The sequence below is a fragment of the Nocardia uniformis NBRC 13702 genome, from assembly GCF_001613345.1.
Taxonomy (GTDB): domain Bacteria; phylum Actinomycetota; class Actinomycetes; order Mycobacteriales; family Mycobacteriaceae; genus Nocardia; species Nocardia uniformis.
This window is the reverse complement of sequence record NZ_BDCE01000048.1, coordinates 1-57,671: the sequence shown is the minus strand read 5'-3', so window position 1 is coordinate 57,671 and position 57,671 is coordinate 1. Positions and strand designations below refer to the sequence as shown.

Annotated in this window: 21 protein-coding genes (1 of these 21 running past the window's edge); 6 read left to right on the top strand and 15 right to left on the bottom strand. The window is 67.3% G+C overall.

Features of this window, described 5'->3' with window-relative positions; genetic code table 11:
- The 3 genes in view from NU1_RS16220 to NU1_RS16210 are tightly spaced (at most 24 nt apart) and all read left to right on the top strand, a layout consistent with a single transcriptional unit that may run on beyond the window.
- A protein-coding gene (locus NU1_RS16220; RefSeq protein ID WP_245720148.1) for a type I polyketide synthase crosses the window boundary here: on the top strand, positions 1-6,175 show its 3' end. 7,700 nt of this gene lie to the left of the window's left edge; the window shows 6,175 of its 13,875 coding nt (coding positions 7,701-13,875); the start codon falls outside the window, past its left edge; the stop codon is at positions 6,173-6,175.
- A gap of 24 nt (positions 6,176-6,199) precedes the next feature.
- Positions 6,200-27,457, top strand: coding sequence for a type I polyketide synthase (locus tag NU1_RS43255; protein ID WP_067522282.1), 21,258 nt, complete (start codon positions 6,200-6,202; stop codon positions 27,455-27,457).
- A gap of 7 nt (positions 27,458-27,464) precedes the next feature.
- A complete protein-coding gene (locus NU1_RS16210) occupies positions 27,465-38,756 on the top strand; it encodes a type I polyketide synthase (protein WP_067522280.1) in 11,292 nt (3,763 codons plus the stop codon).
- Positions 38,757-38,835: 79 nt separating this feature from the next.
- Here the strand turns inward: NU1_RS16210 and NU1_RS16205 are convergent, their stop codons facing one another.
- The 3 genes from NU1_RS16205 to NU1_RS16195 form a co-directional block, all read right to left on the bottom strand.
- Positions 38,836-39,693: a class I SAM-dependent methyltransferase gene (locus NU1_RS16205; protein WP_067522278.1), complete on the bottom strand. Its 858-nt coding sequence runs from the start codon at positions 39,691-39,693 to the stop codon at positions 38,836-38,838.
- Positions 39,694-39,756: 63 nt separating this feature from the next.
- Positions 39,757-40,515 carry a thioesterase II family protein gene (locus NU1_RS16200; protein ID WP_067522276.1) on the bottom strand — a complete coding sequence of 253 codons (759 nt, stop codon included), beginning with the start codon at positions 40,513-40,515 and terminating at the stop codon, positions 39,757-39,759.
- 64 nt (positions 40,516-40,579) lie between these two features.
- Positions 40,580-41,794, bottom strand: a complete 1,215-nt coding sequence (locus NU1_RS16195) for a cytochrome P450 family protein (RefSeq protein WP_067522274.1) — start codon at positions 41,792-41,794, stop codon at positions 40,580-40,582.
- Between the two features lie 396 nt (positions 41,795-42,190).
- On the opposite strand from NU1_RS16195, the gene NU1_RS16190 reads away from it, so the two are divergent.
- Complete coding sequence (locus NU1_RS16190) at positions 42,191-43,033, top strand: metal-dependent hydrolase (RefSeq protein ID WP_067522325.1); 843 nt, start codon at positions 42,191-42,193, stop codon at positions 43,031-43,033.
- Positions 43,034-43,354: 321 nt separating this feature from the next.
- On the opposite strand, the gene NU1_RS16185 is transcribed toward NU1_RS16190, so the two are convergent.
- The 8 genes from NU1_RS16185 to NU1_RS16150 all read right to left on the bottom strand — a co-directional run bounded on the left by NU1_RS16185 (position 43,355) and on the right by NU1_RS16150 (position 51,831).
- The gene (locus NU1_RS16185) at positions 43,355-44,806 is read right to left on the bottom strand and encodes a flavin-containing monooxygenase (RefSeq protein ID WP_084521485.1); all 1,452 of its coding nucleotides are present in this window, start codon (positions 44,804-44,806) and stop codon (positions 43,355-43,357) included.
- 361 nt (positions 44,807-45,167) lie between these two features.
- A complete protein-coding gene (locus NU1_RS16180; RefSeq protein WP_084521482.1) occupies positions 45,168-45,635 on the bottom strand; it encodes a glycerate kinase in 468 nt (155 codons plus the stop codon).
- Positions 45,636-45,748: 113 nt separating this feature from the next.
- On the bottom strand, positions 45,749-46,180 hold the full coding sequence (locus NU1_RS16175) for a hypothetical protein (protein WP_245720146.1): 432 nt from the start codon (positions 46,178-46,180) through the stop codon (positions 45,749-45,751).
- Entirely contained in the window at positions 46,177-46,794 is a 618-nt protein-coding gene (locus NU1_RS16170) for a TetR/AcrR family transcriptional regulator (RefSeq protein ID WP_067522270.1), read from the bottom strand. Before NU1_RS16170 ends, NU1_RS16175 begins: the two co-directional genes overlap by 4 nt.
- Before the next feature lie 439 nt (positions 46,795-47,233).
- On the bottom strand, positions 47,234-47,398 hold the full coding sequence (locus NU1_RS42245) for a hypothetical protein (RefSeq protein ID WP_169815075.1): 165 nt from the start codon (positions 47,396-47,398) through the stop codon (positions 47,234-47,236).
- Positions 47,399-47,552: 154 nt separating this feature from the next.
- The gene (locus NU1_RS16160; protein ID WP_067522266.1) at positions 47,553-49,277 is read right to left on the bottom strand and encodes an ABC transporter ATP-binding protein; all 1,725 of its coding nucleotides are present in this window, start codon (positions 49,275-49,277) and stop codon (positions 47,553-47,555) included.
- Positions 49,274-51,046 carry an ABC transporter ATP-binding protein gene (locus NU1_RS16155; RefSeq protein WP_067522264.1) on the bottom strand — a complete coding sequence of 591 codons (1,773 nt, stop codon included), beginning with the start codon at positions 51,044-51,046 and terminating at the stop codon, positions 49,274-49,276. Before NU1_RS16155 ends, NU1_RS16160 begins: the two co-directional genes overlap by 4 nt.
- A gap of 89 nt (positions 51,047-51,135) precedes the next feature.
- Positions 51,136-51,831 (bottom strand): TetR/AcrR family transcriptional regulator, encoded by a 696-nt coding sequence (locus NU1_RS16150; RefSeq protein WP_169815074.1) that lies wholly within the window; start codon positions 51,829-51,831, stop codon positions 51,136-51,138.
- Positions 51,832-51,886: 55 nt separating this feature from the next.
- Here NU1_RS16150 and NU1_RS16145 point away from each other — a divergent pair, with 55 nt between their 5' ends.
- Positions 51,887-52,282: a hypothetical protein gene (locus NU1_RS16145; protein ID WP_245720145.1), complete on the top strand. Its 396-nt coding sequence runs from the start codon at positions 51,887-51,889 to the stop codon at positions 52,280-52,282.
- Between the two features lie 10 nt (positions 52,283-52,292).
- On the opposite strand, the gene NU1_RS16140 is transcribed toward NU1_RS16145, so the two are convergent.
- From NU1_RS16140 to NU1_RS16130, 3 genes are all read right to left on the bottom strand, one after another.
- The gene (locus tag NU1_RS16140; protein WP_067522262.1) at positions 52,293-53,762 is read right to left on the bottom strand and encodes a DUF1254 domain-containing protein; all 1,470 of its coding nucleotides are present in this window, start codon (positions 53,760-53,762) and stop codon (positions 52,293-52,295) included.
- A gap of 89 nt (positions 53,763-53,851) precedes the next feature.
- A complete protein-coding gene (locus NU1_RS16135) occupies positions 53,852-54,406 on the bottom strand; it encodes an HD domain-containing protein (RefSeq protein WP_067522314.1) in 555 nt (184 codons plus the stop codon).
- 81 nt (positions 54,407-54,487) lie between these two features.
- Positions 54,488-55,096, bottom strand: a complete 609-nt coding sequence (locus tag NU1_RS16130; RefSeq protein ID WP_067522260.1) for a TetR/AcrR family transcriptional regulator — start codon at positions 55,094-55,096, stop codon at positions 54,488-54,490.
- A 62-nt stretch (positions 55,097-55,158) separates the two neighbouring features.
- On the opposite strand from NU1_RS16130, the gene NU1_RS16125 reads away from it, so the two are divergent.
- The gene (locus tag NU1_RS16125) at positions 55,159-56,439 is read left to right on the top strand and encodes an oxygenase MpaB family protein (protein WP_067522258.1); all 1,281 of its coding nucleotides are present in this window, start codon (positions 55,159-55,161) and stop codon (positions 56,437-56,439) included.
- Between the two features lie 21 nt (positions 56,440-56,460).
- On the opposite strand, the gene NU1_RS16120 is transcribed toward NU1_RS16125, so the two are convergent.
- Entirely contained in the window at positions 56,461-57,399 is a 939-nt protein-coding gene (locus NU1_RS16120; protein WP_067522256.1) for an alpha/beta fold hydrolase, read from the bottom strand.
- Between the last annotated feature and the right edge of the window lie 272 nt (positions 57,400-57,671).

Here is a 57,671-nt window from a genome sequence, read left to right as displayed (position 1 = left end):
GCAGCGGTTGCTGCTCGAGGTGTCGTGGGAGGCACTCGAACACGCGGGTATCGACCCGACATCGTTGCGGGGCAGCGACACCGGTGTCTATGCGGGCGTGATGTACCAGGACTATGAATCGTTGACCCGCAACGCGGGGCCCGAGGTCGAGGGTTACGCGCTCACCGGATCGCTGGGCAGCGTGGTCTCGGGGCGTATCGGCTACGCCCTGGGACTGGAAGGCCCTGCGCTGACGGTGGACACCGCGTGCTCTTCATCGCTGGTAGCACTGCATCTGGCGTGCCGCGCGCTGCGGCAGGGGGAAGGTTCCATGGCCCTGGTCGGCGGGGCCACGGTGATGGCCACGCCCGCGGTGTTCCTCGACTTCTCCCGGCAGCGCGGTCTCGCCTCGGACGGGCGCTGCAAATCGTTCTCCGCGGCCGCCGACGGCGTGTCGTGGTCGGAGGGTGCGGCCGTCCTGGTCGTCGAGCGGCTCTCGGACGCACAGCGGCTCGGCCACACTGTGCTCGCGGTCGTCCGTGGCAGCGCTGTCAATCAGGACGGTGCCAGCAACGGTTTGACCGCGCCCAACGGCCCGGCACAAGAACGGGTGATCGCCGAGGCCCTGGCGGACGCCGGATTGACACCCTCGGAGGTGGACGCCGTCGAAGCGCACGGCACCGGAACCACCCTGGGCGACCCGATCGAGGCGCAAGCCTTGATCGCCGCGTACGGGCACGATCGAGGCGATCGCCAGCCCCTGCGAATCGGCTCGCTCAAATCCAATATCGGACACGCGCAAGCGGCCGCGGGCGTCGGCGGAATCATCAAGATGGTGCAGGCCATGCACCATGGCGTGCTGCCGCGCACCTTGCACGCGGAAGAGCTGTCACCGCACGTCGATTGGTCCTCGGGGGCGGTGCGAGTACTCACCGAAGCCGAGCGATGGCCCAGCGGTGACCGGCTACGCCGCGCCGGCGTCTCGTCATTCGGCATCAGCGGGACGAATGCGCACATCATCCTCGAGGAGGCGCCCGCGACCGCGACCGCACCGGTTCTCGACCCGTCGGCGAATCCGAATGCCGTCGCCCTGATGGTCTCGGCGCGATCCGAGGTGGCCATGCGCGCGCAGGCGGATCGGTTGCGCCAGTGGATGATCGAACGCCCGGCGCTCGCGGTGCGGGATGTCGCCTCGGCCCTGGTCGGCACCCGGGCGCGACTGGACTGGCGGGGCGGGGCAGTCGGTCGCGACCGTGACGAACTACTCGCCGGATTGGCTGCCCTCGCCAGCGGGCAGGCCACGCCTACAGCCGTAGCCGACACGGTGACCCCGGGGCGAGTGGCGTTCCTTTTCACCGGGCAAGGTGCTCAGCGGCGCGGCATGGGCGCCGGGCTCTACCGCGACTACCCGGTCTTCGCGGGCGCCCTCGACGAAGTGTGCGCCGTATTCGATGGCCATCTCGGCGGATCGCTGCGCTCGGTGATATTCGATGCCCCCGAAAGCGGGCTGAACCGAACGGAATTCACTCAGCCCGCGCTGTTCGCCTTCGAAGTGGCGCTGTTCCGACTGCTGGAGTCCTTCGGCGTCGTACCGGACGTAGTGGCCGGACATTCCATCGGTGAGCTCGCCGCAGCGTATGTCGCGGGCGTGTGGTCATTGTCGGATGCGTGCGCACTGGTGGCGGCACGGGGGCGGTTGATGGGTGGCCTGGCCGAAGGCGGTGCGATGCTCGCGGCGGCCGTTTCCGAGGAGCAGGCGGTCGCGGTGGTGGCCGACCACTCCGATCGCCTATCGGTGGCCGCGATCAATGGGCCTGCCGCCGTGGTGCTTTCGGGCGATGAGGACGCCGTCGCCGAGGTCGAGCAGCTATTCGAACAGCGCGGCATCCGGACGAGTCGGCTACGGGTCAGCCACGCGTTCCATTCGGCGCGCATGGACCCGATGCTGGCGGAATTCCGTACTGTCGCCGAACGATTGAGCTATCGGCAGCCACTGCTGCCGATCGTTTCGAACGTCACCGGCACCGAGGCGGGCGACGCCGTCTGCGACCCGGAATATTGGGTGACGCAGGTGCGTGGCTGTGTGCGTTTCGCACCGGGAGTGGACACCCTGATCGAGAGCGGTGTTCGGAAGTTCATCGAGGTCGGCCCGGATGCGGTACTCACCGCCATGACGTCGGCCTGTCTGGCGCAGCACCCCGAGGTGGAGACGAAATCCACCGCGGTGGCCGCGTCGCGGCGGTCGATGGACGAGCCGACCGCGTTCGTTTCCGCGTTGGCGAGGGCCGATGCCGCCGGTGTTCCCGTCGACTGGTCGCCAGCTCACGGGGCGACGGGACATGTCGCCTTGCCTACCTACGCATTCCAGCGCCAGCGCTATTGGGCTCGGCCGGTACAGGCGAACGATGTTCGGAGTTCGGGACTGGAAGACGCCGGCCATCCGCTGCTCGGCGCGATCGTCCGGATACCGAGCTCGGAGCAGGTGGTGTTCACCGGTCGGCTGTCGCGGAGCACGCAGCCCTGGCTCGAAGAGCACGCGGTCGCGGGCACGGTGCTGTTGCCCGGCGCCGCCCTGGTGGAACTCGCGCTCCATGCCGGGGCGGCCACCGGGCGCCCGCGATTGACCGAACTGGTGATCGAGGCGCCGCTGCCGATACCGGCGGGTGCGGGGGTCGAGCTACGCCTGGTGGTGGGCGAACCCGACGACTCGAACGCCATGACGGCACACTTCTATTCGCGAACCGAGAGCGCCGAATCCGACGGCGACCCGCAGTGGGTGCGCCACGCCGTCGCGACCCTCACCGACGATGCGTTCGCACCGTCGAATCCGGGCGGCTCGCACGAGTGGCCGCCCGCGGACGCCGCGGTGATCGCCGTCGACGACGGTTACGCGGCACTGGACGAACGCGGCTACGGATACGGACCGGCCTTCCGCGGTGTGCGGGCGGTGTGGGCGCGTCCCGAGGAGGCGTTCGCCGAGATCGCACTGCCGGATTCGGTGCGCGACCAGGCCGGGGAGTTCGGCATGCACCCCGCCCTCCTGGATTCCGCACTGCACGCGATCCTGCTCGGTGGACTGCTTCCCGCGCCGCCGAGTGGTTCGGTCTTCGTGCCGTTCTCCTGGGAACACGTCGACCTGCGTGGCCTCGGAGCTACCGCACTGCGGGTGCACGCGCGGGTTTCCGATTCCGGAGCCGAACGCATCACCTTGAGCTTCACCGACCAGGCCGGTACCCCCATCGGTGAGGTGGGGGCACTGACGCTGCGCACCATTGCGACGGGCGCGCTCACCGGCGTCGAACTCCAGCGCGACAGCCTCGGTTACCGCGTCGATTGGGTGGTGCGGCCACAACCGGACGGTGACACGGTGAATGTCGTCTGGGATGCTGGCACGCCACAAGACGCCGCACCCGACAACACCGGGGTCTACGAGATCGCCACCCTCGGCGGGCGCAGGCATATGGTCGTCCGCATCGAACCGGCGACCGACCCTGAGCGCTGGGTCGAAGGTTCCTCCCGTCATCCCGGCGGTAATTCCGACCAGCCGCTGAGCCTCCCCGACTCGGTGCGCCAGACGGTCATCGGCGTCGCCGCGCGGGTGCGACGACTGCTGGCTGGTGATGATCCCCTGGTGATCGTCACCAGCCGGGCGGTCGCGGCCGAGCCCGGCGAGCGTATCGATCCGGCGAGCGCCGCGGTGTGGGGCCTGCTGCGGACAGCACAGAGCGAGCACCCGGACCGGATCAGGCTCATGGACGTCGGCGGAGAGCGTGACTATCGAGCAGCCGTGGAATCGGCGGCGACGATCGTCGACGAATCCCAACTGGCCGTGCGTGGTTCGGCGATGTACGTCCCGCGAGTCACGCGCGACTCGGGCGCTCTGACCGCCCCCGACGGTGCCGCGTGGGCTCTGAACCTCCGCGACAACGGGACCCTGGGCACGGAGAACTTCGGGCTCGACGAGAACCCGGGCGCCGCAGCCACCCTCATGCCGGGCCAGGTCCGGGTGAGTATGCGAGCGGTGGGCCTGAACTTCCGGGATGTGCTCATGGCATTGGGCAGCTACCCTGATCCGCTCGGCCGAATCGGCGGCGAGGGTGCGGGCGTCGTACTCGAAGTGGCGGACGACGTCACCGAATTCGCCGTCGGTGAACGCGTTTTCGGCTTCACTCCCGGTATGGGTTCGGTTGTCGTGGTGGACCATCGCCTGCTCGCACCGATGCCGCAGGGCTGGTCGTTCGCCCGAGCCGCGGCCGTTCCGATCGTGTACGCGACCGCCTACTACGGTCTGGTCGACCTGGCCGAGGCCCGCTCCGGTGAGACATTGCTGCTGCACGCGGCGACCGGCGGCGTCGGTATGGCCGCGGTACAACTCGCTCGGCACCTGGGGTTGCGAGTACTGGCGACAGCGAGCAAGCCCAAATGGAACGTACTGCGCGACATGGGTTTCGACGACTCGGACATCGCCGATTCACGCACCCTGGACTTCGAACAGAAATTCTCCGACCGCACCGGCGGCGCCGGCGTGGACATCGTGCTCGATTCGCTGGCGGGCGAATTCGTCGACGCTTCCTTGCGCCTACTCCCCCGTGGCGGCCGATTCGTCGAGATGGGGATGCTCGACCGTCGCGACCCGGATGAGGTCAGCGCACTGCACCCCGGCGTGCGCTACGCCAGTTTCATGCTGATGGAAGCGGGACCGGAGCGGCTACGGGAGATTCTGCAAGCCCTCGTGGCACTGTTCGACGGCCGCGATCTGACGCCGTATCCGATCACCACCTGGGATCTGCGGCGCGCCCCGGAAGCCTTCCGCCACCTCAGCCAGGCCCGGGGCGTCGGTAAGAACGTGCTGACCGTCCCGGCACCGCTCGGCACCGACGGAACCGTCCTGATCACCGGCGGCACAGGCGGTTTGGGTGTGGTGGCCGCACGCCACCTGATCACCGCCCACGGTGTGCGCAGGCTCGTACTCGCGAGTCGACGCGGCGCGGATACGCCCGGCGTGGCCGAGACGGTCGCCGAACTCACCGCACTCGGCGCGCACGTGGACGTCGTCGCGTGCGACGCGGCGGATCGGGCGGCACTGGACCGGCTGCTCGCCACGATTCCCGCCCAGCATCCGCTGGCCGGGGTCGTGCACGCGGCAGGCGTGCTCGCCGACGGCCTGCTCGCCACGATGACCGACGAGCAGATCGCAACGGTACTGCGTCCCAAGGTCGACGCCGCATGGAATCTGCACGAAGCCACCGCGGGCATGGATCTCTCGGCCTTCGTGCTCTACTCCTCGGTCGCGGGGGTGCTCGGTACGGCGGGCCAGGCCAACTACGCCGCCGCCAACACCTTCCTCGACGCACTGGCGCAGCACCGGCGCGCCGAGGGACTCCCCGCGACATCCATCGCCTGGGGGCCATGGCAGCAGAACAGCGGTATGACCGGCCATCTGACCGAAGCCGATCTGGCCCGGCTGCGACGAGAAGGCCTGCTACCGCTGAATGCCGACGAGGGCATGGACCTTTTCGACGCGGCGACGGCCGCCGGCCACCCGACCTCCGTGGCGGTCCGCATCGATCGCGACGCGCTCGGCGCGGGCGATCCGGCCGGTGTGCGCCCGATCATGCGAGCACTGTCCAGGCCCGGGGCGCGGCGCGGGGCGGTCGCCGAACCGGCGACGGCGGAGATCGCCGCTGGTTCGGGTCAGTTGGTCACCCGCTTGCTCGGTCGTTCCGCCGAGGAGCAGAAGCGGGTCCTGCTCGGCGTGATCGGCGTGCATGCCGCGGCCGTGCTCGGGCACACCGGCGCCGAAACGCTGGACGCGGACAAACCGTTCAGCGCGATCGGGTTCGACTCGCTCGGGGTGATGGAATTCCGCAACAGGTTGAAGACGGCTGCGGGAGTGCAGTTGTCGGCCACCGCGATGTTCGATCACCCGACCCCGGCGGCCTTGGCCGAGTTCCTCCGCCAGGAGTTGGTGCCCGCCGACGCTGACGCGCGAGCGCTCGCCGCCGAAGTCGACTCGCTCACCAGAAGTTTCGCCGATGCGGAACTGACCTCGTCGGAACGTTCCGACCTGGCCAAGAAGTTGTCCGCGCTACTACGCAAGCTCGAGGACGTAGCGGCCGATTCGATCGACGACGCCGGCGATCTCGATTCAGCCGACGACGACGAGCTTTTCGAATTCATCGACAGCCTCAGCTGAGCTGAGAGACCAGGAGTTTCACTGATGGCCGACGACGACGAACTACGCCGGTACCTCAAGAAGACGGCCAAGGAGCTGTACGAGACCAAGCAGCGGCTGCGTACGCTCACCGATCGCATGCAGGAACCGATCGCCATCGTCGGTATGGCGTGCCGGTACCCGGGCGGCGTGCGCTCACCCGAGCAGCTGTGGCAGATGACCGCGCAGGGCGTCGACGCCATCGGCGGCTATCCGACCGATCGCGGCTGGGACCTCGCGCGGCTGTTCGACCCGAACCCCGACGCGGCGGGCACCATCTATACGCGCGACGGCGGATTCCTCGACGATATCGGCGATTTCGATGCCGGATTCTTCGGCATCGGCCCCCGAGAGGCCGCGGCGATGGATCCGCAGCAGCGGCTCATGCTGGAGGCTTCCTGGGAAGCCCTCGAGGACGCGGGTATCGACCCGACGTCGCTGCGCGGCAGCGAAACCGGTGTATTCGCCGGTGTCATCCATCAGCACTACGGCCCCCGCATCGGTTCGCCCGCCATCGGTGCGGAAACCGAAGGCCACGCCTACCTGGGTGTTTCGAATAGCGTTTTGGCCGGACGCATTGCCTACACTTTCGGCTTCACCGGCCCGGCGATCGCGGTCGATACCGCGTGTTCGTCCTCACTGGTGGCCATCCATCTGGCCTGTCAGGCACTGCGTTCCGGCGATACGAATGTGGCTCTGGCCGGTGGCGTCACCGTGATGTCGGACCCGTCTCTGCTGATCGCGTTCGCTCGGCAGCGGGCACTGTCCAGCGACGCTCGGTGCAAAGCGTTCGCGGCCGCCGCCGACGGCACCGGGTTCTCCGAGGGCCTCGGAATGCTGGTGCTGGAACGACTCTCGGATGCCCAGCGCGCGGGCCACAACGTGCTGGCGGTCATTCGAGGAAGTGCGGTCAATCAGGACGGTGCGAGCAACGGACTCACCGCGCCGAGCGGCCCGTCACAGGAGCGGGTCATCGCCCAGGCACTGGCAAACGCCGGACTGGATCCCGCCGACATCGACGCGGTCGAGGCACACGGAACCGGCACGATGCTCGGCGATCCGATCGAGGCGCGCGCTCTCATCGGTGTATACGGCACGGGACGCCAAGGGGAGCCGCTACGTCTGGGCTCGCTGAAATCCAATATCGGTCACACCTCGGCCGCCGCGGGTGTCGGTGGCGTGATCAAGATGGTGCAGGCCATGCGCCACGGTGTGCTGCCGAGAACGCTGCACGTGGATGAACCTACGCCGCACGTGGATTGGTCCGCCAGTACCGTCCGGCTGCTTCAGGACAACCACCCGTGGTCGCACGGGGAACGCGCGCGCCGGGCAGGCGTGTCCTCCTTCGGCGCCAGCGGCACCAATGCGCACCTCATTCTCGAGGAAGCTCCCGCCGTGGCGGAGGCCGCCACCGAGGCGGATACCTTGCCGCGCGTTTCGGCCGACAGGGGGATGGCAGGAGGCGGAGCCGACGGGGTGGGTGAGCACAGCCTCGCGCTCGTGGTATCGGCCAAATCCGAAGTCGCGCTGCGTGCACAAGCGGATCGGTTGCGCCAGTGGCTGACCGAGCGCCCCGACGTGGACGTACACGAGGTGGCGCAGTCCCTGGCGAGCTCGCGGGCTTTGCTCGAGTGGCGCGGTGCGGTCACCGGGCGCGACCGCACCGAAATGCTGACCGGTTTGGCAAATTTGGCCGCCGGTGGTCCGAATACTGTTGCGGCGAAGGCTGATTCCGGTGCCACCGCGTTCTTGTTCACCGGCCAGGGTGCGCAACGCGTCGGGATGGGCGCCGGCCTCTACCGCGCATACCCGGCTTTCGCTACCGCACTGGACGATGTGTGCGCGGTGTTGGATCGGATACTGGGACGGTCGCTGCGGGAGGTGATGTTCACCGACTCCGATGGCGTGCTGGACCGAACCGAATGGACACAGCCCGCGCTGTTCGCCTTCGAGGTGGCGCTGTTCCGGCTGCTGGAATCCTTCGGTGTCGCACCGGATGTGCTGGTCGGTCACTCGGTCGGTGAGCTGGCGGCGGCACATGTCGCCGGAGTGCTGTCGCTGCCGCACGCCTGCGCGCTCGTGGCGGCCCGCGGCCGCTTGATGGGCGCACTGCCCGAAGGCGGCGCGATGCTCGCCGTGGCCATCGATGCGGCGCGCGCATCCGAACTCAGTGCGGCAGTGGCCGATCGAGTCTCGGTGGCCGCGGCGAACGGTCCCACCTCGACGGTCGTGTCCGGCGATACCGAGGCGATCGAGAGCCTGGAGCGCGAACTCACCGCCGCAGGCATCCAGACCAAGCGGCTACGGGTGAGCCATGCCTTCCATTCGGCGCGGATGACGCCGATGCTCGACAAGTTCCGCTCGGTCGCACAGAAACTCACCTACCGCACACCCGAGCTGCCGATCGTCTCGACCGTCACCGGAGCGTCGGCCGGTGCTTCGGTGACCGATCCCGAGTACTGGGTGCAGCAGGTCCGCGCAACCGTCCGCTTCGCGCCCGCGATCGACACACTGCGCGCCGACGGGGTACGCCGCTTCGTCGAAGTCGGGCCCGATGCGGTACTGACCGCGATGACCCGCGAATGCCTGGGTGAGAACACCGATCTCGCGGCTGCCCCGTCGACTGTAGCCCTGGCGCGGCGGTCGTCCGAAGAGGTCGGGCAATTCGTCGCGGCCCTGGCGCAGATTCAGGTTACGGGTGCGCGCGTCGACTGGCGCTCGACCTTCGCCGGGCGCGGTACGGCTCCGAATACCCTGCCCAAGTATGCTTTTCAACGGCGCCGCTACTGGCTGAACTCAGACCACGGTGCGGCCGCGGACATCTCGGACCATCCGATCCTCACCGGCGTCCTCGGATTGGCCGGTTCGGACGAGTGGCTCTTCACCGGCCGGCTGTCGGCGGCGACGCATCCGTGGATCGCCGACCACATGACCTACGGCGTGGTGGTCCTGCCGAGCGCCACGCTGATCGAGTTCCTGCTCGTCGCCGGTGGCCGAATCGGCTGCGAGGCAGTCGAAGAACTCACCTTGCAAGCACCGATCGTGCCTGTCGACAGCGATGAGATCGAACTACAGGTACTGGTACAGGCGCCCGACTCGACCGGCCATCGCCCGTTCGAATTCTATTTCCGCACCTCGACTTCCGACGAATGGATCCACAACGCGACGGGTTCGCTCGCCACGTCCGCCGGGCGCGAGCCGGAAGTGCTCTCCCGGCTGCGGGCGGAATCGTGGCCGCCCGCCGACGCGCAACACCTCGACAGCGCTGCTCTGCCCGCGCAGATCGCCCGGGACGCGGGACTCGAATACGGTCCGGCGTTCCTCGGGGTACAGCAGGTGTGGGAGCGAGAAGACGCTGTCTTCTCCGAGATCGCCCTGAACTCGGACCTGAGCACGGCCGCAACGCATTCGGGACGCCACACGCTGCATCCCGCGCTGCTCGATATGGTGATGCACGCCGCCTTCTCCCGGCTGATCTGGCGTGATGGGAACCCCGATCCGAACACCGGCAGACTGCTTTTCCGCTGGGGCGGGGCTCGGTTCCACCGTTCATCGACCGCGGGTGGCCGGCCCGCCGAGGTGTCCGCACTACGGGTTATCGCGGTCGCCCAGGGGCCGGAAGCAGTGGCGGTCGCAGCTGTCGACCTGGACGGCAATCCCGTTGTCTCGGTGGACGCGGTGGTCATGCGGCCGTACGACGTCAAGGAATTCCGCAGTGCGCTGTCAGCCGACGACGCCGCGCTGTACGAGGTGCGCTGGGAGGTAGATCCGAACCCGAGCGAGGCGGTCGCCGAGTCCGTGCCCACCCTCGCACTGTTGACGCCGGAGACCACGGCACTCGGTTTCGATACGCGATACTCATCGATCGCCGATCTCGTTGCCGCCGACGAGCTTCCCCATGCCGTGGTAGTGCGTGCCGCTTCGCACGAGGTACGGGAACGGGTGCACTCGACCTTGGCGCTACTGCGCTCGTGGCTCGCGCAGGATCGGTTGGCCGATACCCGGCTGGTAGTGGTGACTTCGGGTGGGGCCGGTATCCCGGGGGAACCCCTCGACCCGGCGGCGGCCGCGGTGTGGGGTCTGCTGCGCAGCGCGCAGTCGGAGCATCCCGATCGATTCGTACTGATCGACGAGGATCCCGCCGCACCTGTGCTTTTCCCACCCCCCAGCCCTTCGGGCCCGCCCCCCGTGCACTCCGATCGGATCGCCGCCGCGCTGGCTACCCGCGCACCACAGGTCGCGGTGCGGGACGGCCGCGTTCTGGTTCCCAGGCTCCGGCTCGCGGCCGAAACGCACAGTGCCGAAACGGATCCCGTCGCCACGTCGGCGACCTTCGACGGAGCGACGGTACTGATCACCGGCGGCACCGGCGGCCTCGGCTCGCTGTTCGCTCGGCACCTGGTTGCCGAATACGGCGTGCGCGAGCTGGTATTGACCTCGCGCAGTGGCCCGGATGCGGCGGGAGCCACCGAGTTGGTCGCGGAGTTGGCGCGGCTGGGGGCACGCGCCCGGGTCGTTGCGTGTGATGTGGCCGATCGCGGCGCGGTGCGCAAGCTGCTCGACGACATCGATACTCCGATCGCGGTGCTGCACACCGCCGGCGTGCTCGACGACGGAACCGTCGCAGCACTGACCGACGCACAGGTCGAGCGCGTACTGGCGCCGAAGGTCGACGGCGCCTGGCATTTGGACGAGCTGACTCGGGGTAGAGACGTCCGGGCATTCGTGGTGTTCTCCTCGATCGCGACCGTCCTCGGCACCTCGGGCCAAGCGAACTACGCTGCGGCGAATGGCGCACTGGACGCCTTGGCCCAACGCCGACGCGACGCCGGTCTCGCGGCGACCTCGTTGGCGTGGGGCCCGTGGAATCAGTCCAGCGGCATGACCGGCGGACTGGATCGTGGTGCGCTGGCTCGCTGGGAACGACTGGGACTGAGCCCACTCGCCGACGCGGAGGGTGTGCGGCTCTTCGACGAAGCACTCGCGCACAGCTCGGCGCGACTGGCACCGATCCGGTTCGATGCCGGTGCATTACGCACTAGCGATGAGACCGAGGTGCCCGAGGTCCTCCGCGGATACCTCCCACGCCGGGCGCGCGCCGCGGCACCGGCTGCCGTCGCGGCGACCGGAACACTCGGTGCTCGACTGGCCGAGACACCTGCGGCACGGCGCGGCGAAGTAGTGCTGGAGGCCGTGCTGGTCGAAGCCGCGGCGGTACTGGGCCACGAATCCGTGGCCGACATTCGGCCGGATCAGCGCTTCGACGAAATCGGATTCGATTCCCTCGGCGGCGTGGAGTTCCGCAACCGGCTCGGTAGGGCGACGGGGGTGAAACTGCCCTCCACCCTGGTGTTCGACCACCCGACACCACAGGCTGTGGCGGCGATGATCCTGACGCGGATCGAACCGACGGTGAGTGCCCCGGCGCCGAAACCGGTCCGCCGGGTACGCGCCGATGAGCCCATCGCGATCGTCGGCATGTCCTGCCGGTTCCCCGGCGGAATCACCTCACCGGAGGAACTCTGGGATCTCGTCGCCAATCGCATCGACGCCACCGGGGACTTCCCCACCGACCGCGAGTGGGAACTGGATCGCCTGTTCGACACCGACAGCGATAAGCCCGGTACCGTCTACACCCGCCGCGGCGGATTCCTCTACGACGCCGCCGAATTCGATCCCGGCTTCTTCGGGATCGGCCCCAGCGAAGCGGCCGCGATGGATCCGCAGCAACGCCTGCTGCTCGAAACTTCCTGGGAGGCACTCGAACACGCGGGTATCGATCCACTCTCGTTGCGCGGCAGCGATACCGGCGTATTCGCGGGTGCGGGCTTCTCCGGGTACGTCGACCGGGTGAACGGCGAACTGGAGGGGTACCGGCTCACCGGTACCACCAGCAGCGTCGTCTCCGGACGTGTCGCCTACACCTTCGGGTTGGAAGGCCCCGCGGTCACCGTGGACACCGCGTGCTCCTCCTCGCTGGTCTCACTGCATCTCGCGTGCCAGGCACTGCGGCAGGGTGATACGTCGCTGGCCATGGCCAGCGGTGCGACCGTCTTCGCGAGTCCCTACCTGTACGTCGATTTCGCCCGGCAGCGCGGCCTGTCGCCGGATGGTCGATGCAAACCCTTCTCCGCCGGAGCCGATGGTGTCGGCTTCGCCGAGGGCGTCGGGGTGCTGGTGCTCGAGCGGCTGTCCGACGCTCGGCGACTCGGGCACCAAGTCCTGGCGCTGGTCAGCGGCACGGCAGTGAATCAGGACGGGGCGAGCAACGGTCTTACCGCGCCGAACGGTCCCGCACAGGAACGTGTCATCGCCCAGGCCCTGGCCAATGCGGGTATCACCGCGGCCGACGTGGACGCGGTCGAAGCGCACGGAACGGGTACGCCGCTCGGCGACCCGATCGAGGCGCATGCGCTGATCGCCGCCTACGGGCAGGATCGTGGCGAGCGCGAGCCCCTGCGCATCGGCTCGATCAAATCGAATATCGGGCATACGGTCGCGGCGGCCGGTGTCGGTGGCGTGATCAAGATGGTGCAGGCGCTGCGCAACGAAACGCTGCCGCCGACGCTGCATGCCGAAACCGCTTCGCCACACGTGGATTGGTCCTCCGGCGCGGTGCGATTGCTGACCCAACCGGAGCCATGGCCCGCCGGAGGCGCGGTGCGCCGCGCAGGTGTCTCGTCGTTCGGTGTCAGTGGCACCAATGCCCACGCGATCATCGAAGAAGCTCCGCGGACACCGGCGGCGCCTGACGGCCGGTCGCCTCAGGTGGCACCGGTATCGGCGGCGCCGCTGATGTTGTCGGCGAAAACCGAGACCGGCCTGCGGACGCAAGCCGAGGCGCTGTCGCTGTGGCTCGCCGAGCACCCCGGGCCGTCGCTCGACGATATCGCCTATTCGCTGGTGTCGAGCCGCTCCCACTTCGAGTGGCGAGCCGCGATCGTCGCCGATGATATGGACCAGGCGCACGCCGCCTTGTCCGCATTGGCCGAGGGCGGCACCGCATACGGCGTCGCCCTGAGCCGGAGCCGAACGCGGCCGACCGCCTTCCTGTGTACCGGTCAAGGTGCTCAGCAGGTGGGTATGGGCCGCGAACTGTACGAGGCATTCCCGGTTTTCACGACCGCATTGGACGAGGTCTGCGCACAACTCGATCCGCTGGTCGACGCTCCCCTGCGGGAGTTGATGTTCACCGGTCGCGGTGCCGGTTCGAACGACACCGAGGCACTGGACCGCACGGAGATCACGCAGCCCGCGCTGTTCGCGTACGAGGTGGCGCTGTTCCGACTGCTCGAATCGTTCGGAGTTACCCCCGAATTCCTGATCGGGCACTCGATCGGCGAGCTGGCGGCGGCTCACCTTGCCGGACTGTGGACACTTCCCGACGCCTGCCGACTCGTCGCGGCGCGTGGTCGGTTGATGGGCTGGTTGCCCGCCGGTGGCGCCATGCTGGCGGTCGCCGCCGCGGAGCATGAGGTCTCGGCTTTGCTGGCCGACACGGGACAGCTCTCCTTCGCCGCCGTGAATTCCCCGTTCTCCGTGGTCGTATCCGGTGACGAGGATGCGATCGCGATGCTCGCCGTGGGATGCGCCGAGCGCGGCTGGAAGACATCGCGTCTTCGGGTCTCCCACGCGTTCCACTCGCATTTGATGGACCCGATGCTCGCCGAGTTCGCCGAAGCGGCTCGGTCGGTGACCTATCACGAACCGCGAATTCGATTGATCTCCAGCGTCTCCGGCGGGCTCGCCGGTGACGAGGTGCGCGAACCCGACTACTGGGTACGCCAGGTGCGCGAAGCGGTGCGTTTCGCCGACGGGGTCGCCACGCTGGCGGCCTCGGGCGTCCGTCGATTCGTGGAGCTCGGCCCCGACGCGGTCCTGACGGCGATGGTTCGCCAAGGCCTGGACGCCGAGGTCGAACAGGATTCCTCGGCCTTGGCCGTCGCACGCCGCGGCCGACCCGAGGTGGCACAGCTCATGACCTGTCTGACGCAGGCGCATGTCGCCGGTGTCGAGGTCGACTGGGCGGGTTACTTCGATCGGCGCCCGGTCTCGCGAGTGCCGTTGCCCACCTATGCATTCGAGCGGCGGCGGTACTGGCTCGAGTTCGCCCGGGCCGACGCGGGGGTCGAGTACGCGGGTTTGCACGCGGTCGACCACCCACTCCTGGGAGCGACCGTCTCGGCGCCGGAGTCGGGTGAGGTGCTGGTGACCGGTCGGCTATCGATCGCGACCCAGCCGTGGCTCGCCGATCACGTCATTGCCGGGGCCGCGATTTTCCCGGGGACCGGATTCGCCGAACTCGCGGTGTCCGCAGGGCGTGCCGTCGACTGCACCGTCCTCGAAGAACTGACCCTGCAGGCGCCGCTGGTACTGCCTGCGAACGGCGGCACGCGCATTCAGGTGGTCATCGGAGGCACCGGCCACGCGTCGAGGTCTGTCTCCATCTACTCCTGCGAGGAGAATCTCGAGGACGAACGGTGGACGCTGCATGCGCGCGGTCGGCTGACCGCGACCGACGACGCTGTGCGCACAGATATCGGTGAGTGGCCGCCGACGGGCGCAACCGAATTCGACGTCGCGGCGGGATACACCAGCCTGTTCAAACGCGGCTATGAATACGGGCCGGCCTTCCAGGGTGTTCGCGCGCTGTGGCGGCGCGGCGAGGACGTCATCGCCGAAATCGGCTATGACGACGCACCTTCCGACGGATACGCCATCCACCCGGCGCTGCTGGACGCCGCGCTGCACGCGGGGCATCTGGTGGGCGCGCTGGAAAGCGACGCGGGGGCACCGGAATCCGCGTTCACCGTCGAGGGCGGGCATATCGCCTTGCCGTTCGCCTGGGACTCGGTCTCGATGTCGGCGACCGCGGGGTCGGTGCTGCGGGTGCGCCTCACCCCCCGCGGGTCGGCGGTGGCGGTCTCGGTCGACGACGAGCACGGGCGGTCGGTCTTGACCGGATCGGTGACGCCGCGCAGTATTCCGATCGCACAGTTCGCCGCCGCCACCGCGGAGCACTCGTCTGCTCCGGTGCTGGACCTGATCTGGTCACCAGCCCCATCACCACAAGCAGACACAGCCACGTCCGTGCCCGACAAGCTCGTGGAGGTGATGCGCTGGGAGGCGCTCGACGGCGCGATACCGGCCGTCGTCGTGGCCGAAGCCGGAACGGGCTGGCAGGAAACGGATTCCGATGTCGTGGCCGCCACCCACACCGAGGTCGCGCGAATCCTCGACATCGTGCGGCGCTGGCGGAGCGCAGACCAGTCCGGCACTTCCACACTGCTCATCGCCACGCGGGGCGCGGTGTCGCTACCCGGTGAGAATCCGCATGATCTCGCGGGCGCCGCGGTGTGGGGCCTGGTGCGCTCGGCACAGGCCGAGGATCCCGGCCGAATTGTGCTCGTGGACACCGACATCGACATCGATACACCCCTGGCCACCGCCATCACGGCGGTCGGCGAGCCGCAGGTGGTCGTGCGTGACGGCGTATTGCACACCGCCCGGCTCACCCGGTCCGCACCCGTCGCATCGGGACCGGCGGATCCGCATCCCTTCGGCACCGGAACGGTGTTGATCACCGGCGGCACAGGCGGATTGGGAGCGATCGTCGCCCGGCACGTGGTAGCCGAATACGACGTACCGTCGGTGCTTCTGGTCAGTCGTCGCGGTCCGCACGCCGAGGGTGTGGCCGCGCTGACCGCGGAATTGGAGCAGCTGGGCGCAAGGGGGGCGGGCCCGAAGGGCAGGGGGGCGGGAAAGACACAGGTGGGTGTGGTGGCGTGTGATGTCACCGACGCCCAAGCCCTCACCGCCGCAGTGGGCGAGTGCCCGGCGCAATGGCCGCTGACTGCGGTCATCCATGCCGCAGGCGTGCTCGACGATGCCACGATCGATTCATTGACGCAGGAGCAGATCGATACCGTCCTGGCGCCGAAGGTGGATGCCGCGTGGCATCTGCACGAGGCGACGGCAGCGTCGAATCTGGCGGCGTTCGTGGTGTTCTCGTCGATTTCGGGAACGGTCGGCGGCCCTGGGCAGGGCAACTACGCTGCCGCCAACACCTTCCTCGACGCACTCGTCGCACACCGCAGGGCGCAGGGACTGCCGGGGCAGTCGCTGGCGTGGGGTCCGTGGGCGAGCGCCGGTGGTATGGCCGGCCAATTGACCGCGGCCGACTCGGCCCGTCTCGGTCGCAGCGGACTCAGCCCGCTGCCGGAGCAGCAAGCCCTGTCGGGATGGCGGGCGGCGATCGCGGCGGATGCGACGTTCGCGGTGATCGCGGCGCTCGACACCGCCGCGCTGCGAGCCGGGCTCGAGACCGGGCTGCTGCCGCCGGTCCTGCGCGACCTGGTTCCGGCGAGCCGACGGGTTGCCCGGCGCGCGGCTTCCGCACCTGCTCAGCGGCTTTCAGTGCTGGACTACGCAAACCGACGTCAGGCGGTATTCGATGCCGTGCGCGCCGAGGTCGCCGCGGTACTGGGCACCGGCGGTGCTGCGACCATCGAACCCGATCGCGCGTTCCAAGATCTGGGGTTCGACTCACTCAGCGCCGTAGAACTGCGCAATCGGTTGAAAGCCGCCACCGGAGTGGCGCTTTCCGCCGCTGTCGTCTTCGACTATCCGACACCACAGGCGCTGGCGGCGTATATCGCCGACGAGCTGTCGGGGGTCGGCGAAAGCTTCACGGTCACGGCCACCAAATCGGTCGACGACGACCCGATCGTGATCGTCGGAATGGGCTGCCGGTATCCCGGCGGTGTCGAATCGCCGGAAGACCTCTGGCGGTTGGTATCCGACGGTGTCGACGCCTCCTCCGACTTCCCGACCAACCGTGGCTGGGACATCGAGCGCATCTACGACCCGACCGGTGAACAGCCCAACCGCTCCTACACGCGATCCGGCGGATTCCTGCACACCGCAGGCGAATTCGATCCCGCGTTCTTCGGCATCAGCCCGAACGAAGCGGCCACCATGGATCCACAGCAGTTCCTGCTGCTCGAAACCTCATGGGAGGCCTTCGAACGCGCCGGAATCGACCCGGCGACCCTGCGCGGCAGCTCAACTGGCGTGTGGGTCGGCATGATGTACCACGACTACCCCAACAACTCGGCTACCGGTTCCGTCGCCTCCGGCCGGGTCTCCTACACCTTCGGTCTCGAGGGGCCGTCGATCACCGTCGACACCGCGTGTTCCTCATCGCTGGTAGCCATGCATCAGGCCGCGCAGTCACTGCGCTCGGGTGAATGCGATCTGGCGCTGGCCGGCGGCGTGACGGTGATGGCCAGCCCGGAGACCTTCGTCGAGTTCTCCAGGCAGCGGGGTCTGTCACCCGATGGCCGCAGCCGGTCCTTCGCCGATTCCGCCGACGGTGTCGCCTGGTCCGAGGGCGCGGGTGTGCTGGTGTTGGAACGACTCTCCGATGCGCAACGCAACGGCCACCACATCGTGGCCGTGGTCTCGGGCTCGGCGGTGAATCAGGACGGCGCCTCGAACGGTTTGACCGCGCCCAATGGTCCATCGCAACGCCGGGTGATTCGCCAGGCGCTCGCCAACGCCGGAGTAGCGCCGGACGAGGTGGACGTCGTCGAAGGCCACGGCACCGGAACGACTTTGGGCGATCCGATCGAGGCCGAGGCCATTCTCGCGACCTATGGCCGCGATCGGGTGCCGGAACGGCCGCTGTGGCTCGGTTCGCTGAAATCGAACATCGGACACGCGCAGGCCGCCGCGGGCGTGGGCGGCGTGATCAAGATGGTCATGGCGATGCGCCACGGAACGTTGCCGCGCACCCTGCATGTGGACCAGCCCTCGACCAAGGTCGACTGGTCCGCAGGCGAGGTACGGCTGCTGACCGAACCGATCGTGTGGCCGGAAGTCGATCGTCCGCGCCGCGCAGGCGTGTCGTCGTTCGGCATCAGCGGCACCAACGCCCACATCATCCTCGAACAGCCACCTCGGGAGCGGACTACGTCCGCCTCCCCCACGACGGGCCGAGGTACAGGCGCCGATGTCTTGCCATGGGTGGTCTCGGCGCACAGCGCCACCGCCCTGACGGCCCAAGCCGCGCGCCTGTCATCGGAAGTGGCGGGGTACGAGTACGAGCCGGTCGATGTGGGGCATTCGCTGGCCACCCGAAGTGTTTTCGATCATCGCGCGGTGGTCCTCGCCGATACCGCCGACGACCTGCTCGCCGGGGTGCGCGCGCTGGCCGCCGGTACGGCGGCACCGGGTGTGATTTCGGGTCGCGTCGTACCGGGTTCGACCGGGTTCGTCTTCTCGGGACAGGGCTCGCAGTGGGCCGGTATGGCAGCGGCGCTGCGCGCATCTCCAGTGTTCGCGGAGGTATTCGATGCGGTTGTCGCGGAGCTGGATCGGCTGCTGGGCGAATCCGGCTCGTTGATCGACGCTCTGAGTTCCTCCGCAGCGATCGACCGGACGGTGTTCACCCAAGCCGGGCTGTTCGCCTTCGAAGTGGCGCTGTACCGGATGCTCGAATCATGGGGAGTGCGGCCCGATTTCGTGGCCGGCCACTCGATCGGCGAGGTCGCCGCCGCCCATATCGCCGGTGTGATGTCCCTGTCGGATGCGTGCGTGCTGGTCGCCGCACGCGGGCGCTTGATGCAGGCCCTGCCCGCCGAGGGCGCGATGATCGCCATCGGCGCCGCGGAGTCCGATGTGCTGCCGCTACTCGGTGACGGTGTCTCGATTGCCGCGGTGAACAGTCCGTCGTCGGTCGTGATCTCGGGAGTCGGTACCGCCGTCGAAGCGGTGGCCGAGGCGTGCGCCGAGAAGGGTTGGCGGACACACCGTTTGCGGGTGTCGCACGCTTTCCATTCCGTATTGATGGAACCGATGCTGGCGGAGTTCGCCGCCGCCATCGCCGGTGTGAGTTTCGACGTGCCGTCGATTCCCTTGGTATCGACGGTGTCCGGTGCTCGCGTGACCGATGAGATGTCGAACCCGGGCTACTGGGTCCGGCAGGTGCGGGAACCGGTGCGGTTCGCCGACGCGGTGACCACGATGGCGGTTTCCGGTGTCTCGCGATTCGTCGAGCTCGGACCCGATGCCGTATTGACGCCGATGGTCGCTCGTACTGTCGACGTGCTCCCCGGTGTCGACGCCGCCCAGCTGGTCGCCGTCGCCGTGGCACGCCGCGACGACGCCACCACCGCCACGGCGATCACGGCGGTGGCGAAGGTGTTCGTGTCCGGTGCCGCGGTGAACTGGGCGGAGTTCTATTCGACCGCCAGTGCCGAGCGCATCGATCTGCCCACCTACGCCTTCCAGCACGACCGCTACTGGCTCGACGCGAAGAAACACCTGGCAACGACGTGGTTGGCGGATGAATTCCCCGGCGCGGACGCGGCGGGCTTGGAACCCGCCGATCATCCGCTGCTGGGTGCTGTTGTGCCGCAGCCTGATTCCGGCGGCGTGAGCTTCACCGGCCGGTGGTCGATCGATTCGATCGAATGGCTCGCCGACCACAGCGTGCTCGGTACCGTGCTGCTGCCGGGCACCGGATTCGTCGAATTGGCTTCGCACGTCGGCAGTCTGGTCGGCTGCGGGGTAGTCGATGAACTCGTCCTGCACGCGCCTTTGACCCTGCTGGCCCAGGGCAGCGTCGCCGTGCAGGTTGTCGTCGGCGCCGCCGACGACAATGGTCGACGACGCCTGACCATCCACTCCCGTCAACCCGGACAAGCCGAGTGGACAAGGCACGCGGAGGGCGCGCTCGTAGCCGAGGACGGAGGATCCGACTTCGATTTCGCCACCTGGCCTCCGGCGGGCGCCGAGTCGATAGCGGTGGCGGGCGCCTACGACGAATTGCTGGATATCGGATACGGGTATGGCCCGTACTTCCAAGGGCTACAAGCGATGTGGCAGCGCGGTGACGAGTTGTTCGCCGAGGTCGCGTTGCCGAATCCGGAGGCCGCGCAGGGATACGGCCTCCATCCGGCACTGTTCGATGCGGCCATGCACGCATTCATCGTGCACAGCATTCGAGGTGGTCGCGAGGGAGCTCCAGCCCTGCCGTTCAGCTGGAACCGGGTCGTGCTCCACGCCTCCGGCGCCGCAGCCGTCCGGGTGCGGATCGTCGGTGCGGACGAACGCTTCTCGATACAGATCGCCGACACCGCGGGCCACCCCGTCCTCTCGGTAGGCTCTTTGGTCTCCCGTCCGGTATCGGTGGAACAGTTGGGTGCGGGCCGAATGCCTGACGCACTGTTCGGGATCGGGTGGACGCCCACGACCCAGACCCCTGCCACGATCGACCCCGCGCAGGTGGTGCTACTCGGAGGCGACGGCCACGCGGATCTGGCGGCCTTGATCGCCGATCTGGACTCCAGCGGCGACGCCGTCGCCCCGGAAATCGTCGTGTTTGCATGCCCCCGCGACGACAGTGCTATTCCCACCCCTCTGCCCTTCGGGCCCACCCCCCGTGCGGTGCCGCAGGCGGCGCGAGCGGTAACCGTCGGCGTGCTCGCCACGCTGCAAGCCTGGCTGGCGGAACCGCGGCTCAGCGATACCCGTTTGGTGATAGTCACCGAACGAGCGGTCTCGGTGCACGATTCGGATCGGATCGATCTGGCGCAGGCCCCGGTGTGGGGCCTGGTCCGCGCCGCTCAGGCCGAGAACCCGGATCGTTTCCAACTGCTCGACATCGATGCCTACGGCGATTCCGCCGCGCTCGTGCAGGCGGTCGGCGCCCTCGGGTCCGAACCGGAAGCCGCCTTGCGTGGCGCCGCCGTGCTCGTGCCCCGCCTGAGTCCGCGTGCGGCCGGGGCGCCGATCACGCTGACGAAGCCGGGAACCGTACTGGTCACCGGCGGTACCGGCGGTTTGGGCGCGGTCATCGCTCGGCATCTGATCGTCGAATACGGTGTGCCCCATGTGGTGCTGACCTCACGGCGCGGGCTCGACGCGCCCGGCGCGGTCGAATTGCGCGACGAATTGGTGCAGCTCGGTGCGGAAGTCACCGTCACCGCATGCGACGTCTCCGACCGCGACGCTCTCGCGGCACTGCTCGCGGACCTGCCGGAGGCTCATCCGCTCACCGGTGTCGTTCATGCGGCAGGAACCGCGGACAATTCCGTGCTCGCGTCGATGACCGCACAGCGGATCGATACTGTGTTCCGGCCCAAGGTGGATGCGGCGTGGCACCTCCACGAACTCACCCGGGACCTGCCGCTATCGCTGTTCGTCATGGTGGCCTCGGCCGGCGGATTGGTGTTGGCGGCGGGACAGGCCAATTACGCGGCCGCCAATGTCTTCCTGGACGGACTCGCGGAGTATCGGCGCAGTCTCGGGTTGCCTTCGACCGCAGTCGATTACGGCATGTGGGAGCGCTCGAGCGGTCTCGGCACCGCCCTGACCGACGGCGATTTCGACCGGCTGCGCCGACAAGGTTTTCCACCGCTGTCCGAGGCCGACGGTCTCGCCCTGTTCGACGGGGCGATCGCGTCGGACGAGTCGCAGGTGATCGCTTTGCGGGTAGACCGAGCGGTCCTGCGTAAACGCGGGGAGCAGATTCCCGCCCTGGTTCGCGGGCTGGTGCCCGCGCCCGCCAGACGCGCGAACCGACCGGGTCCCGATTCGACGCTCGCGCTCAATGTGGCGGGCTTGTCGGACACCGATCGTGACAATGCGGTGCTGGATCTGGTGCGGTCGGTCGCGGCCGAGGTGCTCGGTCACACGTCGCCGGACGCCATCGAACCGGGACAGGCATTCCAGCAGCTCGGCTTCGATTCACTGAGCGCGGTCGAGTTCCGCAACAAGCTCAATACCGCGACGGGACTGCACCTTCCAGCCACGACCATCTTCGATTTCCCCAACCCACGGGCGGTTGCCGAATTCATCGTTTCGCAGCTGCCCGGCGGTGGGACGGTCGAGGAGCAGGCGGTGCGCCGCGTGGTTCGGACACACAGCCGTACCGACGACGAGCCGATCGCGGTGGTCGCGATGGCCTGCCGCTACCCGGGCGGGGCCGCCTCGCCCGAGGACCTGTGGGACCTCGTGGTCGCAGGCCGCGACACAACCGGGGACATGCCGACCGATCGCGGCTGGGACCTCGACGGCATCTACGACCCGGAACCCGGCAAGCCGGGAAAGACCTACACCCGTCGGGGTGGCTTCCTCTATGCGGCAGCGGATTTCGACGCGGACTTCTTCGGCATCAGCCCGAACGAGGCCACCACGATGGATCCGCAGCAGCGGCTGCTGCTCGAGGTCTCCTGGGAGGCGCTGGAGCGTGCCGGGCTGGATCCGGCGACGCTGCGCGGCAGCTCGACCGGTGTCTTCACCGGGTTGATGTATCACGACTACGCCCAGGCCACCGGCAGCGGCAGCGGTGCCGCGGGCAGCCTGGTATCCGGCCGGGTGTCCTATGTGTTCGGCTTGGAGGGGCCTTCGGTCAGCGTGGATACGGCGTGTTCGTCGTCGCTGGTGGCCCTGCATCTGGCCGGGCAGTCGCTGCGGTCGGGAGAGTGCGATCTGGCCCTGGCGGGTGGCGTGGCGGTCATGGCGACGCCGGATATGTTCCTCGAGTTCGGCCGCCAGCGCGGCTTGTCGCCGGACGGGCGGTGCCGGTCGTTCTCCGACGATGCCGATGGGGTCGGCTGGTCCGAGGGCGCCGGTGTGCTGGTGCTGGAACGATTGTCGGACGCGCGGCGCAATGGTCACGAGGTGCTGGCGGTGCTGGCCGGTTCCGCGGTGAACCAGGATGGCGCGTCGAACGGTTTGACCGCGCCGAACGGACCTTCCCAGCAGCGGGTGATCCGCCAGGCCCTGGCCAACGCGGGCATTGCGCCGGAAGCGGTCGATGCCGTGGAGGCGCACGGCACCGGCACCACGCTGGGTGATCCCATCGAAGCCCAAGCGCTGCTGGCCACCTACGGACGCGATCGCGATGAGGACAGGCCGCTGTGGCTGGGATCGTTGAAGTCGAATATCGGGCACGCCCAGGCCGCCGCGGGTGTCGGCGGCGTGATCAAAATGATCATGTCCATGCGCCACGGCGTGCTGCCGCGCACCCTGCACGCGGATCGGCCGAGCACGAAGGTCGACTGGTCCGAAGGTCAGGTGCGGCTGCTGACCGAGCAGGTGGCGTGGCCGGACGTGGATCGGCCCCGTCGTGCGGCCGTATCGTCGTTCGGTATCAGCGGTACGAACGCGCACGTCGTCCTCGAGCAGGCTCCGGCATCGGCCGCGGTGCCGGTCGCTGCGACCACTCCCCCCGGTGGAATAGTGCCGTGGGTACTGTCGGCTCGCACTGCCGAAGCGCTCGAAGCGCAGGCCGAACGCCTGACCGCCACTGTCGCGAGAACGCTTGGCGACGACCATGATCCGATCGATACCGGATTCTCCCTGGCGGCCACGCGAACGGTTTGGGAGCACCGGGCCGTAGTCGTCGCGGGCGACGGCGATGATCTGCTCACCGGTGTGCGGGCAGTGGCTCGCGCGCACTCCGCACCGAATATGGTCACCGGGCGCGCGGTATCCGGTACCACCGGATTCGTATTCTCCGGACAGGGCGCGCAGCGGGCGGATATGGCCCTCGGCTTGCGGGAGTACCCGGTGTTCGCCGAGCACTTCGACGCGATCGTCGCGGAGCTGAGTCCGCGGTTGGCGCAGCCACTGTCGCTCGAACAGGCCCTCACGGACCCGGAGGCGATCGATTCGACCGTCTTCGCGCAGGCCGGATTGTTCGCCTTCGAGGTGTCGCTGTTCCGACTTCTCGAATCCTGGGGTGTGTGTCCGGATGTGGTGGCGGGGCACTCGATCGGTGAGGTCGCGGCGGCGCACGTCGCCGGTGTGCTCTCGATCACCGACGCCTGCGCGCTGGTCGCGGCACGCGGCCGGTTGATGCAGGCCCTGCCATCCGGCGGTGCGATGGTCGCCGTCGGTGCGTCGGAAGCCGATGTGCTGCCACTGCTTTCGGGCGAGACCGCGATCGCCGCTGTCAACGGCCCGTCCGCGGTGGTGCTCTCCGGCGCCGACACCGATATCGCCGCCGTCGTCGACCGCTGCGCCGCGAACGGGTGGCGGACGCATCCGCTGCGGGTATCGCATGCCTTCCATTCGATGCTGATGGACCCGATGCTCGCCGATTTCGGCGCTGTCGTCGAAGGATTGACGTTCACCCAGCCGCGGCTGACCGTGGTGTCCACGGTGACCGGCACCCGCGTCACCGACGAAATGACCGATCCCGGCTACTGGATCCGCCAGGTGCGCGAGGCCGTCCGTTTCGCGGATGCCGTCGCCACCATGGCGGCACTGGGCGTGACCCGCTTCGCGGAAGTCGGCCCCGGCGCCGTCCTGTTCCCGATGCTCGAGCAGATCCTCGACGACCGGGAAGCGACCGCTCTCGCCCTCGTCCGTCGGGATCACGCCGACGCCGCCACCCTGGTGGCCGGGGTGGCGAGATTGTTCGTCTCCGGCGCCGACGTCGACTGGACCCAGCACTATGCGGGCACCGGCGCGCACCGAATCGACCTGCCCACCTACGCCTTCCAGCGGAAGCGCTACTGGACCGAGGGCACGATCAGCGGTAATGGCAGCGCCGCAGTCATGGGCCTTGCCAGCAGCGGCCACCCGCTGGTCTCCGCCGTCATATCGCAACCGGACGACGGCGCTGTCATCATTGCCGGGCGGCTGTCGGTGCAGACACAGTCCTGGTTGGCCGATCATCGGGTCATGGGCACGGTGCTGTTCCCCGGCACCGGTCTGGTCGAACTCGCGGTGCACGCAGGGGAATTGGTCGGCCTGCCGACGGTGGAGGAACTGGTGCTGCGCACGCCGCTGGTGCTGCCGGAAGCCGGTGGTGTCGCGGTGCGCGTGCTGACCGGCGCCGAGGACGAGACCGGGCGACGCGGAGTGCGGCTGTTCTCCGGCCCGGCCGACGACGTCGATACATCGACCTCCTGGACATTGCACGCCGAAGGCGTACTCGCCCCGCGGCAGTCACCGGCCGCCGACCTCACCGCCTGGCCGCCCGCGGGCGCCCGGGCGCTGGATATCGACGGGCTGTACGACGAATTGCTCGACGCCGGTTACGCATACGGTCCCCAATTCCAGGGTCTGCGGGCCGCCTGGCAACGTGGCGAGGAGGTATTCGCCGAGGTCGCATTGCCGCACACTCAGGACGCCGCAGGCTTCGGACTGCACCCGGCACTGCTCGACGCCGCCCTGCACGCGCTGCATTCGGCCGGATTCCTGACCACCGACGACGGCGTCGCCTTGCCGTTCGAATGGTCGGGAGTCACCGTGCATGCGGCCGGAGCCGACGCACTGCGGGTTCGGTTGACTCGCGTGGGCGAGCACACGGTTACCGTCGATCTGGCGGATTCGACCGGTGCGCCGATCGCCACCGTGCGAACTCTGGCATCCCGGCCGATCGATCCGACACAGCTCACTGCGGGCGCGTCGGTCGTCGGTAATGCCGTGTTCGATGTCGAGTGGACACCGATCACGGTGTCGGGCAACGCGATCGGCGCGATGCCGTGGCCGGAGGTCGGTACCGAGGTGCCGGCGGTGGTGCGGTACGACAGCCTGGCGGGCAATGATCCCGACAGCGTTCGTACCGCGACCCATGCCGCGCTGGAGGTGCTGCAATCCTGGATCACCGAGCGGCGATTCGATGAGTCACTGCTGGTGGTTCGTACCGAGGGTGCGGTATCGGTGACCGGTGAGGACACGACGAACCTCGCCGGTGCCGCGGTGAGCGGTCTGGTGCGGTCGGCGCAGGCGGAGAATCCGGGCCGAATCGTCCTGGTGGACGCCGATTCCCGGATCGACGAGCTGCTCGGCGGGATCGCGGCCGCGGCCAAACCGCAGCTCGCGGTGCGCGATGGTCGGCTGTACCAGGCACGCTTGGCTCGCGTAGCGACCACTGCGGCCACTGAGCGCCTGATCGAAAGTTCGCCTCGAGGGACTTCGGTCTCCGCGCTCAGCACCGAGTTCGGACCGGACGAGACGGTACTGATCACCGGTGCGAGCGGCTTCCTCGGCGGCTTGTTCGCCCGGCACCTGGTCACCCGCGGCGCCCGGCACCTGCTGCTGGTCAGCCGACGTGGTGCGGCCGCGCCCGGTGCCACGGAACTTCGGGAGGACTTGCGGCAACTCGGCGCTTCGGTCGAATTCGCGGCCTGCGATGTCGCCGATCGTGACGCACTCGCACGGGTATTGGCCGACATCCCCGCCGACCGTGCACTGCGCGGGGTGTTCCACACCGCGGGTGTACTCGACGACGGGGCGATCGGCTCGCTCACCCCGGACCGGATGGACGCGGTGCTGCGCCCCAAGGTCGACGCCGCACTCCACCTGCACGCGCTGACCGCCGATCTGGATCTGAAGGCGTTCGTCCTGTTCAGTTCGGTGGCGGGTGCGTTCGGTGGCCCCGGTCAGGGCAATTACGCGGCCGCCAATTCGTGCCTGGATGCCCTGGCGGTACACCGCCGGGCAACCGGCCGCCGCGGGCAGTCCCTCGCCTGGGGCTCGTGGGAGTCGTCCGGCGGCATGACCGCCGAACTCGGCGCGGTGGACCGCCAGCGCATGTCACGTGCGGGCATGCTGCCGCTGTCGCACGACCAGGGGTTGGCTTTGTTCGACGCCGCGGCGAGTACCGATATCGCCGCCCCTGTCCTCGCCCATCTGGATCCGCGGCGAATCGGCGCGGATTCGGCGGCCACACTGATCGAGGGGTTGCTGCCAACCCGTCGCGCCCCACAGGTCGATTCGGGGGCCGAACTGCGCAAACGTTTGGCCGATACCCCGGAAGCGGAGCGATCCGCAGTGCTGATCGAAGTGGTACGCGCCCAGGCCGCAACGGTTTTGGGGCATGCCGACGCCACCGCCATCGCGATCGACCGGGCGTTCAGCGAGCTGGGATTCGACTCGATCACCGCGATCGAATTTCGCAATGGGCTCACGACGGCCACGGGATTGCGGCTTCCGGCGACCCTCATATTCGACTACCCGAGCCCGCAATCCCTGGCCGGGTATTTGACGGGCGAACTCGTCGAGACGGACAAACCCGACCGCTCGGCCGATCTGTCCGACGACGCCCTCCGCGATGCCCTGCAAGCGATTCCGCTGGCGCGGCTCCGGGAGTCGGGCCTGCTGAACTCCCTCATGACACTGATGGACAACCACACCGGCAGCCCCGCCACGGGGAGCGATCAGCACGGTGACGTCGAGGAATCGATCGACGTTCTGGAAATCGACGACTTGATCAATCTGGCTTACAACTCCGAGGACTGATAGCGATATGACGAATTCCGAAAGCACCGCAAAACTCGCTGATGCGCTACGGGCCTCGCTGAAGGAAACCGATCGACTGCGGGCGCGCAACCGCAAGCTCGACGCGGCCCTGCGTGAGCCGATCGCGATCGTGGGGATGGCCTGCCGGTACCCCGGTGGCGTCGAGTCACCGGAAGACCTGTGGCGACTGGTATCCGACGGTGTCGACGCCACTACCGATTTCCCCACCAACCGCGGCTGGGACATCGAACGCATCTACGACCCCACCGGCGAACAACCCAATCGCTCCTACACACGATCCGGCGGATTCCTGCACACCGCAGGCGAATTCGATCCCGCCTTCTTCGGCATCAGCCCGAACGAAGCCGCCACCATGGACCCACAGCAGTTCCTGCTGCTCGAAACCTCATGGGAGGCCTTCGAACGCGCCGGAATCGACCCGACCACCCTGCGCGGCAGCTCAACCGGCGTATGGACCGGCATGATGTACCACGACTACCCGGCCAATGCGAACGCCGGATCGCTTGCCTCCGGCCGGATCTCCTACACCTTCGGTCTCGAAGGGCCGTCGATCACCGTCGACACCGCATGCTCGTCCTCGCTGGTAGCCATGCATTCGGCCGCGCAGTCACTGCGCTCGGGCGAATGCGATCTGGCGCTGGCGGGCGGCGTGACGGTGATGGCGGGCCCGGATACGTTGGTGGAGTTCAGTCGACAACGCGGATTATCCATCGACGGACGCTGCAAGTCGTTCTCCGAGAGCGCCGACGGCGTCGGTTGGGCGGAGGGCGCCGGTGTGCTGGTGCTGGAACGACTGTCCGACGCGCAACGCAACGGCCATCGAATTCTCGCCGTGGTGGCCGGTTCGGCGGTGAACTCCGACGGTGCCTCCAACGGTCTGACCGCACCCAACGGTCCTGCGCAGCGGCGCGTCATCACACAGGCACTGAGCAATGCGGGAATTTCCGCCGCCGACGTCGACGCGGTCGAAGGACACGGCACCGGAACGACTTTGGGCGATCCGATCGAGGCGCAGGCATTGCTGGGCACCTACGGTCGCGATCGCGCGCCGGAACGGCCACTGTGGCTCGGATCGCTGAAATCGAACATCGGACACGCACAGGCCGCCGCCGGCGTGGGCGGCGTCATAAAAATGGTCATGGCCATGCGCCACGAAACACTGCCGCGCACACTGCATGTGGACCAGCCATCGACCAAGGTCGACTGGTCCGCGGGCGACGTACGACTGCTCACCGAACCGGTACCGTGGCCGCACACCGATCGCCCGCGTCGCGCGGGCGTGTCGTCCTTCGGCATCAGCGGCACCAATGCCCATATCATTCTCGAACAACCACCTCGGGAGCAGACTGAACACCTGGGCGAAAGTTCTCCCCGCGGGACTTCCGCCAACGCGCTGCGGGAAGCAACCGCGTCCGTCGAGACCGTCATGCCCTGGGTGCTCTCCGCCGCCAGTTCCCCCGCGCTCGGCGAGCAGGCCGTTCGCCTGCGGTCGCACCTTCGCGACAATGACTCGGCGCCAGCCGATGTCGGATACTCCCTCGCCGCCACCCGCGCCACGCTCGACCATCGCGCGGTGGTATTCGGCGCCGATCGCGACGAACTGCTGTCGGGTATCGAGGCACTGGGTCGCGGAGATTCGATAGCCGGTGTGGTGTCGGGTCGGGTGGTTTCGGGTTCGACGGCGTTCGTCTTCTCGGGTCAGGGTGCGCAGTGGGCCGGTATGGCACAGCAGCTGCGTACGCACCCGGTCTTCGCCGCGGCGTTCGATACGGTCGTCGCGGAACTGAATCCACTCCTCGGCCAGACTGTTTCGCTCGACGAGGCGCTCACCGCTACGGACCAGATCGATCAGACAGTCTTCGCGCAAGCCGGATTGTTCGCGTTCGAGGTGGCCCTGTATCGCCTGCTCGAAGCGTGGGGTCTGCGTCCTAATCTCGTGGCAGGCCACTCGATCGGCGAGATCGCCGCCGCGCATATCGCCGGCGTGCTGTCACTCTCCGACGCGTGCACCCTGGTGGCCGCACGCGGCCGGTTGATGCAGGCATTGCCCACGGGTGGCGCGATGGTCGCGGTGGGAGCGCCGGAATCCGAGGTCGCACCGCTGCTCACCGATGGCGTGTCGATCGCCGCGGTGAACAGTCCGTCGTCGGTCGTGCTCTCGGGAGTCGAAACCGCTGTCGCAGCCGTCGCCGTGGCGTGCGCGGAGAAGGGTTGGCGGACACACCGTTTGCGGGTATCGCACGCTTTCCATTCCGAACTGATGGAACCGATGCTGGCGGAATTCGCGTCGGTGGTCGAGGGATTGAGCTTCGATCGGCCGACCATCCCGCTGGTTTCGACCGTGACCGGCGCCCGGGTGACCGATGAGATGTCGGAACCTGCGTACTGGGTGCGTCAGGTCCGCGCCACGGTGCGGTTCGCCGACGCGGTCACCACCATGGCGAACGCGGGTGTGGTGCGCTTCGCCGAAGTCGGGCCGGACGCGGCCCTCACGCCGATGGTGGCCGGGACCGTCGACGAGGGTCTCGAGAAAAGCACGGTAGCGGTCGCGGTGGCGCGCCGTGACGAGGCATCGGCCGCCACCGTGTCGGCCGCGGCCGCGGCATTGTTCGTGTCGGGCGCCGAGGTGGACTGGACCGCGTTCTATGCCGGTACGCAACCGATCGACCTGCCCACCTACGCGTTTCAACACGAGCGGTTCTGGCTCGATGCGAAGCAGTATCTGTCGACGACGTGGCTGGGGGCCGAAACCACCGGCGCCGATGTCGCGGGATTGGATCCGATATCCCATCCCCTCTTGGGAGCAGCTGTCCCGCAGCCCGATTCGGGTGGGGTGTGCTTCGTCGGTCGATGGTCGGTGGACTCGATCGGATGGCTGGCCGATCACAGCGTGCTCGGCACAGTGCTGCTGCCGGGCACCGGTTTCGTCGAATTAGCGACCCATGTGGGCGGATTGATCGGTCACCCGGTGGTGGACGAGCTGATCCTGCACACGCCATTGACACTGCCGACCCGTGACGGAGTGTCGGTACAGGTTGTGGTCGGCGGAGCGAGTGACTCCGGTCGACGGCGCCTGACGATCCACTCGCGCCAGCCGGATGCCGGTGCGTGGACGCTGCACGCGGAGGGTGATCTCACCGCCGAGGAAATACAGCCCGATATCGATCTCACTGTCTGGCCTCCGGTCGGCGCCGAGACGATCGACGTCGCCGACGTGTACAACGAGATGCTTGGTGCCGGTTACGGATACGGCCCCTACTTCCAGGGCATGCGGGCCATGTGGCGACGCGGCGACGAACTGTTCGCCGAGGTGGCCCTGCCGGATTCGGAGGCCGCCGCGGGATATGGCCTCCACCCCGCACTGTTCGATGCGGCAATGCACGCATTCATCGTGCACAGCATTCGCCATGGCGGCCTCGACACACCCGCACTCCCGTTCAGCTGGAACCGCGTAGCACTGCATACGACCGGATGTAGTGCCGTCCGCGTCCGAATCCGGATGCACGACAACCGTTTCGCGCTACATATGGCCGATGGCACCGGCACGCCGGTGCTGTCGGTCGGCTCGCTGGACACGCGCCCGGTGTCCGCGGACCGACTACGCGCGGGCAGCGTGGCCGATGCGCTGTTCACCGTGGAGTGGATCGCCGCGACGTCGGCCGCCACCGGTTCGGTCGCCCCGGCACGCACAGCGATCATCGGCGCGCCGGGTTCGGCGGCGGTACGCGGCTATCCCGACCTCACCACGCTCGTCGCGGAACTCGACGCGGCTCCCGAATCGACTGTCCCCGAACTCATACTGTTCGCTTGCTCCGTTACCGACGACGCGTCACCGCACGCCGCACGCGACGCGCTGAACAGCGCGCTGGCCACGATTCGCGAGTGGTTGGGCGACACCAGATTCGCCGAGTCCCGCCTGGTGGTACTGACTAACGGCGCGGTGCGCACCAGCGATACCGATCAGGTGCGCCCGGCGCTGGCACCGGTCTGGGGTTTGATTCGCGCCGCGCAGGCCGAACATCCGCACCGGCTGCAACTGCTGGACCTCGATGGTTCGGCCGACCCGGATCCGACCGCCGTCGCAACCGCGGCCGCGGCCATCGCGGCCGAGCCGGAAGGTGCGCTGCGCGGCGAGAACCTCCTGGTGCCGCGCCTGGTTCAGCATCGGCCCACCGAGACGCCCCCGCTCGAGCCAGTGCGCACCGGCACCGTGCTGATCACCGGAGGAACCGGTGGGCTGGGTGCACTATTCGCACGGCACCTGGTCACCGAATACGGTGTGCGGCAGCTGGTTCTGACGTCACGGCGGGGACCGGAGGCACCCGGCGCCGAGGCATTGTGCGCCGAGTTGACCGAACTCGGTGCGCAGGTGACGATCACGGCATGCGACGTCTCCGATCGAGACGCGCTGAAATCAGTGCTCGACGAGATCGGCCCCGACTACCCGCTGACGGGAGTCGTGCACGCGGCGGGCGTCGCCGACAACGGCCTGATCGAATCGATGACGAGCAATCGCATCGACACGGTATTCGCGCCTAAAGCCGACGCCGCGTGGCATCTGCACGAACTCACGGGCGACCGGCCGCTGTCGCTGTTCGTTCTCGTTTCCTCCGCCGGCGGCCTGGTACTGGCCGCCGGGCAGGCCAACTACGCGGCGGCCAATGTGTACCTCGATGCCCTCGCCACCTACCGCCGGGCGGCCGGGTTGACGGCCACGTCGATCGATTACGGCCTGTGGGAACGATCGAGTGGTCTGGGCACGGAACTGTCCGACGAGAATTTCGAACGGATACGGCGACAGGGCTTTCCCGCGCTGACCGAATCCGACGGACTGGCCCTGTTCGATGCCGCGGTGGCCTCCGACGCCGCACACCTGGTCGCATTGCGCATCGATCCCGCCGTGCTTCGGACGCGAGCCGAACAGGCTCCCGCCCTGGTCCGCGGGCTGGTGCCGGCATCGGCACGGCGTGAGACGACGTCACCTCTGCTGGGGTTGGCGGGTTTGTCGGCCGGTGATCGGTCCGAGGCACTCCTGTATCTGGTCAGGTCGACCGCGGCGACCGTGCTCGGACACGAGTCCGTGAACGCCATCGACCCGCAGCAGCCGTTCCAGCAGCTCGGGTTCGATTCGTTGACCGCCGTCGAGCTCCGCAACAAGCTCAATGCCTCGACCGGACTGCGATTGCCCGCCACCCTGGTGTTCGACCATCCGAATCCGCAGGCCGTCGCCGAACTCATCGACGCGAAGCTTTCCGGTGCGACCGCCACCGGAGCAGACGCCGTCAGCCGGGTCGACGTCGCGCACGACGCGATCGCGGTGGTCGCGATGGGTTGCCGTTACCCCGGCGGAGTCACCTCGCCGGAGGAGCTCTGGGATGTGGTGGCCTCCGGCGTCGACACCACCGGCGACATGCCGACCGACCGCGGCTGGGATATCGACGCCATCTACGACCCCGAGCCGGGTAAAGCGGGCAGGACCTATGCCCGTCGCGGCAGCTTCCTGCATGGGGCTGCCGATTTCGACGCGGAGTTCTTCGGCATCAGCCCCAACGAGGCGACCGCGACGGATCCGCAGCAGCGATTGCTGTTGGAAGTCTCCTGGGAGGCGCTCGAGCGAGCGGGCCTCGACGCGGCTGCTCTGCGCGGCAGTTCGACAGGTGTCTTCACCGGCCTGATGTATCACGATTACGCGCGGGCGACCGGAACGGCCAGCAGTTCCGCGGGCAGCCTGGTATCCGGCCGGCTCTCGTACGTGTTCGGTCTGGAAGGGCCCTCGGTCACCGTGGATACGGCGTGTTCGTCGTCGCTGGTGGCCCTGCACCTGGCCGCGCAGTCGCTGCGCTCCGGAGAATGCGATCTGGCCCTGGCAGGTGGCGTCGCGGTCATGGCGACACCGGACATGTTCCTCGAATTCGGCCGCCAGCGCGGTCTGTCGCCGGACGGGCGGTGCCGATCGTTCTCCGACGACGCCGACGGGGTCGGCTGGTCCGAAGGCGCCGGTGTGCTGGTGCTGGAACGACTGTCGGACGCGCGGCGCAACGGTCATGAGGTATTGGCGGTACTGGCCGGTTCGGCCGTCAACCAGGACGGCGCGTCCAACGGTTTGACCGCACCCAACGGCCCCGCCCAGCAGCGGGTGATCCGCCAGGCCCTGGCCAACGCGGGCATTGCGGCCACCGAGGTCGACGCGGTGGAGGCGCACGGCACCGGCACCACGCTGGGTGATCCCATCGAGGCGCAGGCGCTGCTGGCCACCTACGGACGCGATCGAGCCGAAGACCGGCCGCTGTGGTTGGGATCGTTGAAGTCGAATATCGGGCATGCGCAGGCCGCGGCGGGTGTCGCCGGCGTGATCAAGATGATCATGTCCATGCGTCACGGTGTGTTGCCGCGCACCCTGCATGCCGACCAGCCCAGCACGAAGGTCGATTGGTCCGAAGGCCAGGTGCGGCTGCTCAATGACTCGACACCGTGGCCCGCGGCGAACCGCCCGCGCCGTGCGGCGGTGTCGTCGTTCGGCCTCAGCGGTACCAACGCGCACGTCATTGTCGAGCAGGCACCACCCGTCGAAACCCGACCGGAGGCGCCGGCGACCAGAAGCGATGACGGCGTGTCACCGTGGATTGTCTCGGCACGCAGCGAAACCGCCCTGTCCGAGCAGGCCGCGCGCCTGGTCGCACGGTTCGATGGACTGGATACCGGTGAGCACAAGGCTGATCGGTGGGATATCGGATTCTCGCTCGCGTCCAGTCGTGCGGTGTTCGATCACCGTGCCGTCATCGTCGGCACGGATATCACCGATCTACTCACCGGCGCTCGAGCAATGGCCGGTGACGCGGCCGTCGAGTCGGAGGCGAGCACACGGGTCGTGTCCGGGCGTGCGGTACCGGGCAGCACGGCTTTCGTGTTCTCCGGTCAGGGCGCGCAGTGGGCCGGTATGGATCAGCAGCTGCGTGCGCACCCCGCCTTCGCGGAAACCTTCGATGCCGTCGTCGCCGAGCTGGATCCACTACTGGACCAAACCATCTCATTGCGCGACGGACTCGCGGACTCGGCCCTGGCCGATCGAACGGTCTTCGCACAGGCCGGACTGTTCGCCTTCGAGGTGGCCCTGTACCGCCTGCTCGAATCATGGGGCATCACAGCCGATGTGATGGCGGGCCACTCGATCGGCGAAATCGCCGCCGCCCATGTGGCCGGTGTGATGTCGCTGCCCGATGCCTGCGTTCTGGTCGCGGCGCGTGCCCGGCTGATGCAGGCACTCCCTGCGGGCGGGTCGATGGTCGCGGTCGGAGCATCGGAATCCGCCGTGGCCCCACTATTGACCGACGGCGTATCGATCGCGGCCATCAACAGCCCCACCGCGGTGGTGGTCTCCGGCGTCGAGACCGAAATCGACGCTCTCGCCGCGGAGTTCGTCGAGAATGGCTGGCGCACAAACCGTTTGCGCGTCTCCCATGCGTTCCATTCCGCGCTGGTCGAGCCGATGCTGGAAGAGTTCGCCACCGCGATCTCGACCGTGGCCTTCGGCCGTCCGAACATTCCATTGATCTCGACGGTCACCGGCACCCGAGTCGACAATGAGATGTCGGATCCGGCCTATTGGGTGCATCAGGTCCGCGCCACGGTGCGATTCGCCGACGCCGTGACCGCCATGATCGACGCGGGTGCTGTCCGCATTGCCGAGATCGGCCCGGACTCGGTACTCACACCGATGGTGGTCAACACGCTCGAGGCGGCCGATTCGGCGGCGACCGCCGTGGGCTTGGCGCGGCGCAATCGCGCGGACATCGTGTCGGTGATGACCGGCGCAGCGGGCCTGTTCGTCTCGGGCGCGGCAGTGAATTGGCATGCCGTTTACGCCGATTCGGGCTCCACGCGAATCGAACTGCCCACCTACGCATTCCAGCGCCAGCGGTACTGGATGCCCGACGGCGCCGCGACCGGCGGCGATATTCGATCACTCGGTCTGGCCGGGACGGGCCACCCGCTGGTCTCCGCCATGGTGTCGCAACCCGATACCGGTGCAATCACCCTGACCGGTCGGCTCTCGGTGCGGACACAGCCGTGGCTGGCCGATCACAGCGTCGCGAATACCGTCATGTTCCCCGGCACCGGTCTGGTCGATCTCGCACTGACGGCCGCCGCTCACGCGGAGTGCTCGACGCTGGAAGATCTGGTGCTGTACGCACCCCTTGTCCTGCCGTCGACCGAGGGCGTCCTCGTGCGGGTCGTAGTCGGCCCCGACGGGGAGACGGCGTCTCGACCGGTGCGGATCTTCTCGCGTATCGATTCCGAGGCCGGTGCGGCGTCCGCGTGGTCGCTCCATGCGGAAGGCTCCGTGACACCCGCCACGGTGGCGGTTCCCCCCTACGATGCCGACCTCAGTGAATGGCCGCCGGTCGGCGCAGCGGCCCTGCCGGTCGGTGATCTCTACGACGAATTGTCCACGGCTGGATACGGATACGGGCCGAACTTCCAGGGCCTACGGGGTGCGTGGCAGCGCGGCGACGAGATCTTCGCCGAGATCGCGCTCCCGGACCCGCGAGCCGCCGAGGGATTCGGGGTACATCCGGCGCTGTTCGATGCGTGCCTGCACGCCCTGCTGGCGGACCAGTCGGGCGACACCACCCTCGCACTGCCCTTCGAGTGGTCGGGTGTCGCCATCCATACGGCGGGAGCCGGTGCGCTTCGCGTGCGATTGACTCGCCTCGGCGACCACTCGGTATCCATGGATCTGGCGGACTCGACGGGTGCCGCCGTAGCGACGGTGCGCCAGCTCACCTCACGACCCGTCGACCCAGCTCGCCTCGCCGCGGCCGCCAACCCCATCGACAACTCGATGTTCACGATCGATTGGGTTGCGCTACCCGTATCCGGCGATCCGGTCGATGCCGTCGCCTGGGACGAACTCGGCGACGACGTTCCCGCCTACGTGACCGTCGGCGCTCCACGGGCCGACGACCCCGAGTCGGTCCGTGCGGCGACGCACACCATGCTGGGGGTGCTGCAGGCGTGGGTGACCGATCCGCGATTCACCCAATCGGTGTTGGTGGTCCAGACCTCCGGCGCGGTCTCGGTCGCCGGCGAACCGATCACGAACCTGGCCGGCGCCGCGGTCGGCGGCCTCGTCCGCGCGGCGCAGGCCGAAAGCGAAGGCCGAATCGTCCTGGTGGATACCGATTCCGAACTCGACGGACTACTCGGCGCCATTCTCGGCACCGACGAACCGCAGGTGGCCGTGCGCGAGCGCCAGGTGTACGGCGCGCGGCTCGCTCGAATCGCCGCGCCGCCGGTCGCCGACGCCGCCGCGCCCGGTTTCGGTCCTGACGAGACGGTCCTGATCACCGGAGCCAGCGGCTATCTCGGTGGTGAGTTCGCCCGGCATCTGACCGAAACCCACGGTGCGCGGCATCTGCTACTGGTGAGCAGGAGCGGCGAAAATGGCTCCGGCGCAGCGCAATTGCGCGAGGATCTGCGCGCCCTCGGTGCGGAGGTGGAATTCGCGGCGTGCGATGTGGGCGACCGTGCCGCCCTCGGACGCGTCATCGATGCCATTCCGTCGGAGCGTCCCCTCACCGGAGTTCTCCATGCCGCCGGTGTGCTCGACGACGCCGCCATCATCTCGCTCACTCCCGAGCGAATCGACGCGGTCATGCAGCCCAAAGTCGATGCCGCACTGCATCTGCACGAGTTGACCGCCGAACTTCCGCTCAAGAGTTTCGTGCTCTTCAGCTCGCTCGCGGGCTCGTTCGGCAATGTCGGGCAGGGCAACTACGCGGCGGCCAATGCCTGCCTGGATGCCATTGCGTGGCAACGCAAGTCGAGCGGGCTCCCCGGTCAGTCGCTGGCGTGGGGCCTGTGGGACGGCGACGGCATGGGCGGCGAACTCGATGCCCGCGACCTCGATCGAATGGCGCGCTCGGGGCTGCGCCCGCTGTCGCGGGAACAAGGTCTGGCGCTGTACGACGCGGCGGGCCGCGTCGATGTGGCCACGCCGATCCTCGCGCATCTGGATCCCCAGCGGATGAGTGGCACGGGATCGGCGGCGGCGATGGTGTCCGGGCTGCTGCCCGCACGCCGCACCCCGAAATCCGCATCGGGTGACCAACTACGCTCCCGACTGGCCAATATGGCCGAGCCGGAACGCATTCCGGTATTGGAGGAGCTCGTCCGCAAGCAGGCCGCCGCAACGCTCGGCTATGCGGATATCGAACTCATCGCGGTCGACAAGGTGTTCGGCGAAATGGGATTCGACTCGATCACCGCGATCGAATTCCGCAACTCGCTGCGCGACGCCACTGGCCTGGGACTGCCCGGCACCCTCGTCTTCGACTATCCGACACCCCAGATTCTCGCGAAACACCTCGATGAACGATTGGCCGACGGCGATACCGGCATCGCGACCGCCGTCCGCGCGGCCACCGAACGAGATCGTGCGGCCGGTGTCGCCGACGACTCGCTGTACGGCATGTTCCGCGCCGCGGTGGGCAAGGAGCAGTTGGTGACCGCCTTCGTGCTCCTGCACCTCGCGGCACAGACGCGCGACCAGTTCTACGCCCACGACGAACTGGACGAGAAGCTGGAGATCACCCGATTGACCGACGGCGCCGCCACGCCGCGCATTATCTGCATCGCGCCACCGATGGCCGCGGGCGGTGTCCGCCAGTACGCCAGAATGGCCACCAAACTGCGGACAGCCCGCGACGTGGTCGGCATCGCACCGATCGGGTCCCGCGCCAGCGAGCCGCTGCCCGGCGACTATGCCGCGGCCACCAAGGCACTGCACCAGCCCATCCTCGACGCCGCCGAGGGCAAGCCGTTCATCCTGCTCGGGTTCTCCTCGGGCGGGCTCCTGGCCTACAGCGTCGCCGAACAGCTGGAAGCTCTCGGTGGACCCACGCCGGCGGGAGTGGTGATGGTGGACACCTACCGGGTGGTCGAAGGCGGCGAGTGGCTACTCAAGCCGATCGCCGAGAATATGGTGACCAACGAAGCGGCGTTCGATCGATTCGACCCCGCCCGATTGACCGCCATGGGCCAGTACATCCAGGTGTACCGCTCTATCGAGCTAGGTCATGTCGCCGCGCCCACCCTGTATCTCCAGTGCACCCAGCGGATGCCCGGAGTCCCCGACAATTTCATGGAGTGGCAAGCCCAGCCGTGGGATGAGAGCCATCACGTGGTGGAGGTGGACGCCGATCACTTCAGCGTGCTGCATGAGGGCTCGGGTCGGGTCGCCGCGGCGATCGACGATTGGCTGGAAAGCATGGAGTGACGATCAGGCCGGGAGGGCGATCGCCCTCCCGGCCGCCGACCCACTCTGGGCCGTAGACAAAAATCCCTCTCGGAGAAAACTATCCGCGCGTGAGTCGAACCGCTGCGCTCCACGGCATCTGAGCCGCACCGATGGGCGGCATCCGGGAACCGGCCGGCAGGAAAGCGAGCGACCACAGGAGTACGGGCAACCGGCGGAATCGGGCGGCCGCTCGGAATAGTCCGACGACCTTGTCCGCGTTCCACCCCGCATCGGCGAAGAATCGCAGCGGATCGGCCGGCCCGAATTTCCAGGGTGAATTGCCGAGCAGCTTCTCATTCGCCCGGTTGATCCGATTGACCACGGCCTTGTTGTTCAAATCCATGATCCACCAGTTGATTTCGGGCCGCGCCAGTGCCGCGGCCAATCCCGAAACCTCGTCTTCGGACAGGTAGAACACCAGCCCCTCGGTCAGTACGAGCGCCTTCTTCGCACCGTCGAGGGCCTTGTCCAGGAATTGCTTGCGCGCTGCCGGGTCCGCGAGGTCCACCGCGACGCGGGAGAGGACGCAGCCCGGACTCTCGTCTTTCAGCAGATCGTTCTTTTCGGCGATCAAGTCCGGGAGGTCGGCCTCGATCCAGCGGAGGTCAGCGGGCAGATCGAGACGGTACGGGCGCGCGTCCAAACCCGCTGCCAAATTCACGACCAGATCGCAGCCCTCGGCCAGGGTTTGAATGATCAGATCATCGATGACTTTGGTTCTCGTGACCAAATTCCACCCGGCCATCGCCGTCCGTGTTTCATTCGCGACGATGGCCTTGCCCGTTTCGCCAGCGAGTCGCTCCGCGAGCGTGTCGTGAAAGAGTGCATCGGTACGGGCGGATTCGATCGCGCGATGCGCGGCCACCCAGTGGGCGGTGTCCGAAACATTTGAAATGGGTCCAGCGCTTTGAGCCATAGTTGAAGTCTCGCACAATCATTCACGGCGGGGTAGGGGTTAGCGAGAGGTCGACAGGCACCGCTAATTCGACAATGTACGCGCGCTATGAGCGCGAATCAGTTCGGCCACACCGCGAGAATTGGCATCGATGTAGAAGTGGCCGCCCGGAAACGACGTCTCCGTGAAAGGCCCCGTGGTGTGCATCTTCCACGCCCTGAGGTCGGTACGGCTCGTGGCGGGATCGCTGTCGCCGACCAGCGCCACGAGGGGACACTCGACAGATGCGTCCAGTGAGCACGCGTAGGTTTCTATCGCGCGGTAGTCACTTCTCGTCACCGACAGAATGATCGATCGGAATTCGGGATCCTCCAGCAGCGCCGCGGGGGTGCCGCCGAAGTCCACCAGATGCCTGATCAATTCCTGATCGCTGTACAGGTGCACAGAGCTGGAACCTGTCCGTGCCGGTGAGATTCGGCCCGATACGAACAAGGTGGACGTCGGCGTCGCCTGGTCCTGTTCGAGACGGCGGCAAGTCTCGAACGCCACCGCCGCACCCATACTGTGGCCGAACAGCGAGTAGCCCGCGGTCTGTGGAATTAGTTCGCGAAGTTCCGGCAGCACACCCTCGACAAGGTCGGCGACACTGCCGAGTAGCGGTTCGTGCCTGCGGTCCTGGCGCCCGGGGTATTGCACGCCGAGAACCAGGAATTGCGGCCCCAGCGTTCTGGCCAGCGGCCCGAAGGAAATGGCCGATCCCCCGGCGTGGGGAAAGCAGATGAGGGTATGAGCGTCACCCTCCGATGCGGCCGACAACCTCCGCAACCAGCTGGCGTTTTCCATGAGACCTCTCGGTGAATCGAATTTTGTGCCATCGCGGCTGCATTGCGGGTTGGCCCTTTTCGCGCTACAGCAGGACAGGGACCGACTGGTGGCCGTTGGAAACGAAGCTGCCCAGCGGTCGGAGTTCGGCGGGGTCCACCGCTAACCGCATATTCGGAAACCGCTCGAACAAGGCCGGTAGTGCGATCGCCGCCTCGAGCCGAGCCAATGGCGCACCAAGACAATGGTGAGCACCGTGCCCGAAGGCGATGTGTTCCTTGTTTGCCCGATGCACGTCGAATTCCCCAGCGGTGGGACCGTGAATCCCCGGGTCGCGGCTCGCAGCCCCATAGGAGGCGAGGATCGGGTCGCCTTCGGCGATCCGAACGCCGGCGATCTCGATATCCTCGACCGCGTAGCGCAGGAGCAGATGCGTAATCGGCGCCTGGTATCGCAGCGTTTCCTCGATCACCTCCGACCATGGCACCCGGCCGGTGAGTACGTCGGCCCGTTGCTCCGGGTTGGTCAGCAAGGCGACGATCGCCTGGTCGAGCAGGTTGACCGTGGTCTCGTGACCGGCATTGATCACCAGCATCAAGGTGTCGATCAATTCCTTGTGCGAGAGCCGGTTGGCGTCCTCGCCGCGAGCCGAGATCAGCGCACTCGTGATGTCGTCACCGGGGTGGCCGCGCCGGTAGAAGATCAATTGCCCCATGAGTCCGGCCATTCGGATGATATTGGCCTGCGCCTGCGCCGGCGTGAAGGAAGTATCGAAGAACCCGTCGACGCACGCATGAATCTGGGCATCCAAATGTTTTGGTACGCCGAGCAATTCACCGATAACCTGAATCGGCACCGGGTACGCGTAGGTGGGCCGCAAGTCGACGACTTCACCAGCGGGAGTGGCCTCCAGTCGGCTCAGCAGTCCCTCGACGATGGCTTCGATCCCCGGGCGCATCAGGGTGGTGCGACGATTGGTGAACGCCGGCGCCACGAGTTTGCGGAGGCGGCGGTGCTGGGGGCCGTAGGCGGTGAACATATTCTCCGCAGCGACCCACGGATGCAACGGCCACTGCTGATTGATCTCCCCGTTCCTGTAGGCCGTCCAGTGCTGGCGTGGATCTTTGGATACTCGGGGATCGGCGAGAAGTTCTTTCAGCAACGCCGCATCGGTGACCGCCCAAGCCGATACCCCACCAGGCAACTCCACCAGCGAGACCGGCCCGCGCAGGCGTATCCGCTCGTTCTCACCCTGAACATCGGTGCCCGTCGGATCCAGCACAATCGCTTCAGTATTCATGGACCAACTCCTGAGCCGCGGGCGAACCCCGTACTGCCACATCTTGTTCCAGCGGAGGTAACGCGGGGCCGCCCCGCCCCGCCTCGTCGACGCCACCTTAGCAACTCGCAGTCGTGCGACGCTTTCGCCGTCGACAGAGCAGTGCCGACCCCTGATCGACTCTCCCATCTCCTTGGCTTCGAGTACCGTCCGCGCCCGATCGGCGCTTGTTGCCGTCCGGGTCGATCACCGATCACGCCGCCGGTCGCGCTGGACGGGGTAGCCGTGGACTGGCGGTCGAACTCGACGGCGGGTGGTGACGAGCTCAACAACGGCGTCGCGCAAGGGAATTCGCTCCCAGGACAGTTCTTGATCAAGACTGGTGATGCCTGCGAGTTCTACACTACTGTCGGTCGCATGAACAGTAAGCCGGTATTGCGGGTGCGGAGAATCCATTTCAACTATCCGACCGGGTCCTCGCACCGGCATTACGCCGACAACGATCTGGTGATGAGCCACACCGTCGCCTACCTGTCAGGGATCTTCCCCGAGGGCGAGGACTTCTTCATCCGGTCGGTCCGCCATTACGCCGACCGCATCACCGAACCCGAATTGAAGGCCCAGGTTAAGGGTTTCATCGGGCAGGAAGTCACCCATAGCCGCGAACACCGCGAGCTGAACACGCGCCTGCAACAGATGGGATACCCCACCGACCGCACCGACCGCCGCTTCCGATGGGCAATGGAACTCTACGAACGTCGGTTCTCACCCCTGACCTGCCTCGCCTTCACCGCCGCATTCGAGCACTACACGGCCGTGATCGCGGAAACGATGCTGACCGACGACCGGGCCCGGAAAATGCTGGGCGAGACAGAGGTCCGCGAGATAATGCTGTGGCACGCGTTCGAGGAGTCCGAGCATCGATCGGTCGCCATCGACGTGTACCGGGCCGTCGGCGGTTCCGAGCGCCGACGCATCTGGGCGATGCGGTGGGCGACAATAGCTTTCCTCATAAGCTCGTTCCTCAATATTACCCAATCGATCCTGGGGGATCGCGCGGCCTACCACCCGGTGCGGCTCGCGCGCAGCTTCGCCGCACTTCGACATTCACCGTTCCTTTCCCGCGCGCTGATCAAGCGGATCAGCAGCTACAACCGGCGCGGCTTCCATCCCGACGACGTGGACAACACCGCGCTGCTCGCGCATTGGTCCACCGAATTGTTCGGCGAATCAGGCACTCTCTCCGACCGCCTGCGGTGACGGTCGGAGGTTCCACACTTCTCTGCCACCGATTCGGTGACGAAGTTCTAGACGCCGAACTCCTCGCCACCCGCCTGACCGAACTACACACCAGAACAGCACAACTCATCACTCACCGTGACCAACGCGCTCTTGCCAGTCGGTTCGGAGTAGTTCGTACTCGACCTCGCCGTGCTCGGTGCCCCGAGCGCCTCGCAGCCGCCCTGGAGAACTGACCCGGATCGACAACACCGGAAAGACACCGGATCCGCTTCGATGTTCATGCCATTCGAGGTCGAGTACCACGAGACGGTCATGACAGTGAAGCTGGGCAGTGGGGCGTCACTGTGGCGCCTCATTCCCGAATGCGCGACCCGCGGCAACGTTCTGATCGCTCGCCGGATCGAAGTGCAGCTCGGGGTCGACGACACTGTGCCCGCGCAGAAATCGGGCGTCGTCGCGGTAGTGGCTCGAGGTCAGCCACGGCTTCCGGTTGCCTTGCCTGGGCAGGTAGGGCGCCGCGCGCTGGACGTAGCCGGCCGCGCCGTCCAGGACCGGACGCATCGGCATTGCCGGATCGGCGACTTCGACACGGGCGACGCGGTAGCCGTGCGAGTCCATGTGGACGAGCAGCCGGCAGAAGTATTCACCCAGCAGCCCTATCTTCAGGGTCCAGGAAATGTTGGTGTAGCCGACCACATAGGCCATGTTCGGCACTCCGGACAACATCAGGCCCTTGTAGGCGACCGTGTCGGGCGGGTTGAGTGCCTGTCCGTCCACGGTCAGTTGTGCGCCCCCGAACGATTGCAAATTCAGGCCGGTGGCGGTGACGACGATGTCCGCGTCGAGTTCGCGTCCGGACGCCAGCCGGATCCCGTTCTCGGTGAAGGTCGCGATCTGCTCGGTGACGATCGACGCGTCGCCGCGGCGAATCGACTCGAACAGGTCTCCGTCGGGCGCCACGCACAGGCGCTGGTCCCAGGGGTGGTAGGGCGGGTTGAAGTGCTCGTCGACCGGATAGCCCTCGGGCAGTCGAGCGGCGTTGGCCGACCGGATGACCCGACGCGCCGCGGTCGGGTATTTCCGGCAGAAGGCCCACAGTGCCCAATCGCGGGTGATGCTCATGCGCCGAGTCAGGGCGTGGCCACGCTCCACGCCGAGCACCCGTTTCAGCGCATTGGCGATCGCGTCCTTCTTCGGCATCGGAAGTATGTAGGTGGGGGTGCGCTGCAGAATCGTCACATGCGCGGCCGTGGCGGCCAGCGCCGGTGCGAGGGTGACCGCGGTGGCGCCGCTGCCGATAATCACCACCCGTTTGCCATGGTAGTCAAGGTCCTCGGGCCAGTGCTGCGGGTGCACGACCGTTCCGGTGAAACGTTGCCGCCCAGGGAATTCCGGCGTGTAGCCTTCGTCGTAGCGATAGTAGCCGGCGGCGCTGACGAGCCAGGTCGCCGTTAGGTCGAATTGTTCGCCGGTGTCGCGGCGTTCGACCCGCAGGGTCCATAGTGCCTGCTCCGAGGACCAGGCCGCGCCGACCACCCGATGGTGGTAGCGGATGCTCTCCTCGAGCCGGTTTTCCCGGACCGTCTCGCGCAGATAGGACAGGATCTGGTCGCCGTCGGCGATCGATTCCTCTCCGCGCCACGGTTTGAACTCGTAGCCGAAGGTGTGCAGGTCCGAGTCCGATCGAATACCCGGGTACCGAAACAGATCCCAGGTTCCCCCCAGGTCGGCACGAGCCTCGAGGATCGTGAAACTCTTGTGCGGCAATAAGGTTCGAAGGTATCGCCCCATCCCAATGCCGGATATTCCGGCACCGACGATCACGACATCGACGTGCTCGAGTGATCCCGTGCCGGTCGATCGGCCGACGTTCCCAATGGTCAATGCGATTCCCTCCACGATTACGCGCCTCCGCTGCTCGGTGGAGGCAGCTCGAGGTTTCCACAACCGGTCTGGGTTGCGCCAGGTCGAATCGATGCGGAATCGAGCCGAATGGTGAAAGCTGCTGCTGAGCACGGGGATTGGCCGGAGCCACGACCAGAGATCGCTGAGAGTCACCGGCTCCACACGCGATCGTTCCGGCGCGGGCCGCCAGCCCGGAGGGTGTCCCGCGCTGGCGGCGCTGACCGGTACCTGTGTACAACAGGCGGTCTCAGCCTTCGACCCGCTGGCCGTCCTGCCGCGGCTTCAGCCGCGGTTCCGATGCCGCCGACGAGGACGATGAAGCCGACGCTGCGCCGGCAGCGGTGCCATCGGCACCGAAGTCACCAGGTGGGACGTGGACTACCCATCCCACCGGGTGGCCCGGCGAAGCGATGATCTCGTCGCATTGGGGTCGACCTTTCCAGGCGGCCGGCCATCCGCCAGACCGTGTGCGCCCGATCCGACGGCCGATGCGTGTCAGCACCGAAGCAGTCAGCTCGGTATCCGCGGCGGTGTCGCCAGACATGTACTCGGCCAACCTATGAACCTCCGTGAATCCGGCTGTATGCCAATCGGTCCGGGCCAGTGAGCTACGGCCCGCGACCGCGACGACCGGGACGGGCCGTGCGCGTCGCGCGACGGTGACGGGGAGTTTGCCGTGTGCGGACTGTGCGTCGAGGCTGCCTTCACCGGTGATCCATCACGCGGGCGTCGGCGCCAAGGCCGCAGCATTCAACGACCCCGTCCCACCGGACCATCAGCTGAGTGGTCAGGGCGAACCGGCGGTGCCGGTGGCTCCGGCCAGCACTCTCATCGCCGGGCCTCCACCGTCGTCTCGTCGGCCTCGGTCCGCGTGATTCGCAGCTGGCGCAGCCGGATCACCAGCGCGGCCAGCGCCAGCACCGAGAACGAGCCCAGGATCAGCGGATCGGTGGCGGTACCGCCGGCATTGCGGTCCATGATGTGGTTGACCACGTGCAGGGTATTGGCGAACAGGAACCCGCCCAGTACGACCGCGAGGACGTCGCGCCACCGCAGCGCGGCCAGCATGGTCAGGCCGATGCCGATCTGGAAGGCGCCGGAATCGTGCAGGAAGTGGGTGTGGTTGGGCCAGTTGGCGAACTCGGCGAATGATTCCGGGTCGCCCCAGCACCAGGCGCCGATGATGATCATCATCGATGCGGCGATGACGGTGGCGACTTGGACGAAACGCATGCCGCGACCGGCTTCGGATGAGATCACTGCTCTGCTCCCGGGGTGACGATCAGGGTGTAGGCGAGTTCGACGACAGCAGCGATGAAATCCGCTTCGCTCACACCGGTGGGGTGGGTGCCGAAGACATCGCGCAGCTGCCAGTAATTGGCCGCTGCGCTGGTGAGCACCAGGGCGATCGCGGTCCAGTCGCGATCGCGGTCCGACCCGGGGTCCTGCGCGGCCAGCCAGGCCCCGGTGGCGATGGCGACCCGGCGCATCTCCTCCGCGCCGACGCGGTCCATCAGTTCAGGGAATTTGCCGAGGTCGTTGACGACCAGTCGGTTGAGGTCGCGTTCCGCTTCGAGTCGGGCGAAGCCGGCCGTCACCAGCTTCGTCAGCCGCTCCCGCAGCGGCAGTGCGGCCACCGCTTCGGTGTCGCCCAGGTAGTCGAGTAGTTCGGCCCCGGAGTCGAGTTGGTGCCGGACGCCTTCCCGCAGTAGCTCGGTCTTGGATTTGAAGTGGCGGTAGAGGCTGCCCGATCCGGGTGAGAGCCCGGCGGCGGCCTCGATCTCGGCGATGCTGGTGGCTTTGAAGCCCTGTTCACCGAAGAGCCGCATGGCTTCGGTCAGGATCCGATCGCGAGTGTGGCGCTGTGGGTCCATAGGCCCTCCGGTTGCAAGTAAGTACTTGCTTGCAACCGTATCGACAGCTGTCCCCCGCCGCAATAGTGATCAGGGATACCGTAAGCAGCGCACAGCATCTTTCGGGGAGGGCCCGGAGAGAACAGCGTTGTGGCCCGCCCTCGGTCGTTTGCAAACCGTGGGCGTGCGGCGCCTGGCCGAGGACGACGATTGTCAGCGGGACGTGACCACGGATTCGAGCCAGTGGCAAAGCTTTTCGTGGTCACCCGCAATGATGGTCAGGGCGTGCGGGACGCTGGTTCGCTCAGATTCCTGGGCGCGGCATGAGCGTGACACATCTGCGCCATACCTGAGATGTCCGCCCACAAACCGCCCGGACGCGAACCCGGCTGGCGGCTCCACCGGAGGGTTTCCGGGATGGATGCGGCACCCGCCCCGAGGGGTTGCGGGAGAGCTCCGCCTATTCGGTGGGTTCGTCCGCGGATGTCGGCGGGCGAGGTGGGGACAGGCGGATTACGCCGGCGTCGAGGTCCAGTTCGACGCGGGGGCGGTGGGACTGGCCGTCGCTGTCCTCGCCGCTCTCGTCGGTTAGTTTTTTGCCGAATAGTTCGCCGAATACACCCACGGGATCCACGATAGTCCGGTTGCGGAGCGGGGGCGGATTCCGCTGCATTTAGTTGATGCGAGGAATGCTGTTGGCGCAGCTAAGGTGCGTCGAGATTTGCTCCTCGCGTCAGCTATCCACATGGCAAGACCGTGGCCGTAGATGAAAGAGCAGGTCAGACTGTCAGTCGCCAGCCCTGTGCCCGCTCGCGTTCGCGCCAGAAGTCGGCGTAGCGGCCGGGCTGGGTGATGAGATCGTCGTGGGTGCCGGATTGGACTATACGGCCTTCGTCTACGACGAGGATGTGGTCGGCGGCGAGGATGGTGTGTAGGCGGTGGGCTACTACGAGGAGGGTGCGGTGGTCGGCCAGGGCGCGGATGGCGGTGGCCACGGCGGCTTCATTGTGGGGGTCGAGGGCGGCGGTGGCTTCGTCGAGGAGCACCACGGGGGCCTGTTTGATGAGGGCCCGGGCGATCGAAACTCGTTGGCGCTCACCGCCGGAGAGGTTTGTGCCGCCTTCGCCTACCCGGCTCTGCCAGCCGTCGGGTAGGCGGTCCACGATCTCGTCCACGCGGGCCAGGCGGGCGGCCTCGTGGATTTCGGCGGTGGTGGCGTCGGGGCGGCCCAGGCGGATATTGGCCTCGATGGTGTCGTCGAAGAGGTAGACGTCCTGGAAGACCATGGCCAGCTGGCTCATCAGGGTTTCGGTGGCGAGGTCGCGGACGTCGACGCCGCCGATACGGACCGTGCCGGTGTCGGTATCCCAGAAGCGGGCGGCCAGACGCAGGATGGTGGTCTTGCCCGCGCCGGATGGTCCGACGATGGCGGTGAGGGTTCCGGGACGGGCTTCGAAACTCACCTCTCGCAGCACCGGCTGATCACCGTAGCCGAAGGCGACCTTGTCGAAGCTCACCGTTCCGGGTGAGATCGACTGTCGCACAGCACCTTCGGGTAGTGGTGGTACGGCGAGGACCGCGTCGATGTGGTCGATATCCTCGGCGGCCATACGCAGGGCGGCCGAGTGGTCGACGAGTTCGATGAGCGGACCGGCGAAGCGGGTGATGAGGACCAGGAGTGCGATCAGTTCGGCGGCATCGAGGGAGCCGCCCAGCGCCAGCGCCACACCGATGGCCAGCAGGGCGATGAATGCGGCCTGGACGGCGGTGGAGAAGGCCAGCAGGCCCGATACCGCATTGCGGTTCATGTCACCGTAGGCGCGACGCTGTCCGACGAGGGCGTCGTCGAGTAGCTTGTTGTCGGCACCGGTGCGGCCGAATGCCCGCAGCACCGATTGGCGTTGCGCGAATTCCACTACGCGGCTGGCTGATTCGACGGCAGTCTGATCGATCACGCCGAAACTGCGAGCGATGGCCGCCTGCGCCCAGCGGTGGGTGGCGAGCAGCACCAGCCCGGCAATGAGCAGGGCAACCGCGAGCCGCACATCGAAGACGAACATGCCGACGGCCACCACGGCGGGTGTCACCGCACCGCCGACGACCGGCTGCATCAGATGGGCGGGGACGCCGATTATGGTCGCCGTACCCTGCGACATGGACACCGTCAGGCGGCCGGTGCGGTCGGCCGCGAACCAGCCCAATGGCAAGCGCGCCAACTGATCTCCGACCCGTTGGTGCATACCGACCAGCAGATCGTCGGCGATCCGCTGGCCGTGCATGGCCTGTGCGTAGAACACCACGCTCGTCGCGGCGGTCACCGCGGCCAGCGCGATGAGCCATGGCACCGCGGCGTCCCGGTCGCCGTCCAGGAGCGGACGCAGAACCGGAACCACGAGCAATACGCAGAGGCCCTGCAGCACCGAGAAGAGGATCAGCAGTGCGACCCAGCGGATGTATCGGGGCCGGTCGGCCGGGGCGATAATGCCGAATAGTTGGCGAATCACAGCGATTCCTCCCGAACTCCCGATTGCGCGGCCCACATGCGCGCGTATTCGCCACCGGCCGCGAGTAATTCGTCGTGGCGACCCAGCTCGACCACGCGACCGTGCGCGAGCACAGCGATCCGGTCGACGCCACGAATGGTGTGTAGCCGGTGCGCGATCACCAGCAGCGTTCGACCGGAGACCAGTCGAGACAGCGCATCCTGCACCGCCGCTTCCGATTCCGGATCCGCGAACGCGGTCGCCTCGTCCAGTACCAGGACGGGGGTGTCGGCGAGGAGCGCGCGGGCAATCGAAACCCTTTGCGCCTCACCGCCGGACAGTTGCGCCTCGGTACCGGCAATGCTGTCGTATCCTCGCGGCAGCGCGGCAATGCGATCGTGAATCTGCGCCGCACGCGCGGCGGCCTCGACCTCGGCCATATCGGCCGTCGGCCGACCGAGGGCGATATTGTCACGAATACTGGTGCGCAGCAGAGCCGTTTCCTGGAAGACGAACCCGACCTGACGGTAGAGATCATGCTCCGACATCTCCCGGATATCGACACCGCCGATGCGCACCACACCGTGGTCGACATCCCAGAAGCGCGGCAGTAGCCGGGCCAGCGTCGATTTACCCGAACCGGAGGCACCGACCAGCGCGGTGATCGTCCCGGGCTCCAGGACCAGATCGATACCGTCGAGTACCGGTGTCCGGCCATCGTAAGAGTAACGAACACAGTCGAATTCGATCCGCGAATCCTGTGGCGACACCGGTTCGGCGGCGCGGCTCAACACGGGTGCGGCGAGCAGTTCGGCGATCCGCCCGGCGCCATCGGTGGCGATCTGCATGGCGACCGCGCCGAAACCGAGCGCCAGCACCGGCGCACCGAGCCCCACCGCCAACATGACGAAGGCGATGACCTCGATGGGATCGACGGCGAGCCATACGGCTCCGCCGAGCGCGGTGAGCAGCAGCACCGGTGGGGAAATGAGAGTGGAGGAGATCGCCTCCAGGCGGCGCATCGGGCCCGCCCACTCACTGAAGAAGCGCGCGAGATCATCACCGGCACGGCGGTAGCGGTCCTGCGCTCGCCCGGCTTGCCCGAAGGCCTTCACCACCGCGATACCATCGACGAATTCGACAACGGCGGCATTGACCTTATCCATTTCGGCACTCCAGCGCGCCACCCGAGCGGTCTCCCCACGCATCTCGAAAGCGACTATCGCGAACCACATCACCAGCGGCGCAAGGCATATCAGCGCCAGCCGCCAGTCGAGGAAGAATAGGTAGCCCAGTGCGACGACCGGCGTGACGACTCCGGCCACCAGATCATTGAGCGCATGCGCGACCAGGTGGTGGACGGCCGCCACATCGTCGGAGAGCACCCGTTTCACCCGGCCGGAACTTCGGTCGGTGAACCAGCCCAGTGGCACCCGGCCCAACCGTTGCGCCATATCGCGCCGAATCGCCAGGCCCACATCGGCATCCGCGATATGGCTGAGCGTGTACGCCGCCGCCACACCTACCGTGCGGATCGCGAAACCGATGACCGCGACCGCGACCCACGCCCAGATCGCGCCACGATCGACCGTCGTGCCGCCGAGGAGTTCGCGCGCGATTTCGACCACCGCGATATAGGGCGCGAGCCCGGCAAGCGCGGCGAGCAGCTGCAATCCGGCCGCCACCGCCAGTCGGCCCCGCACCGGAGCAAGCACGACGCTCAGTCCACGTGGTTTCTCGGGCGGTGCAGCCTCCTCGACTGCCGCTGGTTCCAGAACCACTGTGCTCATGAGACCCCCACTCCAAATTAGATCACTGTTCTAATTTGGAGTGTAGCGACCGCGCGGGCGAATACAAGGGTGACTGTGAAAGCGGGCGGCTAGCCCGTGGTGCGCAGCGCGTGCAGGCGCACTTCGAGCCCGTCGAGAACCCGGTCGAGCGCGTAGCGGCAGTACTCGCGCTGGACCGCTTCCCGTTGCGCGGCATCGCTGGCGACGAATTGCTCGACCATCCGCTGCATCTGCTTGGCCCCACGCCCCGCCGCCGGGTCGGCCGCGATCAGGTGTTGCAGGCCGGCGATACCGAGATCGGCGTTCTCACCCACCCTTTGGTCACCGAGGGCAATGAGCCCGAGGGTGGTGTTGAAGGCGATGGAGTACGCATCGGCGGCCTCGTCACCCCACCCCGCGTCGAGCATGCACGTAATACCCGCGTCCAGAACGGGAATGAGCTGCTCGGTCTGCGGGCCGTTGCGCAGCAACCACGCCGCGACGCCCGGATAGCGCGCCATATGGTCGATCATGGCCGACAGCACGCCGTACAGCAGTTTCCGCCAATCCGTTTCATCCAGCGACGCACCCATATCCGCGTAGACCCGGTCCACGACGGCGGCACACACTCGGCCCCGGTCACCGACATGGTGGTAGATCACCGACAGCGAGGTGTCGAGGCGGGCGGTGAGATCGCGCATGCTCCAGCCGTCGAGACCTCGTTCGGCGGTCAGAGCCAGCGCGGCGTCGACAATCGCCGCACGGGACAGCCCCGTGCGGTACGTGCGCCTGGAGCCTTTGGGCACCGCGTGACCCCCTATCCGTGAGTGGAATTTGTAACGCCGATCCAATCGTAGGTCGATGGCCGAAATGCTCGACCCACTGGACGCGACCGATTCCTCCTACACTGAGCGCGTGCGCTATCGACGGCTGATTGCCCTGTCCGTACTCGCTGTGCTCGTTCCACTCGGAGCGACCGCCTGCACCGCGGAGGGCCCCGGCTCCAAAACCGAATGCCAGGTCAGTGGCTGCACCATCACCTTCGACCGCGGCGTGGACGCCAAGGCCAGCGTGTTGGGCATGGATGCGGAATTGGTTGCCGTGAACGGCAGTACGGCCACGCTGCGGGTCGCTGGCCAGGAGGTTTCCGTCCCGGTCGGGGAAACCCAGCCCGCCGACGGTACGAGCGTCACGGTGCAGGAGATCACCACCGATACGGTTGTGGTCAGGATCGCCACCGGGCTTCAGGGCAACTGACCCCGTCCCGCTATCCCGTCGGTATCGGCGTCAGAGCGGGTGGCTGCCAGGTGCCGTCCAACGCTCTCCTGTCGGGGCCGTACAGGCGCAGCAGCAGCCGAAACTCGCCGGTGCTGGGAATGGGTAGCCAATTGCCCAGCGGCACTGTGTGTCCCGGGTCATCGGCCTGAATGGCCAACTCGACCGACCCGTCCGGGCTCGGCATCACGGGCACCTGATGGCCGACCGAGTAGATACCCGCCGGATTGCTCGCCAGGTAGCCGTCGGCGGTGTAGGCGGTCAGCGACCAGAACGCCTGGGCGGGTGGGGTTTGTCCGCCGATGAACTTCAGCCGGTAGCGCTGTGGCGCACCGGTGCTGTCGGTGGCGTCGGCCACCAGTGACGGATACACCGCGTCCTTGGGCAGGTTGGCGCCCAACGAGGTCCACGCGGTGGCGGCGCGCAGCGGGTAGTCGGTGCCGTAGCTGCCGAGGTTGGTGGCGAATTCCCAGCCGTTCTCCCGCCTGGCCTTCGGATTCCGGTACGCCGGAATCCGGTTCCGGGCGGTTTCCACGGCGGCATTCAGGAGGTCATCGGAAACGGTGTCGACCCTGCCGCCGGGTTCGATGCCGATGGTGGCGAAGCGGTCCAGCGCCGGTTGGTCGGCGGCGGCGGGCGGATTGGTCTCCATGAGCGTGTTCAGCCGAGTGAAGAAGGTGCGACCGTCCATATCGGCGACCTGGTCCGGCGGTGAAACCGCCACGGCGGCAGCCGGATCGCCGACAGGGGCCGGGCGCTCACCGCGTTGCCACGCACTCAACGGTGCCATACCCAACTGGCGCTGGAAGGCCTGTGCGGCCGGTAGGTCGGCGCTGTCGCGATACTCGATACGACCGAGCATCCAGGCTGTTTCGGTCGGCATGGCCAGCCGAGTCATGGTGTGCGGCAGGGTTCCCGACCAGTCCGGTCCGGTGATCGCGTAGGTATACGGCGCACCCTGACCATCGTCGACCTGCGGCGCGATAATGCTCGGGTCGTGGGTGGAATTGGTCCAGGCATCCATGATCTGCATGAGCCAGTAGCGATCCGCCATTTCCGGCACCTGGAGAACGACCGGCTCGGTCCGCAGATCCAGCCACGCGGACGCGTACACCGTATCGACATTGGGCATGACCACCGAGTTCTGTGTCGGATCGATGGGTCCGACCGCGGCGATCCGGTTGGCGGGCACACCCGCCATGGCGGATTCCCGGGTGGCATCCATGAGGACCAGCGGATACCCGAAGATATAGGCGTCGGTTGCGACGGATTCGGCGTCCGTCGAAGCCGCGCTGGTGGTACTCGACGAGGTGCCGGGGTCGGAACCGGCTCCGCATGAGGTCACCAAGCCCGCGACAACCGTCACCGCCGCGCCGACCGTGAGCAGTGCTCGCCCCGGCAGTCCGTGACGAGGCGTCCCGGCGCCAGAGCGAGAACAACCGTGATCCGCCTCGTCGAGCATGGTTTCTCCCTGCTCCCGCAACACCGTGAAGGCGGCCGACCCGGTTGCGCCGCCGCGATGGATTGTCGATCACCGCCGGGGCGCTGCCATCACCCGAAACGGGTGAACCAGCGGTCCGCGACGCGTTCGACCACCGGTCGCCACCAGTCCAGCGGATGCACGGTGAGGCCGACGACCTTGCCCGCGTCATCGGCGCGACGCAGTGCGACAGCGGCTCCGAAGTCCGGATCCGCTTCGAAGGCGACGACCTCGTCGGGACTCATCGGGCCGCCCTGCGCGAGCAGGGTGCGTCGGCTGGACACCGACAGTTCATGGGCCGAATCCACCGCCGCGAGATAGCGTTTCGCGGTCACATGCAGTTCGACCAGGCGGGCGACCCGGGGGCCGAGCAGGGCACGAACCGCCTGTGCGCCAGTGCGGCCATGACCATGGTCATCGCCGGGGACGAGGTGGTGGCCGATATCGTGGACCAATCCGGCGACCTGGAGTTCCTCATCGTCCGGGAACCAGGTGCGCAGTAGTTCCGCGCATTGGCGATCGTGGTCGAGAATGTCCACGGGGTCACCACTGCGGTCGGGCATATCCCATACGTCGGCGCAGTCGCCCAGCAGTGCCATCAGGTCGTCCATGGTCGCGAAGCTCATCACCGCAATACCTTGGCGAATGCGCGTGAACGGTGGGTGACCATCGCGTGTCGCACGGAACTTCCGACGTCGGTGCGGCATTCAGGTCGCCAGCCACGCTCCGATCATGTTCGCGGTCTCGTCGATGAGCCGATCGCGGTCGAGGTCGGGCGGGGGTTTCAGGCCGATGCGCAGCGCCGCGGCCAGACCGGCATTCACCATGACGAAGGCGCGGGTATCGAGTTCGTCATCGGGTAGCGGGCCGAGGTGTTGCAGCAGATAGGCGCGGGTGAGGAAGAGCAGGCGGCGTTCGAGACCGCCGAAGCCCGAACCCGCCACGGTCGCATCGGCGGTGAGGGCGCGGACCAGGGGCTCACGATCGCCCAGAACGGAGACGATGGCGTGCAGGCTGGCCGCCACCGAATCACGCGGGGACAGGCCGATACCGCGCAGCACCGCCTCGGTGAAGCGTTCCTCCAGTTCGACGAGCAGGCGCGCGCGCAGGATCTCCACGATTTCGTTCTTATCGCTGAAGTACCGGTAGAGCGTGCCGATGCTCATATTCGCGTGCGCGGCGATGCGGTTGGTGGAGGTATCGGCGATACCACGTTCGGCGAAAAGCTGAGCGGCCGTGTCGAGAATGCGGTCACGGGATTCGCGGGCGCGCTCCTGCGTGGGCTTGCGACGCCGACCAACTGGGGTGTCAGTCATTCGCGCGAGCAGTTGGAAAAAGTGAGTAGAAGGTGAGCACTCGCTCACTTTACGCTAGTGGCATGGCCCGCGAGAAGGTGCCCGCGACTTTCGAGATCGCTGCGGCAGGCAAGGTTCCGACCGAGTTCCGCTACTGGGAACGGCTCGACGATCCGCGCGTACAGCAGGCGCGGAAACTGTTCCGGACGGTTTTCCGATTCGATCCACAACCCTCCGAGGACCTCGTCCACAGCTTCGCGGCGGCCTACTACCAGGCCGATCCGGTGGGTGAGGCCTTCGTCGACGAGGTCTATCTGGGCGAGCTCGGTCCGAAAGCCGGCCGTGCCATGCTCGATCAGGCCCTCGAACACGGCGTGCGGTCGGTACCGAACGCGCCGCCTTCGCTCATTCGCCTCTTCGAGGAGTTCGAGACGGCGCCGCGGTGGCTCGACCCCGAGCTCGTCGCCGAGGGCGCGAAGGTGTTTCGACGCTGGGGCACCTCGGTTTTCAGCTTCGCCACCACCAGCACCCTGGAAATGTACTCGGAGAGCTCCATTGCCAAACCGCTGTCGTACGCGGGCGGCTATGCGGGCGATAAGGCGCACAAGCGGCAGTTGGAGACGGTGCGCTTCTGGATCGATGTCTCCGAACCCGGCGGCCTCGACCCGGGCGCGCGCGGACGCCAGACCGCCATGCGGGTACGGATCATGCACGTCTTCATTCGCCGCAAACTCATGCAGCGGCCGGAATGGGATTACGACGCCTGGGGCGTGCCGATCAGCGTCGGCGACGCGGCCCTGACCCTCATGGGTGGCAGCGTCGTACCCGGACTGGCGCTGTGGAGCGTCGGCCATCAGACGACCGTGCGGGAAATCGAAGCGACGCTGCACTTCTGGCGCTATGTCGGACATCTGCTGGGCGTGCAGCCCGACTGGTATCCGCGTGACTTCCGCGAATCCGTCCAACTCATGTTCGCGGCCTTCGTCAAACGCGCCTATACGGCGGGGGCGGACGGCGAGGAGTTGGTGGAGTCCTACCTGCCCGCCTTCGAGCCAAAACCGGGCACGCCCTGGCGCAAACGGCTGCGCGACGAAATCAACTACCGCGTCCAGATCGGTTACACCGGTGTCTGGCTACTGCCCGCCACGTACGCCCGCCACACCATGCCCCGCCGCTTCCCCTGGGTACTGCACCCGATCATCCAGGCCCCACTGATCTTCGGCGCGGAAACCCTGCGCCGCACCATCCCCGGCCTGGATCAGGTCGCCGACAGAGTCCAACGCCGCCGCCGGGAACAGTGGTACCGCAATGAGGTGGGCGACCGCGCGGCCACCTTCGAACCCGTGGAGGAATTCCGCCGCTGACGAGAATTCGTGGTTTGGCGGCTACGTGACACCGCGCGACGGCAGCGAGTCGAGGAATTTACCTACCCGATCGGCGATTTCGTCGGGTGCTTCACCATTGATGGCGTGTGAGCGCCCCGGCCACAGTTCGACCTGCGCCCCCGGCACCCGCCGGGCCCGCGCGGCCGCCTTCGCCGGATTGTGGATGATGCTGGCACCGGCGATAATCGCCAGCATCGGCGTTGTGATCGCCTGCAGCTGTTCATTCTTCGGTTGGGCAGGTGTCGGCTGCCGCTGTTGGAAGCCACGCATACCGGAGGCGATGAGCCGCGCCTCGGGAATGGTGTCATCCACCTGCGCACCGCCGGAGATCCAGCTGAGCAGCCGATGCCGAAGTGCTTGCGGCATACCCGGAATGACGCTGCCGAGTGAAACGACGATCATCTTCCAGGCCACCGGGGCGAAGGTTACGGCCGGATCGAGCAGGATGACCGAGGCCAGTCGCGCCGGTCTGTGTATGGCGGTCTGCACGGCGAGCCAGCCGCCGATACTGACACCCATCAGGTGCACCCGTTCGAGCCCGAGTGCCGCTATGGCCTCGTCGACCCACCGCGCCTGATCCTCGGGTCCGGTCAGCGGTACGGTCTGCGCGGTCGCCCCCGGTTCGCCGATGCTGTCCATCGACCACACCGTCCGGTGCCGCAGCAGGCCCGGAAGGTTCTCTCGCCACATCGGGGTGGACGCCTGCCGCCCGGACAGCAGCACAATCGGCTCGTCGCTCGGCGGTCCGAACCGGTAGGCGGTCACCCGGCCGAAGCCGGTGTCCACCATTCGCTCCTCCTCGACCGGTGGCAGCAGGGCCATACCATCGCGATAGGCGGCGACGAAGGTGGCGCGTTCGCCCTCGCCGCGGAAGCAGCCGATCCCTTTGGGCTGCGGTGCGACCGGGGTGGTCTCCGGCAGTCGGTCGTAGCCTGTCATCGATGTGGTCCTCCTGCGATTACTTCGCCGATACGAGCACCCCCAGCCCAGGATGACATCGTCCGCAGGATCCCGGGGGCGTGCGCGCCGTGAGTTTCGACCGGTTTTATCAATCAGGTAGCGACTGTTGCCAGATATTGTCGAGCGGCATGCCACGTGGAGGGAGCTCGACCGTATGAGCAAGTTCGTCAAGAGCGACGACTGGGATGTGTCCGCGCCACTGGGACCGAAGTCATTGACGTGGAAGCATTTCGGCGATATTCGGTCGATGA

Coding starts and splice junctions, on each gene's coding strand:
- NU1_RS43255 (WP_067522282.1), top strand. CDS start 6,200: ATGGCCGACGACGACGAACTACGCCGGTACCTCAAGAAGACGGCCAAG.
- NU1_RS16210 (WP_067522280.1), top strand. CDS start 27,465: ATGACGAATTCCGAAAGCACCGCAAAACTCGCTGATGCGCTACGGGCC.
- NU1_RS16205 (WP_067522278.1), bottom strand. CDS start 39,693: ATGGCTCAAAGCGCTGGACCCATTTCAAATGTTTCGGACACCGCCCAC.
- NU1_RS16200 (WP_067522276.1), bottom strand. CDS start 40,515: ATGGAAAACGCCAGCTGGTTGCGGAGGTTGTCGGCCGCATCGGAGGGT.
- NU1_RS16195 (WP_067522274.1), bottom strand. CDS start 41,794: ATGAATACTGAAGCGATTGTGCTGGATCCGACGGGCACCGATGTTCAG.
- NU1_RS16190 (WP_067522325.1), top strand. CDS start 42,191: ATGAACAGTAAGCCGGTATTGCGGGTGCGGAGAATCCATTTCAACTAT.
- NU1_RS16185 (WP_084521485.1), bottom strand. CDS start 44,806: ATGGGGCGATACCTTCGAACCTTATTGCCGCACAAGAGTTTCACGATC.
- NU1_RS16170 (WP_067522270.1), bottom strand. CDS start 46,794: ATGGACCCACAGCGCCACACTCGCGATCGGATCCTGACCGAAGCCATG.
- NU1_RS16155 (WP_067522264.1), bottom strand. CDS start 51,046: ATGAGCACAGTGGTTCTGGAACCAGCGGCAGTCGAGGAGGCTGCACCG.
- NU1_RS16145 (WP_245720145.1), top strand. CDS start 51,887: ATGGCCGAAATGCTCGACCCACTGGACGCGACCGATTCCTCCTACACT.
- NU1_RS16140 (WP_067522262.1), bottom strand. CDS start 53,762: ATGCTCGACGAGGCGGATCACGGTTGTTCTCGCTCTGGCGCCGGGACG.
- NU1_RS16135 (WP_067522314.1), bottom strand. CDS start 54,406: ATGAGCTTCGCGACCATGGACGACCTGATGGCACTGCTGGGCGACTGC.
- NU1_RS16130 (WP_067522260.1), bottom strand. CDS start 55,096: ATGACTGACACCCCAGTTGGTCGGCGTCGCAAGCCCACGCAGGAGCGC.
- NU1_RS16125 (WP_067522258.1), top strand. CDS start 55,159: ATGGCCCGCGAGAAGGTGCCCGCGACTTTCGAGATCGCTGCGGCAGGC.
- NU1_RS16120 (WP_067522256.1), bottom strand. CDS start 57,399: ATGACAGGCTACGACCGACTGCCGGAGACCACCCCGGTCGCACCGCAG.